The sequence below is a fragment of the Fictibacillus sp. KU28468 genome, assembly GCF_026153615.1.
Classification (GTDB): Bacteria; Bacillota; Bacilli; order Bacillales; family Fictibacillaceae; genus Fictibacillus_C; species Fictibacillus_C marinisediminis.
The window spans coordinates 4286013-4342401 of the sequence record NZ_CP110666.1 but is presented as its reverse complement, the minus strand read 5'-3'; the positions used below and the strand labels follow the sequence as shown (position 1 = coordinate 4342401).

The 56389-nt window shown below is 45.1% G+C and carries 64 protein-coding genes, 6 tRNA genes, 4 rRNA genes and 2 other annotated features (2 of these 76 only partly in view); all 74 genes read left to right on the top strand.

Features of this window, described 5'->3' with window-relative positions; all coding sequences use genetic code 11:
* Positions 1-40, top strand: a tRNA-Leu gene (locus tag OKX00_RS23095); it begins 49 nt to the left of the window's first position.
* A gap of 13 nt (positions 41-53) precedes the next feature.
* Positions 54-130, top strand: a tRNA-Arg gene (locus tag OKX00_RS23090).
* Positions 131-133: 3 nt separating this feature from the next.
* Positions 134-210, top strand: a tRNA-Pro gene (locus tag OKX00_RS23085).
* Positions 211-220: 10 nt separating this feature from the next.
* Positions 221-296: transfer RNA gene (locus OKX00_RS23080), tRNA-Ala, on the top strand.
* A gap of 159 nt (positions 297-455) precedes the next feature.
* Positions 456-2005 (top strand): 16S ribosomal RNA (locus OKX00_RS23075).
* A 94-nt stretch (positions 2006-2099) separates the two neighbouring features.
* Positions 2100-2176: transfer RNA gene (locus OKX00_RS23070), tRNA-Ile, on the top strand.
* A gap of 23 nt (positions 2177-2199) precedes the next feature.
* Positions 2200-2275: transfer RNA gene (locus OKX00_RS23065), tRNA-Ala, on the top strand.
* 261 nt (positions 2276-2536) lie between these two features.
* A 23S ribosomal RNA gene (locus OKX00_RS23060) occupies positions 2537-5474 on the top strand.
* Between the two features lie 80 nt (positions 5475-5554).
* Positions 5555-5670: ribosomal RNA gene (gene rrf, locus OKX00_RS23055) — 5S ribosomal RNA — on the top strand.
* A 360-nt stretch (positions 5671-6030) separates the two neighbouring features.
* A 5S ribosomal RNA gene (gene rrf / locus OKX00_RS23050) occupies positions 6031-6147 on the top strand.
* Together the 16S, 23S and 5S rRNA genes with 6 tRNA genes alongside form the textbook arrangement of a ribosomal RNA operon.
* A 534-nt stretch (positions 6148-6681) precedes the next feature.
* The gene (locus OKX00_RS23045) at positions 6682-7152 is read left to right on the top strand and encodes a CtsR family transcriptional regulator (RefSeq protein ID WP_265408963.1); all 471 of its coding nucleotides are present in this window, start codon (positions 6682-6684) and stop codon (positions 7150-7152) included.
* Positions 7153-7188: 36 nt separating this feature from the next.
* On the top strand, positions 7189-7725 hold the full coding sequence (locus OKX00_RS23040) for a protein-arginine kinase activator protein McsA (RefSeq protein ID WP_265408962.1): 537 nt from the start codon (positions 7189-7191) through the stop codon (positions 7723-7725).
* A gap of 3 nt (positions 7726-7728) precedes the next feature.
* On the top strand, positions 7729-8796 hold the full coding sequence (locus OKX00_RS23035) for a protein-arginine kinase McsB (RefSeq protein ID WP_265408961.1): 1068 nt from the start codon (positions 7729-7731) through the stop codon (positions 8794-8796).
* A 25-nt stretch (positions 8797-8821) separates the two neighbouring features.
* Positions 8822-11254 (top strand): ATP-dependent protease ATP-binding subunit ClpC, encoded by a 2433-nt coding sequence (clpC, locus tag OKX00_RS23030; RefSeq protein WP_053356226.1) that lies wholly within the window; start codon positions 8822-8824, stop codon positions 11252-11254.
* Between the two features lie 220 nt (positions 11255-11474).
* Complete coding sequence (radA, locus tag OKX00_RS23025) at positions 11475-12851, top strand: DNA repair protein RadA (RefSeq protein ID WP_265408960.1); 1377 nt, start codon at positions 11475-11477, stop codon at positions 12849-12851.
* A 3-nt stretch (positions 12852-12854) separates the two neighbouring features.
* A complete protein-coding gene (gene disA / locus OKX00_RS23020) occupies positions 12855-13928 on the top strand; it encodes a DNA integrity scanning diadenylate cyclase DisA (protein ID WP_265408959.1) in 1074 nt (357 codons plus the stop codon).
* Positions 13929-14011: 83 nt separating this feature from the next.
* Entirely contained in the window at positions 14012-15103 is a 1092-nt protein-coding gene (locus OKX00_RS23015) for a PIN/TRAM domain-containing protein (protein WP_053356223.1), read from the top strand.
* Between the two features lie 64 nt (positions 15104-15167).
* The gene (gene ispD / locus OKX00_RS23010) at positions 15168-15881 is read left to right on the top strand and encodes a 2-C-methyl-D-erythritol 4-phosphate cytidylyltransferase (protein ID WP_062240194.1); all 714 of its coding nucleotides are present in this window, start codon (positions 15168-15170) and stop codon (positions 15879-15881) included.
* On the top strand, positions 15856-16332 hold the full coding sequence (gene ispF, locus OKX00_RS23005; protein WP_062240197.1) for a 2-C-methyl-D-erythritol 2,4-cyclodiphosphate synthase: 477 nt from the start codon (positions 15856-15858) through the stop codon (positions 16330-16332). Before ispD ends, ispF begins: the two co-directional genes overlap by 26 nt.
* Before the next feature lie 50 nt (positions 16333-16382).
* On the top strand, positions 16383-17849 hold the full coding sequence (gene gltX / locus OKX00_RS23000; RefSeq protein WP_265408958.1) for a glutamate--tRNA ligase: 1467 nt from the start codon (positions 16383-16385) through the stop codon (positions 17847-17849).
* A 67-nt stretch (positions 17850-17916) separates the two neighbouring features.
* Positions 17917-18153 (top strand) — a binding site (T-box leader).
* A gap of 112 nt (positions 18154-18265) precedes the next feature.
* On the top strand, positions 18266-18481 hold the full coding sequence (locus tag OKX00_RS22995; protein ID WP_265408957.1) for a hypothetical protein: 216 nt from the start codon (positions 18266-18268) through the stop codon (positions 18479-18481).
* Positions 18482-18497: 16 nt separating this feature from the next.
* Positions 18498-19148, top strand: coding sequence for a serine O-acetyltransferase EpsC (gene epsC / locus OKX00_RS22990; RefSeq protein ID WP_265408956.1), 651 nt, complete (start codon positions 18498-18500; stop codon positions 19146-19148).
* A complete protein-coding gene (gene cysS / locus OKX00_RS22985) occupies positions 19145-20545 on the top strand; it encodes a cysteine--tRNA ligase (protein ID WP_265408955.1) in 1401 nt (466 codons plus the stop codon). Before epsC ends, cysS begins: the two co-directional genes overlap by 4 nt.
* A complete protein-coding gene (locus OKX00_RS22980) occupies positions 20546-20971 on the top strand; it encodes a Mini-ribonuclease 3 (RefSeq protein ID WP_053356217.1) in 426 nt (141 codons plus the stop codon).
* Positions 20968-21714 (top strand): 23S rRNA (guanosine(2251)-2'-O)-methyltransferase RlmB, encoded by a 747-nt coding sequence (gene rlmB, locus OKX00_RS22975; protein WP_053356216.1) that lies wholly within the window; start codon positions 20968-20970, stop codon positions 21712-21714. The genes OKX00_RS22980 and rlmB overlap by 4 nt, the downstream gene beginning before the upstream one ends.
* Positions 21714-22223, top strand: coding sequence for an NYN domain-containing protein (locus tag OKX00_RS22970; protein WP_265408954.1), 510 nt, complete (start codon positions 21714-21716; stop codon positions 22221-22223). The genes rlmB and OKX00_RS22970 overlap by 1 nt, the downstream gene beginning before the upstream one ends.
* A gap of 82 nt (positions 22224-22305) precedes the next feature.
* Positions 22306-22956: an RNA polymerase sporulation sigma factor SigH gene (gene sigH / locus OKX00_RS22965; RefSeq protein WP_053356214.1), complete on the top strand. Its 651-nt coding sequence runs from the start codon at positions 22306-22308 to the stop codon at positions 22954-22956.
* 182 nt (positions 22957-23138) lie between these two features.
* Positions 23139-23288, top strand: coding sequence for a 50S ribosomal protein L33 (gene rpmG, locus OKX00_RS22960; RefSeq protein ID WP_062240211.1), 150 nt, complete (start codon positions 23139-23141; stop codon positions 23286-23288).
* A gap of 205 nt (positions 23289-23493) precedes the next feature.
* Positions 23494-23703 (top strand): preprotein translocase subunit SecE, encoded by a 210-nt coding sequence (secE, locus tag OKX00_RS22955; protein ID WP_416054277.1) that lies wholly within the window; start codon positions 23494-23496, stop codon positions 23701-23703.
* Positions 23704-23786: 83 nt separating this feature from the next.
* Positions 23787-24320: a transcription termination/antitermination protein NusG gene (nusG, locus tag OKX00_RS22950; RefSeq protein ID WP_053356211.1), complete on the top strand. Its 534-nt coding sequence runs from the start codon at positions 23787-23789 to the stop codon at positions 24318-24320.
* A 172-nt stretch (positions 24321-24492) separates the two neighbouring features.
* Complete coding sequence (gene rplK / locus OKX00_RS22945; RefSeq protein ID WP_053356210.1) at positions 24493-24918, top strand: 50S ribosomal protein L11; 426 nt, start codon at positions 24493-24495, stop codon at positions 24916-24918.
* Between the two features lie 201 nt (positions 24919-25119).
* Positions 25120-25821, top strand: coding sequence for a 50S ribosomal protein L1 (gene rplA / locus OKX00_RS22940; RefSeq protein WP_265408953.1), 702 nt, complete (start codon positions 25120-25122; stop codon positions 25819-25821).
* Positions 25822-25864: 43 nt separating this feature from the next.
* Positions 25865-26012 (top strand) — a sequence feature (ribosomal protein L10 leader region).
* Positions 26013-26052: 40 nt separating this feature from the next.
* Positions 26053-26553, top strand: a complete 501-nt coding sequence (gene rplJ / locus OKX00_RS22935) for a 50S ribosomal protein L10 (RefSeq protein ID WP_062240216.1) — start codon at positions 26053-26055, stop codon at positions 26551-26553.
* Positions 26554-26605: 52 nt separating this feature from the next.
* The gene (rplL, locus tag OKX00_RS22930; RefSeq protein WP_053356207.1) at positions 26606-26968 is read left to right on the top strand and encodes a 50S ribosomal protein L7/L12; all 363 of its coding nucleotides are present in this window, start codon (positions 26606-26608) and stop codon (positions 26966-26968) included.
* A gap of 331 nt (positions 26969-27299) precedes the next feature.
* Positions 27300-27902, top strand: a complete 603-nt coding sequence (locus OKX00_RS22925; RefSeq protein WP_091010597.1) for a class I SAM-dependent methyltransferase — start codon at positions 27300-27302, stop codon at positions 27900-27902.
* 266 nt (positions 27903-28168) lie between these two features.
* Positions 28169-31711, top strand: coding sequence for a DNA-directed RNA polymerase subunit beta (rpoB, locus tag OKX00_RS22920; protein WP_265408952.1), 3543 nt, complete (start codon positions 28169-28171; stop codon positions 31709-31711).
* 30 nt (positions 31712-31741) lie between these two features.
* The gene (rpoC, locus tag OKX00_RS22915; protein WP_265408951.1) at positions 31742-35365 is read left to right on the top strand and encodes a DNA-directed RNA polymerase subunit beta'; all 3624 of its coding nucleotides are present in this window, start codon (positions 31742-31744) and stop codon (positions 35363-35365) included.
* An 83-nt stretch (positions 35366-35448) separates the two neighbouring features.
* A complete protein-coding gene (locus OKX00_RS22910) occupies positions 35449-35697 on the top strand; it encodes a 50S ribosomal protein L7ae-like protein (protein ID WP_053356203.1) in 249 nt (82 codons plus the stop codon).
* A gap of 116 nt (positions 35698-35813) precedes the next feature.
* Positions 35814-36236: a 30S ribosomal protein S12 gene (gene rpsL, locus OKX00_RS22905; protein WP_053356202.1), complete on the top strand. Its 423-nt coding sequence runs from the start codon at positions 35814-35816 to the stop codon at positions 36234-36236.
* A 45-nt stretch (positions 36237-36281) separates the two neighbouring features.
* On the top strand, positions 36282-36752 hold the full coding sequence (gene rpsG, locus OKX00_RS22900) for a 30S ribosomal protein S7 (RefSeq protein ID WP_053356201.1): 471 nt from the start codon (positions 36282-36284) through the stop codon (positions 36750-36752).
* A gap of 80 nt (positions 36753-36832) precedes the next feature.
* Entirely contained in the window at positions 36833-38911 is a 2079-nt protein-coding gene (fusA, locus tag OKX00_RS22895; RefSeq protein WP_265408950.1) for an elongation factor G, read from the top strand.
* Between the two features lie 114 nt (positions 38912-39025).
* Positions 39026-40216: an elongation factor Tu gene (gene tuf / locus OKX00_RS22890; protein ID WP_256227839.1), complete on the top strand. Its 1191-nt coding sequence runs from the start codon at positions 39026-39028 to the stop codon at positions 40214-40216.
* A 371-nt stretch (positions 40217-40587) separates the two neighbouring features.
* Positions 40588-40896, top strand: coding sequence for a 30S ribosomal protein S10 (gene rpsJ, locus OKX00_RS22885; RefSeq protein WP_053356198.1), 309 nt, complete (start codon positions 40588-40590; stop codon positions 40894-40896).
* A 48-nt stretch (positions 40897-40944) separates the two neighbouring features.
* Positions 40945-41583, top strand: a complete 639-nt coding sequence (rplC, locus tag OKX00_RS22880; RefSeq protein ID WP_256227838.1) for a 50S ribosomal protein L3 — start codon at positions 40945-40947, stop codon at positions 41581-41583.
* Positions 41584-41600: 17 nt separating this feature from the next.
* On the top strand, positions 41601-42224 hold the full coding sequence (gene rplD, locus OKX00_RS22875; RefSeq protein ID WP_053356196.1) for a 50S ribosomal protein L4: 624 nt from the start codon (positions 41601-41603) through the stop codon (positions 42222-42224).
* Positions 42224-42511: a 50S ribosomal protein L23 gene (gene rplW, locus OKX00_RS22870; protein ID WP_053356195.1), complete on the top strand. Its 288-nt coding sequence runs from the start codon at positions 42224-42226 to the stop codon at positions 42509-42511. Before rplD ends, rplW begins: the two co-directional genes overlap by 1 nt.
* 28 nt (positions 42512-42539) lie before the next feature.
* Positions 42540-43370, top strand: a complete 831-nt coding sequence (gene rplB / locus OKX00_RS22865; protein WP_062240237.1) for a 50S ribosomal protein L2 — start codon at positions 42540-42542, stop codon at positions 43368-43370.
* A gap of 57 nt (positions 43371-43427) precedes the next feature.
* Positions 43428-43706, top strand: a complete 279-nt coding sequence (gene rpsS / locus OKX00_RS22860; protein ID WP_053356193.1) for a 30S ribosomal protein S19 — start codon at positions 43428-43430, stop codon at positions 43704-43706.
* 19 nt (positions 43707-43725) lie between these two features.
* A complete protein-coding gene (gene rplV, locus OKX00_RS22855; protein ID WP_007203546.1) occupies positions 43726-44067 on the top strand; it encodes a 50S ribosomal protein L22 in 342 nt (113 codons plus the stop codon).
* Positions 44068-44070: 3 nt separating this feature from the next.
* Positions 44071-44730 carry a 30S ribosomal protein S3 gene (rpsC, locus tag OKX00_RS22850; protein ID WP_062240240.1) on the top strand — a complete coding sequence of 220 codons (660 nt, stop codon included), beginning with the start codon at positions 44071-44073 and terminating at the stop codon, positions 44728-44730.
* 2 nt (positions 44731-44732) lie between these two features.
* Positions 44733-45167 (top strand): 50S ribosomal protein L16, encoded by a 435-nt coding sequence (rplP, locus tag OKX00_RS22845; protein ID WP_062240243.1) that lies wholly within the window; start codon positions 44733-44735, stop codon positions 45165-45167.
* A complete protein-coding gene (rpmC, locus tag OKX00_RS22840) occupies positions 45157-45360 on the top strand; it encodes a 50S ribosomal protein L29 (protein ID WP_053356190.1) in 204 nt (67 codons plus the stop codon). The genes rplP and rpmC overlap by 11 nt, the downstream gene beginning before the upstream one ends.
* Positions 45361-45381: 21 nt before the next feature.
* Entirely contained in the window at positions 45382-45645 is a 264-nt protein-coding gene (gene rpsQ / locus OKX00_RS22835) for a 30S ribosomal protein S17 (RefSeq protein ID WP_053356189.1), read from the top strand.
* 44 nt (positions 45646-45689) lie between these two features.
* Complete coding sequence (rplN, locus tag OKX00_RS22830) at positions 45690-46058, top strand: 50S ribosomal protein L14 (protein ID WP_053356188.1); 369 nt, start codon at positions 45690-45692, stop codon at positions 46056-46058.
* A gap of 62 nt (positions 46059-46120) precedes the next feature.
* Entirely contained in the window at positions 46121-46429 is a 309-nt protein-coding gene (gene rplX / locus OKX00_RS22825; RefSeq protein ID WP_062240289.1) for a 50S ribosomal protein L24, read from the top strand.
* Positions 46430-46453: 24 nt separating this feature from the next.
* Entirely contained in the window at positions 46454-46993 is a 540-nt protein-coding gene (gene rplE, locus OKX00_RS22820) for a 50S ribosomal protein L5 (RefSeq protein ID WP_053356187.1), read from the top strand.
* A 25-nt stretch (positions 46994-47018) separates the two neighbouring features.
* On the top strand, positions 47019-47204 hold the full coding sequence (gene rpsN, locus OKX00_RS22815) for a 30S ribosomal protein S14 (RefSeq protein ID WP_007203538.1): 186 nt from the start codon (positions 47019-47021) through the stop codon (positions 47202-47204).
* Positions 47205-47236: 32 nt separating this feature from the next.
* Positions 47237-47635 carry a 30S ribosomal protein S8 gene (gene rpsH, locus OKX00_RS22810; RefSeq protein ID WP_053356186.1) on the top strand — a complete coding sequence of 133 codons (399 nt, stop codon included), beginning with the start codon at positions 47237-47239 and terminating at the stop codon, positions 47633-47635.
* Between the two features lie 28 nt (positions 47636-47663).
* Positions 47664-48203 carry a 50S ribosomal protein L6 gene (gene rplF, locus OKX00_RS22805; RefSeq protein WP_053356185.1) on the top strand — a complete coding sequence of 180 codons (540 nt, stop codon included), beginning with the start codon at positions 47664-47666 and terminating at the stop codon, positions 48201-48203.
* 35 nt (positions 48204-48238) lie between these two features.
* The gene (gene rplR / locus OKX00_RS22800; RefSeq protein WP_091010607.1) at positions 48239-48601 is read left to right on the top strand and encodes a 50S ribosomal protein L18; all 363 of its coding nucleotides are present in this window, start codon (positions 48239-48241) and stop codon (positions 48599-48601) included.
* Positions 48602-48615: 14 nt separating this feature from the next.
* Positions 48616-49116, top strand: a complete 501-nt coding sequence (gene rpsE, locus OKX00_RS22795) for a 30S ribosomal protein S5 (protein WP_082316075.1) — start codon at positions 48616-48618, stop codon at positions 49114-49116.
* A gap of 14 nt (positions 49117-49130) precedes the next feature.
* The gene (rpmD, locus tag OKX00_RS22790) at positions 49131-49319 is read left to right on the top strand and encodes a 50S ribosomal protein L30 (protein ID WP_053356182.1); all 189 of its coding nucleotides are present in this window, start codon (positions 49131-49133) and stop codon (positions 49317-49319) included.
* Positions 49320-49350: 31 nt separating this feature from the next.
* Complete coding sequence (rplO, locus tag OKX00_RS22785) at positions 49351-49791, top strand: 50S ribosomal protein L15 (protein WP_053356181.1); 441 nt, start codon at positions 49351-49353, stop codon at positions 49789-49791.
* A complete protein-coding gene (gene secY / locus OKX00_RS22780) occupies positions 49791-51092 on the top strand; it encodes a preprotein translocase subunit SecY (RefSeq protein ID WP_265408949.1) in 1302 nt (433 codons plus the stop codon). Before rplO ends, secY begins: the two co-directional genes overlap by 1 nt.
* A gap of 72 nt (positions 51093-51164) precedes the next feature.
* On the top strand, positions 51165-51818 hold the full coding sequence (locus tag OKX00_RS22775) for an adenylate kinase (RefSeq protein WP_053356179.1): 654 nt from the start codon (positions 51165-51167) through the stop codon (positions 51816-51818).
* Positions 51815-52561 (top strand): type I methionyl aminopeptidase, encoded by a 747-nt coding sequence (gene map / locus OKX00_RS22770; protein ID WP_248251086.1) that lies wholly within the window; start codon positions 51815-51817, stop codon positions 52559-52561. Before OKX00_RS22775 ends, map begins: the two co-directional genes overlap by 4 nt.
* Positions 52562-52575: 14 nt before the next feature.
* Positions 52576-52899, top strand: a complete 324-nt coding sequence (locus OKX00_RS22765) for a KOW domain-containing RNA-binding protein (RefSeq protein WP_053356177.1) — start codon at positions 52576-52578, stop codon at positions 52897-52899.
* On the top strand, positions 52892-53110 hold the full coding sequence (gene infA, locus OKX00_RS22760; RefSeq protein WP_007203527.1) for a translation initiation factor IF-1: 219 nt from the start codon (positions 52892-52894) through the stop codon (positions 53108-53110). Before OKX00_RS22765 ends, infA begins: the two co-directional genes overlap by 8 nt.
* A gap of 35 nt (positions 53111-53145) precedes the next feature.
* A complete protein-coding gene (gene rpmJ / locus OKX00_RS22755) occupies positions 53146-53259 on the top strand; it encodes a 50S ribosomal protein L36 (RefSeq protein WP_007203526.1) in 114 nt (37 codons plus the stop codon).
* Between the two features lie 19 nt (positions 53260-53278).
* Positions 53279-53644 (top strand): 30S ribosomal protein S13, encoded by a 366-nt coding sequence (rpsM, locus tag OKX00_RS22750; RefSeq protein ID WP_062240252.1) that lies wholly within the window; start codon positions 53279-53281, stop codon positions 53642-53644.
* Positions 53645-53665: 21 nt separating this feature from the next.
* Positions 53666-54061, top strand: a complete 396-nt coding sequence (gene rpsK / locus OKX00_RS22745) for a 30S ribosomal protein S11 (protein WP_053356175.1) — start codon at positions 53666-53668, stop codon at positions 54059-54061.
* A gap of 172 nt (positions 54062-54233) precedes the next feature.
* Positions 54234-55178, top strand: a complete 945-nt coding sequence (locus OKX00_RS22740) for a DNA-directed RNA polymerase subunit alpha (RefSeq protein WP_053356174.1) — start codon at positions 54234-54236, stop codon at positions 55176-55178.
* Positions 55179-55265: 87 nt separating this feature from the next.
* Positions 55266-55628 carry a 50S ribosomal protein L17 gene (gene rplQ / locus OKX00_RS22735; protein ID WP_053356173.1) on the top strand — a complete coding sequence of 121 codons (363 nt, stop codon included), beginning with the start codon at positions 55266-55268 and terminating at the stop codon, positions 55626-55628.
* A 386-nt stretch (positions 55629-56014) separates the two neighbouring features.
* Positions 56015-56389 carry the start of an energy-coupling factor ABC transporter ATP-binding protein gene (locus OKX00_RS22730; RefSeq protein ID WP_265408948.1) on the top strand. It continues 465 nt past the right edge of the window, so 375 of the gene's 840 nt are visible here — the first part of the coding sequence; its start codon is at positions 56015-56017; its stop codon lies beyond the right edge, outside the window.

Genomic DNA, 56389 nt, shown 5'->3' with positions numbered 1-56389 from the left:
GGTGACTACCGTGCCGGTTCGAGTCCGGCCCTCGGCACCAATTAAAATTATATGCGCCCTTAGCTCAGCTGGATAGAGTGTTTGACTACGAATCAAAAGGTCGGGAGTTCGAATCTCTCAGGGCGCGCCATATCGGGAAGTGGCTCAGCTTGGTAGAGCACCTGGTTTGGGACCAGGGGGTCGCAGGTTCAAATCCTGTCTTCCCGACCATCTTTGTTAAGGGGCCTTAGCTCAGCTGGGAGAGCGCCTGCCTTGCACGCAGGAGGTCAGCGGTTCGATCCCGCTAGGCTCCACCATTTCGAAAATGTGTTGACATTTTCTTTTTTAATGGGTATGATATTAAAGTTGCTGTTCGAAGCAGCACATTAGTTCTTTGAAAACCAAACAAAAGCCAGGTAAGTCAGGGATTTTACAATCCCATCAATTTTTAAACTTTAAGAGCTATATCAAACACTTTATTGGAGAGTTTGATCCTGGCTCAGGATGAACGCTGGCGGCGTGCCTAATACATGCAAGTCGAGCGGACCAAAGAGAGCTTGCTCTCTGAGGTTAGCGGCGGACGGGTGAGTAACACGTGGGTAACCTGCCTGTAAGACGGGGATAACTTCGGGAAACCGAAGCTAATACCGGATGATAAAGAGGAACGCCTGTTTCTTTTTTGAAAGTCGGCCTTGTGCTGACGCTTACAGATGGGCCCGCGGCGCATTAGCTAGTTGGTGAGGTAACGGCTCACCAAGGCGACGATGCGTAGCCGACCTGAGAGGGTGATCGGCCACACTGGGACTGAGACACGGCCCAGACTCCTACGGGAGGCAGCAGTAGGGAATCTTCGGCAATGGACGAAAGTCTGACCGAGCAACGCCGCGTGAGCGATGAAGGCCTTCGGGTCGTAAAGCTCTGTTGTCAGAGAAGAACAAGTACCGGAGTAACTGCCGGTACCTTGACGGTACCTGACCAGAAAGCCACGGCTAACTACGTGCCAGCAGCCGCGGTAATACGTAGGTGGCAAGCGTTATCCGGAATTATTGGGCGTAAAGCGCGCGCAGGCGGTTCTTTAAGTCTGATGTGAAAGCCCACGGCTCAACCGTGGAGGGTCATTGGAAACTGGGGAACTTGAGTGCAGGAGAGAAAAGTGGAATTCCACGTGTAGCGGTGAAATGCGTAGAGATGTGGAGGAACACCAGTGGCGAAGGCGGCTTTTTGGCCTGTAACTGACGCTGAGGCGCGAAAGCGTGGGGAGCAAACAGGATTAGATACCCTGGTAGTCCACGCCGTAAACGATGAGTGCTAGGTGTTGGGGGGTTCCACCCTCAGTGCTGACGTTAACACATTAAGCACTCCGCCTGGGGAGTACGACCGCAAGGTTGAAACTCAAAGGAATTGACGGGGGCCCGCACAAGCAGTGGAGCATGTGGTTTAATTCGAAGCAACGCGAAGAACCTTACCAGGTCTTGACATCCTCTGACCATCCTAGAGATAGGACTTTCCCCTTCGGGGGACAGAGTGACAGGTGGTGCATGGTTGTCGTCAGCTCGTGTCGTGAGATGTTGGGTTAAGTCCCGCAACGAGCGCAACCCTTGACCTTAGTTGCCAGCATTCAGTTGGGCACTCTAAGGTGACTGCCGGTGACAAACCGGAGGAAGGTGGGGATGACGTCAAATCATCATGCCCCTTATGACCTGGGCTACACACGTGCTACAATGGGTGGTACAAAGGGTTGCAAAGCCGCGAGGCCGAGCCAATCCCAAAAAGCCACTCTCAGTTCGGATTGTAGGCTGCAACTCGCCTACATGAAGCCGGAATTGCTAGTAATCGCGGATCAGCATGCCGCGGTGAATACGTTCCCGGGCCTTGTACACACCGCCCGTCACACCACGAGAGTTTGTAACACCCGAAGTCGGTGGGGTAACCTTTTAGGAGCCAGCCGCCGAAGGTGGGACAGATGATTGGGGTGAAGTCGTAACAAGGTAGCCGTATCGGAAGGTGCGGCTGGATCACCTCCTTTCTATGGAGACATGAGTGCACTTTGCTGCCTCATGAACTTACCTGAGCTTTTGTTTGGTTTTGAGAGAACTTCTCTCATCTATAATATGGTGCATGGGCCTATAGCTCAGCTGGTTAGAGCGCACGCCTGATAAGCGTGAGGTCGATGGTTCGAGTCCATTTAGGCCCACCATAACATTTTCATACAGACAAGATGGGGCCTTAGCTCAGCTGGGAGAGCGCCTGCCTTGCACGCAGGAGGTCAGCGGTTCGATCCCGCTAGGCTCCACCACTAGAAAATATAGTTGATATTTTCTTTTTTAGTCGGTATAATATGAAAGTTGTCTCTTGAAGGCAACGCCGATATGCACCTGCGATTACTCGGTGCATGTAACACAGAGGGTTACACAGCGTTGTAGCCATGTTCCTTGAAAACTAGATAACGAAACATCCAAACAAAGCCAACTAATTCATTAGTTGTGCGCTGATTATGCAAGACCCATGATCTAACGATCATGTGAAACGATTCAGCTGAAAAGCTGATTCGGTTAAAGGTTAAGCTAGAAAGGGCGCACGGTGGATGCCTTGGCACTAGGAGCCGAAGAAGGACGGGACGAACACCGATATGCCTCGGGGAGCTGTAAGTAAGCATTGATCCGGGGATTTCCGAATGGGGGAACCCACCATCCGTAATGGGATGGTATCCATATCTGAATACATAGGATATGAGAAGGCAGACCCGGGGAACTGAAACATCTAAGTACCCGGAGGAAGAGAAAGCAAATGCGATTTCCTGAGTAGCGGCGAGCGAAACGGAATCAGCCCAAACCAGAGGGCTTGCCCTCTGGGGTTGTAGGACACTCAACATGGAGTTACAAAGGAACGGGGTAGATGAAGCGGTCTGGAAAGGCCAGCCAAAGAAGGTAACAGCCCTGTAGTTGAAACTTCGTTCCCTCCTGAGTGGATCCTGAGTACGGCGGGACACGTGAAACCCCGTCGGAATCCGGGAGGACCATCTCCCAAGGCTAAATACTCCCTAGTGACCGATAGTGAACCAGTACCGTGAGGGAAAGGTGAAAAGCACCCCGGAAGGGGAGTGAAAGAGATCCTGAAACCGTGTGCCTACAAGTAGTTGGAGCCCATTAACGGGTGACAGCGTGCCTTTTGTAGAATGAACCGGCGAGTTACGATAACGTGCAAGGTTAAGCTGATAAGGCGGAGCCGCAGCGAAAGCGAGTCTGAACAGGGCGCCATAGTACGTTGTCGTAGACCCGAAACCGTGTGATCTACCCATGTCCAGGGTGAAGTTCAGGTAACACTGAATGGAGGCCCGAACCCACGCACGTTGAAAAGTGCGGGGATGAGGTGTGGGTAGGGGTGAAATGCCAATCGAACACGGAGATAGCTGGTTCTCCCCGAAATAGCTTTAGGGCTAGCCTCGCGGCTAGAGTCCTGGAGGTAGAGCACTGATTGGACTAGGGGCCCCCACAGGGTTACCGAATTCAGTCAAACTCCGAATGCCAGAGACTTATCCGCGGGAGTCAGACTGCGAGTGATAAGATCCGTAGTCAAGAGGGAAACAGCCCAGACCATCAGCTAAGGTCCCAAAGTATACGTTAAGTGGGAAAGGATGTGGAGTTGCCCAGACAACCAGGATGTTGGCTTAGAAGCAGCCACCATTTAAAGAGTGCGTAATAGCTCACTGGTCGAGTGACTCTGCGCCGAAAATGTACCGGGGCTAAACGTATCACCGAAGCTATGGATTGTACCTTAGGGTACAGTGGTAGGGGAGCGTTCGAAGTGCGGTGAAGTCAGACCGGAAGGACTGGTGGAGCGCTTTGAAGTGAGAATGCCGGTATGAGTAGCGAAAGACAAGTGAGAATCTTGTCCATCGAAAGCCTAAGGTTTCCTGAGGAAGGCTCGTCCGCTCAGGGTTAGTCGGGACCTAAGCCGAGGCCGAAAGGCGTAGGCGATGGCCAACAGGTTGAAATTCCTGTACCACCTCCTTTCCGTTTGAACGACGGGGGGACGCAGGAAGGTAGGGAGAGCGCGCGATTGGAAATGCGCGTCTAAGCAGTTAGGCTGATTGTGAGGCAAATCCCGCAATCGTGAAGGCTGAGCTGTGACGGCGAGGGAAATTACAGTACCGAAGTCCCTGATCCTACACTGCCAAGAAAAGCCTCTAGTGAGGAAAGAGGTGCCCGTACCGCAAACCGACACAGGTAGGCGAGGAGAGAATCCTAAGATGATCGGGAGAACTCTCGTTAAGGAACTCGGCAAAATGACCCCGTAACTTCGGGAGAAGGGGTGCTCTGATAGGGTTAACGCCCGAGAGAGCCGCAGTGAATAGATCCAAGCGACTGTTTAGCAAAAACACAGGTCTCTGCGAAGCCGCAAGGCGAAGTATAGGGGCTGACACCTGCCCGGTGCTGGAAGGTTAAGAGGAGGGGTTATCCCTTACGGGAGAAGCTCTGAATTGAAGCCCCAGTAAACGGCGGCCGTAACTATAACGGTCCTAAGGTAGCGAAATTCCTTGTCGGGTAAGTTCCGACCCGCACGAAAGGTGTAACGACTTGGATACTGTCTCAACGAGAGACCCGGTGAAATTATAGTACCTGTGAAGATGCAGGTTACCCGCGACAGGACGGAAAGACCCCATGGAGCTTTACTGCAGCTTGATATTGGATTTTGGTACAGTTTGTACAGGATAGGTAGGAGCCTGGGAAGTCGGAGCGCCAGCTTCGATGGAGGCGTCGGTGGGATACTACCCTGACTGTATTGAAATTCTAACCTGGAACCGTGATCCGGTTCGGAGACAGTGTCAGGTGGGCAGTTTGACTGGGGCGGTCGCCTCCTAAATTGTAACGGAGGCGCCCAAAGGTTCCCTCAGAATGGTTGGAAATCATTCGCAGAGTGTAAAGGCACAAGGGAGCTTGACTGCGAGACCTACAAGTCGAGCAGGGACGAAAGTCGGGCTTAGTGATCCGGTGGTTCCGCATGGAAGGGCCATCGCTCAACGGATAAAAGCTACCCTGGGGATAACAGGCTTATCTCCCCCAAGAGTCCACATCGACGGGGAGGTTTGGCACCTCGATGTCGGCTCATCGCATCCTGGGGCTGAAGTAGGTCCCAAGGGTTGGGCTGTTCGCCCATTAAAGCGGTACGCGAGCTGGGTTCAGAACGTCGTGAGACAGTTCGGTCCCTATCCGTCGCGGGCGCAGGAAATTTGAGAGGAGCTGTCCTTAGTACGAGAGGACCGGGATGGACACACCGCTGGTGTACCAGTTGTTCCGCCAGGGGCATAGCTGGGTAGCTACGTGTGGACGGGATAAGTGCTGAAAGCATCTAAGCATGAAGCCCCCCTCAAGATGAGATTTCCCATCACGTCAAGTGAGTAAGACCCCTTAGAGATGATGAGGTTGATAGGTCTGGTGTGGAAGCGTGGTGACACGTGGAGCTGACAGATACTAATCGGTCGAGGGCTTATCCTTAAAATAATCAGAAGTTTGGATGAAAAGTTATCTAGTTTTGAGGGAATATACCTCAAAATAGGTTGAAAAACCTACATATGTCTGGTGGCGATAGCGAAGAGGTCACACCCGTTCCCATACCGAACACGGAAGTTAAGCTCTTCAGCGCCGATGGTAGTTGGGGGCTTCCCCCTGTAAGAGTAGGACGTTGCCGGGCACGAACGAAGCACTGTTGGAAAGATTCCAGCGGTGCTTTTTTGTATGTTCTATTATGAAAATGACGTGATAGGCAAGTAAACCTTGTCGAACCGCAAGTAACGGGTGTAAAATCGCAAGTAAACGCTGTCGAACCGCAAGTAAACTCACCAAAACCGCAAGTAACGCTCCCGACAACAAAGCAGAACTTTCGAAACCGTATCCATTAGCCACAAAAAGATGATTTTCAAAGAGAATACGAAAGAATAAAGCCTATACAAACTAATTACTTGTTCTATTTTTCATTAAACCATCGAGGGATCAACCAAATAAGGTGGTCTGCATCTCGCTGCTTAGGGCGTGCTCGGAGCAAAGGAAATTCGAAGGTTAGCCATAGCGAAGAGGTCACACCCGTTCCCACACCGAACACGGAAGTTAAGCTCTTCAGCACCGATGGGAGTTGGGGGCTTGCCCCTGTATAAGTAGGACGTTGCCGGGCATGAACGAAGCACTGTTGGATTGATTTCAGCAGTGCTTTTTTGTATGTTCTTTTTTATGACAATGATGGGTTTGGCATGTAAAGGCTGAAAAGTCGCACGTAAAGTCTCCATTCCCGCATGTAAACCCTTCAAAGTCGCACGTAAAAAGGCCAAAGCCGCATGTAAACCGTACAAACCCGCAAGTAACACTCCCAAATCACCCAAGGGCAGACCGTCTAGATCACTCTTATTTCGCCAGCAGCCCTCCAATCGCTCCCATTAGTCCCTTTTTCAACAAAACCCAAAAACAGTACAAAACTTTTGAAATCTAAAACTTCCTTGAGCCCAGGCTCTGTAAAGTGTTGTCTGTTTTCGACACTGAAAAGTCTTAAATTGTTACGATTAATCCCAAAAATATCGGGTAATACTGTGATAGAAACAGCTAGTCCCCCAATCATGCGAAAAGTATACATTAGTTGCATAAACCCTGAAAAAGCGTCTATAATATAATTGTATAGTCAAAGATAGTCAAAGTCAGAGGGGAGGGGAGCAGGTTGAAAAATATCTCAGACATCATTGAAGCATATTTAAAGCAGGTCATCGCGGGATCAAATGAGACGTTCATTGAAATCAAGCGTACGGATATTGCTGAAAAGTTCCAGTGTGTCCCTTCCCAAATTAATTATGTCATCAACACCCGTTTTACGGTGGAAAAAGGCTTTGTTGTAGAGAGTAAACGGGGCGGCGGGGGATACATTCGAATCATTAAAGTCAAAACAGAGAATTATATCGACCTTATTGATCAGCTACTGCTTCTTATCAATGATCGTATTTCACAAGGAAATGCGGAGAATGTTATTTTGCGGTTGCTTGATGAGCAGATCGTATCCGAACGCGAGGCGAGGATTATGCTAAGCGTGACAGATCGCTCTGTTTTACACGTGTTAGACCTTCCTGAACGTGATCAATTAAGAGCTGAATTATTAAAAGCAATGATCCGGACATTAAAATTTAGAACCAGATAACGATGTATCACATTTATTAATAGGGAGGGGAAAAAAATGTTCTGCCAGGAATGCAATGAGCGGCCTGCCACTTTACATTTTACGAAGATTGTAAACGGCAAGAAAACAGAATTCCATATTTGTGAGCATTGTGCAAAAGAAAAAGGAGAATTCCTTCCGGGGTCGAATACTTTCTCTATTCATCAGCTTCTCTCTGGATTGCTTTATGGAGATCCTTCCACTTCGGGAACGGCTTCTCCAGGACTTTCTCAACAGTCGGTCCAGGCTTGCCCTCAGTGCGGCATGACCTACAATCAGTTTGCCAAATCCGGCAGATTTGGCTGCAGCCATTGCTACGAAGTTTTTGATTCGAAGCTGGACCCTATTTTAAAGAGGGTGCATGGCGGGAATACAAGACATGCCGGGAAAATTCCGAAACGGATTGGCAGCGGGCTTCAAGAAAAACGCGAATTGGAAAAATTAAAGCAAGCGATGCAGCAGTATATTTTAAATGAGGAATTTGAGAAAGCGGCAGAGACCCGTGATCAAATTCGGCTTTTGGAAAAGCAAAAGAACCGGGAAAAGGGGGAATAGAGCATGTCACTTGAACATTTTATAAGTGAAGCTATCAGTCCCTGGATGAAAAAAGAAGGACCTGATTCAGATATTGTGTTAAGCAGTAGAATCCGGCTGGCCCGAAACCTCGAAAAATATAATTTTCCAGATCTGGCTTCCAAGGAGGAATCAGAGGCTGTTATTCAGACATTAGCGGGGGCTTGTAAGGAAAATAGCTGCGGGAATTTCGGAGAGTTTGAAATTCTTCATCTCGACCAGCTAAAACCTCTCGCAAAAAGGGTATTGGTAGAGAAGCACTTAATCAGCCCTCATCTTGCAGAACAATCAAAGTTTGGTGCAGTGATGCTTAATCATGATGAGTCTGTGAGCATCATGGTCAATGAAGAAGACCATCTCCGGATCCAGTGCCTTTTTTCGGGTTTCCAGCTGAATGAGGCTTTAACCCTCGCAGCTGAATTGGATGACTGGATCGAACAAAAGGTGGATTATGCGTTTGATGAGGAACGAGGCTACCTGACCAGCTGCCCGACGAATGTTGGAACAGGATTGCGTGCTTCTGTTATGATGCATCTGCCAGCTCTGGTCTTAACGAAACAAATCAGCCGTATTATACCGGCAATCAACCAGCTGGGTCTCGTAGTCCGTGGGATATATGGGGAAGGAACGGAAGCTCAGGGCAATGTTTTTCAAATCTCCAACCAGATAACCCTTGGAAAATCAGAAGAAGATATTGTGGAGGATTTGCGGGGTGTCGTCCTTCAGCTTATTCAGCAAGAGAGAACAGCAAGAAAAACTCTGCAGGACGGTTTGAAAATCCAGCTTGAAGACCGGATCTTCAGGTCGTATGGAGTTCTGGCGAACAGCCGGATCATCCAATCGAAGGAAGCTGCACAGTGCCTATCCGACGTCAGGCTGGGAATAGACCTTGGAATTGTTGATGGAATTTCCCGATCCATATTAAATGAATTAATGATACTTACACAACCGGGCTTTTTGCAGCAATATGCCAATGAAATGTTGAATCCTGATGAGCGTGATATCCGTAGGGCAACGCTAATAAGGGAAAGAATCAAACTTGAAGAAGCTTAAAATTTGAATGGGAGTGTGAATGATTATGATGTTTGGTCGATTTACAGAACGAGCTCAAAAGGTACTTGCGCTGGCACAGGAAGAAGCAATCCGTTTAGGCCATAATAATGTTGGCACCGAGCACATTCTGCTTGGCTTGATCCGTGAGGGTGAAGGAATTGCCGCTAAGGCGCTTCACGTTCTTGGTCTTGGACCTGAAAAGATCCAAAAAGAAGTAGAAACCTTAATTGGACGCGGCCAGGAATCCGTGCAAACCATCCATTACACTCCAAGAGCAAAAAAGGTTATTGAACTATCCATGGATGAAGCCCGTAAACTGGGACATTCTTACGTGGGCACGGAGCACATCCTGCTAGGACTGATCCGTGAGGGTGAAGGAGTGGCAGCCCGTGTACTGAATAATCTCGGAGTGAGCTTGAATAAGGCTCGCCAGCAGGTGCTTCAGCTTCTTGGAAGCAATGAGGCATCATCCAATCACCGGGGTTCTTCTACGAACGCGAACACACCGACACTTGACAGCCTTGCAAGAGATCTGACGGCGATTGCGAAGGATGGAAGCCTTGATCCAGTCATCGGCCGTTCTAAAGAGATTCAAAGGGTCATTGAGGTACTGAGCCGCAGAACGAAGAACAACCCAGTCCTCATCGGTGAGCCGGGTGTTGGTAAAACGGCGATTGCAGAAGGTCTTGCTCAGCAGATCATCAATAATGAAGTTCCGGAAACACTTCGTGATAAAAGGGTCATGACACTCGATATGGGAACGGTTGTTGCCGGTACCAAGTATCGCGGTGAATTTGAAGACCGTCTCAAGAAAGTCATGGATGAGATCCGCCAGGCGGGGAACATCATTCTATTTATCGATGAGCTTCACACATTGATTGGAGCAGGCGGAGCAGAAGGCGCCATCGATGCATCGAATATTCTTAAACCGGCCCTTGCCCGCGGTGAGCTTCAATGTATCGGAGCGACCACACTGGATGAGTACCGAAAATATATTGAAAAGGATGCAGCGCTTGAACGCCGCTTCCAGCCAATCACAGTAAATGAGCCGACAAAAGATGAAAGTACACAGATTTTGCAAGGTCTCCGCGACCGTTATGAAGCGCATCACCGTGTCACCATTACAGATGATGCCATCGAAGCAGCCGTAACGCTGTCTGATCGTTACATTTCCGATCGCTTCCTACCGGATAAAGCGATTGACCTGATCGACGAGGCAGCTTCCAAAGTGAGACTGCGTTCCTATACTGCACCGCCAAACCTAAAAGAGCTTGAACTGAAGCTTGAAGAAGTTCGCAAGGAGAAAGATGCTGCTGTTCAAAGCCAGGAGTTTGAAAAAGCAGCTTCCTTAAGAGATACTGAGCAGCGTCTTCGCGAGGAACTTGAGAAAACGAAGAACGTATGGAAAGAAAAGCAAGGTCAGGAGAATACAGAGGTAACACCAGAGGATATCGCGCAGGTCGTCTCCAGCTGGACCGGCGTTCCAGTCTCCAAACTGGCTGAAGAAGAAACGGAACGCCTGTTGAAGCTGGAAGAGATTCTTCATAACCGTGTCATAGGGCAAAATGAAGCGGTTCAGTCCATCTCAAAAGCCATTCGCAGAGCCCGTGCCGGCTTGAAAGATCCGAAGCGTCCGATCGGTTCGTTCATTTTCTTGGGACCTACTGGAGTAGGTAAAACCGAGCTGGCACGTGCGGTAGCCGAATCCCTGTTCGGTGATGAGGATGCGATCATCCGCATTGATATGTCTGAGTACATGGAGAAACATACGACTTCACGACTCGTTGGTTCACCTCCAGGCTATGTAGGACACGAGGAAGGCGGACAGCTGACAGAGAAAGTACGACGCAAGCCATACTCTGTTATCCTGCTTGACGAGATCGAAAAAGCGCATCCTGAAGTGTTCAACATTCTGCTTCAAGTGCTTGAAGACGGACGCCTGACAGATTCTAAAGGGCGTACAGTAGACTTCCGCAACACCGTCGTCATCATGACATCCAACGTTGGAGCCAGCACGCTCAAGCGCAACAGCTCTCTAGGGTTTACGGTTCACACGGAAGATCAGCAGTATAATGACATGAAAACGAAAGTGATGGCTGAGCTGAAAAAAGCCTTCCGTCCAGAGTTTTTAAACCGTATTGATGAGATTATTGTTTTCCATGCCCTTGAAAAGACACATCTCAAACAGATCGTTACACTTATGGCCGATTCACTTATCAAACGTTTGAAAGATCAGGGCATCGAGATCGAAATCACTGAAGCGGCACTCGATAAGATCACCGATGAAGGCTATGATCCGGAGTATGGAGCGCGTCCATTGCGCAGAGCCCTTCAGCGTAAGATCGAGGATCGCCTGTCAGAAGAACTGCTAAGAGGAAACATCAGCAAAGGAAACACCGTCAAAATTGATGTGGATAATAATGACTTTGTTGTTGAGACCGTCGGTGCTACATCGTAAATGATGGGATTTGTCCAATTGTATAGAAATAAATACAAAAACCCGGGAGGCAGTCACGTCTTCCGGGTTTTTGTCGAATCATTTTCTGTATTTTATCTAAATTCCAAATGCCCCCATTGGAAAGAGAGCCTGCTTTTTTGATAAGATAAAGACAGCAAGATTAAAAAAAGAGAGAATGGTCCAGCTGCTCCATAGCAGTCTGGAAATAGAGGAGAAATGGATGGCCAAAAACAAGTCTGTTTTTATGTGCCAGGAATGTGGGTATGAATCACCGAAATGGATGGGAAAATGCCCGGGATGCAACAAATGGAACACGATGGTGGAAGAAGTCATCAAGCGTGATACCCAGACAAGAGGCCTGACAACTTCTTCGGCTTCAGGCACCCAGCAAAAGCCCCAATCCATAGTTGATATAAAAAGTGAACAGGAGCCGCGCATCAACACTCATACGATTGAGCTGAACCGGGTGCTCGGCGGAGGGATTGTTCCTGGTTCATTGGTGCTCGTTGGAGGAGATCCTGGAATCGGGAAGTCCACCCTTCTGCTGCAAACCTCGGCAAAACTGGCCCTGCACGGGCAAAAAGTGCTTTATATTTCAGGTGAAGAATCAGTAAAACAGACGAAACTCCGGTCTGACCGGCTGAATATATCGGCGGGAGATCTTTTTGTCCTGGCTGAAACTGACCTTGATCTTATTGAAAAAGCCGTAACAGAAATCAATCCGTCGGTCGTCATCATCGACTCCATACAGACGGTCTACCGTCCGGAGGTCACAAGTGCCCCGGGAAGTGTCTCTCAGGTCCGGGAGTGCACGTCCCATTTTATGAGGATTGCCAAGACGAAAGGGATTGCTATTTTTATCGTCGGACACGTAACGAAGGAAGGTGCGATTGCCGGACCGAGAATGCTTGAGCATATGGTGGATGCGGTGCTTTACTTTGAAGGTGAGCGGCATCACACGTACAGAATCTTGCGTGCAGTCAAAAACCGCTTTGGATCAACCAATGAGATCGGCGTGTTTGAGATGAAGGAGCTTGGGCTGTCAGAAGTCCTCAATCCTTCTGAAATTTTTCTTGAGGAGCGTTCAAAAGGAGTAGCCGGATCGACTGTTGTTGCTTCTTTGGAAGGAACAAGGCCAATGCTTGTAGAAATACAGGCATTAGTATCCCCTACAAGTTTTGGAAATCCGAGAAGGATGGCAACAGGCATCGATCATAACCGAGTCTCATTGCTTATGGCGGTCCTTGAAAAAAGGGTGGGCCTCCTGCTTCAGAATCAGGACGCCTATTTAAACGTCGCCGGCGGTGTGCGTCTGGATGAACCAGCTGTTGATCTGGCCGTTGCCGTAAGCATAGCATCGAGCTTTCGGGATGCTCCTACCCGGCCGACAGATGTTATGATCGGGGAAGTCGGCCTGACAGGAGAAGTGCGGCGGGTTTCAAGAATCGACCAGCGGATTCATGAAGCTGCGAAACTTGGTTTCGAGCGGGCGATTATTCCGGATAAAAACCTCGGGGGATGGACAATCCCTAAAGGAATTGAAGTGATTGGTGTGTCTACTGTTGAAGAGGCATTGCACTATACTTTGGGAGGATAAGGTATGGATCATATACTAAGAGAAGCGATCATCAGCAACATGCTCCAGCTCGTTGCGCCAGGAACACCCCTCAGAGAGGGTATAGACAATGTACTCCGCGCCAATACTGGCGGCCTCATTGTTGTCGGCTATAATGATAAAGTTACACAGCTTGTTGACGGAGGATTCTCCATCAACTGTAAATATTCCCCGGCCTCTCTTTATGAGCTCGCTAAGATGGATGGAGCCATCATCCTGAGTGAAGATGCCTCTCGCATCCTATATGCCAATACGCAATTGGTGCCTGACACGTCTATTCCGTCTACCGAAACCGGAATCCGGCACAGGACTGCTGAGCGTGTAGCCCGGCAGACCGGAAATCTTGTTATATCGATATCTCAGAGACGTAATGTCATCACACTCTATCAAGGTGTGATCCGCTATTCATTGAAAGACATCGGTGTCATTTTAACAAAAGCAAACCAGGCCATCCAGACCCTCGAAAAATACAAGGTTGTGTTCGACCAGAGCGTAACAAACCTTGGTGCTCTTGAATTTGAGGAGCTTGTGACATTTCAGGAGGTCTCCCAGGTCATCCACCGTATTGAAATGGTTCTAAGAATAAAGAGCGAAATCATAAAATATGTTAATGAATTGGGTGTAGAGGGAAGATTAATACGGATGCAGATGGAAGAACTTGTATCTAACATAGAAGATGAGGCAGTTCTTTTAATCAAAGATTATGTAAAAGACAGAAAACATGACCCGGCACACATTCTCCGTCAGCTCAAAAAGCTTTCCAGCGAAGAGCTGTTTGATGAAAATGTCATTGTGAAACTGCTGGGACACTCCCCTTCTTCCAATGTGCAGGATGAAACCGTTCATCCGCGTGGCTACCGCATCCTTTCAAAGATTCCAAGGCTGCCGACGCTCATTGTGGAAAATTTAATCGGAACATTCGACAGTCTTCCGAGTATTTTGCGAGCTTCTATCAAAGAGCTGGATGAAGTAGAGGGCATCGGAGAAATCCGTGCCAAGAAAATTAAAGAAGGCCTGAAACGGATCCAGGAGCAGCTTTTTGTAGACAGGCATATATAAATGGGTGACTTTTATGGAAATTATCAAAAGAGCACGTTTCAAAACAGACAATCTGTAAATAATGGTTAAGGGAGGTGAAATGCATGCTTAAAAGATTTGTACAGCTGTTTTTTGTTGTTGTTGGTGGCATGCTTGGTTTTATCTATGTCCCTGACATTATCCGTATTCTCAATTTGGGTGATCTGCCGTCAGAATTGACTTCATCTTATGCGGGCGCCGTCTTAGGGGCACTTATATTCTTTTTATCTACGTTTTGGGTGACTGATTATATTGTTGGGCTGATCCGGTGGGTGGAAGAAACCGTCGTAAAAGCTCCGGTCACTGATGTTCTTTTTGGAACGATGGGACTTATATTCGGACTTATAGTTGCTTTTTTTGTACAACTTCCTCTTAATAACATCAATATTGTGGTGTTCAGTTCGGTTCTGCCCATATTTCTAACGTTGTTATTAGGCTACCTCGGTTTCCAGGTTGGTTTTAAAAAGCGGGATGAGCTGATTAATCTGTTCTCCATTAACCGCTCAGGAAAAGAACGGAAAAAGGATACGGAAGAAGAAAAGCTTAAAGGAAAATATAAGATTCTAGATACGAGCGTCATCATTGACGGAAGAATCGCGGATATCTGCCAGACCGGTTTCCTTGAAGGCCCGCTCATTATTCCTCGCTTTGTGCTGGAAGAACTTCAGCATATTGCCGACTCGTCCGATGTATTGAAACGGAACAGAGGAAGGCGCGGACTTGATATTCTCAACCGCATCCAAAAGGAACTATCCATCAAAGTGGAGATCTACGAAGGCGACTTTGAAGAAGTGAGCGAAGTGGACAGCAAATTGGTGAAACTCGCCCAGCTTCTGTCCGGTATCGTTGTAACGAATGATTTTAATTTAAACAAAGTATGCGAGCTTCAAAATGTGTTAGTATTGAACATAAATGACCTTGCCAACGCGGTGAAACCGGTCGTATTGCCTGGTGAAGAATTGATCGTGCAGGTGATAAAAGACGGCAAGGAGCATAACCAGGGTGTTGGCTATCTTGATGACGGAACGATGATCGTGGTGGAAGAAGGCCGAAACTATATCGGTAAGACCATCGATGTCCTCGTGACGAGCGTACTGCAGACTTCTGCGGGACGGATGATTTTTGCCAAGCCGAAACTTCTGGAGAAAGCTTTATAATTAACGAGCTTACAAGAGAGCCATGGATTTCTCTGTACGCGGTATAGTGTGGTGGAGAAGGTTGTTGGAATATAGCGTAGTCATTCCTGCTGCAGGCCAGGGAAAAAGGATGAATGCAGGAAAGAACAAACAATGGATCGAACTGAACGGGAGACCGCTCATTGCTCATACACTTTCTGTATTTGAGCAAGATCCGTGGTGCCGGGAAATCATCCTGGCTGTGAATCGGTTAGAACAGGCTCAATTTCAAGAATTGGCTGAAAATGGGCGTTTTCAAAAGATTGCCCGGATTGTTGAAGGCGGGGCAGAACGGCAGCACAGTGTTTTTGAAGGATTAAAAGCAGTGCAGCACACGGACCTGGCACTGATTCATGATGGTGCACGCCCTTTTGTGGAAAGAGAAAACATTCATGAACTTGTGCTGAAAGCGAATGAAACAGGAGCGGCCATTTTGGCTGTTCCTTTAAAAGATACGGTAAAAAAAGCAACAGGCGGAACCGTGAGTGAAACGGTAGACCGTGCGAGCTTGTGGGCTGTCCAGACCCCACAAGCTTTTCGTCTTCCCGTCGTACTGGACGCTCACCGGGTGGCAGCTGAAGCTGATTTTCTCGGCACGGACGATGCCAGCCTCGTAGAAAAAATGAACTACCCTGTATCCATCGTCGAGGGAGATTATTTAAACATTAAATTAACAACGGTGCATGACATACTATTCGCCAATGCCATTTTGGCACAAAGGGAGAGGGAAAAACATGATTCGAGTGGGACAAGGCTATGATGTACACCAGCTCGTCGAAGGGCGCCCTCTGATTATCGGAGGTATCACTATTCCTTATGAAAAGGGGCTGCTCGGCCATTCAGACGCTGATGTTCTGCTTCATGCCGTAACCGACGCGTTGCTCGGAGCAGCGGGTGAAGGCGATATCGGCAAGCATTTTCCGGACACAGATGAGGCTTTTAAAGATGCGGATTCTAAAAAACTGCTTCAGGAGTCGTGGGAATTTGTAAAGAACAAAGGCTATATTCTAGGAAACGTCGATTGCACAATCATTGCGCAAAAGCCAAAGATGGCTCCATACATTGAAGAGATGCGAAGTGTAATCGCCGGGATTTTCGGAGCAGAAACGGACCAGATTAATGTGAAAGCGACAACGACTGAGAAGCTGGGTTTTACAGGCCGCAGTGAAGGGATCGCCGCAAACGCAGTCATCCTTATTACAAAAATATAGACAAAGTGTTACAATGGGAAAAGCAAAAAAAATATCGAGGTGGAATTGAAATGTCAAACGAAGTAAGGGTAAGGTATGCACCAAGCCCAACAGGACATTTACATATAGGGAACGCAAGAACAGCATTGTTTAACTATTTGTTTGCCCGCCACAATAACGGCAAGCTTATCATCCGTATTGAGGATACTGACCAAAAACGAAACATCCAGGGCGGAGTGGAAAGCCAGCTGACGTACTTAAAATGGCTGGGCATCGATTGGGATGAAAGCATAGATGTAGGCGGGGAGTATGGACCGTATACTCAGATGGAGCGCCTGGATATTTACAAAAAACACTATGAGGACTTGTTAGACCGCGGTCTGGCTTATCCTTGCTACTGTACTGAGGAAGAGCTAGAAGCATCACGTGAGGAACAGGTCGCTAAAAATGAAACTCCGCACTATTCAGGCAAATGCCGCCATTTGACGGAGGATGAACGTAAAGCGCTGGAAGCGGAAGGAAGAAAGCCAAGTATTCGTTTTGCTGTGCCGGCAGACCATACGTATGCGTTTGATGATATGGTAAAAGGTCATGTTTCGTTTGATTCCAACGGGATCGGCGACTATGTCATCGTGAAAAAAGACGGCATTCCGACTTATAACTTTGCAGTTGCCATAGATGATCACTTGATGAAGATCACTCACGTATTGCGTGGAGATGATCATATCTCCAATACACCGAAACAGCTTATGGTATATGAAGCGTTTGGCTGGGAGCCGCCGGTGTTTGGCCATATGACGCTCATTTTTAATGAAAACCGCAAGAAACTGAGCAAACGCGATGAGTCCATCATCCAGTTTATTGAACAGTACGAACAGCTGGGATACATTCCTGAAGCTTTGTTCAACTTCATTACCTTGCTTGGCTGGTCTCCGGTTGGAGAAGAAGAGATCTTCACGAAGGAAGAGTTCATTGAAATCTTTGATCCTTCCAGACTGTCAAAAGCACCCGCTATTTTTGACAAGCAGAAGCTGCTTTGGGTAAACAACCAATACATGAAAAAGCAAGACCTTGAAACAGTGATGGAACTTACCCTTCCGCATCTTATTGAAGCAGGAAGGCTCAAAGAGAACATGACTGAGGAAGACCGCGAGTGGGCATCCAAGCTCATCGCCCTCTATCAGGAAAAATTAAGCTATGGCGCTGAGATCGTGGAACAGACAGATGTCTTCTTTAAGGATCAGATTGAATATGAAGAAGAAGCGCTTGAAGTTTTGAAAGGCGAAACGGTTCCTGAAGTCATCGCTGCCTTTAAAGGCCATGTCGAAGCGATCACGGATTTCTCTGCGGAGGAAGTGAAAGCGGCGATTAAAGCGACACAAAAGGAAACGAAGCAAAAAGGGAAAAATCTGTTCATGCCGATTCGCGTGGCGACTACAGGCCAGACGCATGGTCCAGATCTACCTCAAGCTATCTCATTGTTTGGCAAGGAAGAGATCCTGAAACGCCTGGATAAAACAGCATCCCGCCTATCATAATTTTTTGTCAGGCAAAATTAGTTAACATTTTGCTCCTAATGTAATATATTAAAAGAAATTAATTACAGCGACAGCAAGGATGAGGAGAGTAAGTTTGCCATTTTCCTATCAGAGAGAACCGCCATGGGCTGAGAGCGGTTTATGAAAAGGAAACTGAAATGCACCTCGGAGCCTTTTATCGAACCGATACAGTAGATAAAAGCGGCCCTCCACGTTACGGAGTACAAGGAGAACAGAAAAATACGGCATTATATTCCGTTTTTGCTGTTAAACAGAGTGGAACCGCGCAAAAAGCGTCTCTGTGCATACGCACAGTGACGCTTTTTTTGCTGGAGCGGGCAGAGCACGGGCCATGGATAAGTTTACTGGCGGAAATAAAGGGTTTACTGTCCGAAAGTGCACATTTACTGTCTAAAATGAAAATTTACTGGCGAAAAGCACACGTTTACCGGCCGAATGGGGATTACGGTAAACTAGCGGTTCAGCAGCTGCAGGAGCTTCAGCTTTTCTCGATCCAGCTTCAGCAGGCAGGGCCACGGCCGCTTCACACTCCCGCCACAACACAAAAAGCGTGTTGCTGTGTAAGTGTTCCACCGTCTTTCGGCCCTAAAGGCCTGCTTCAGCTTTTCTAACTAAGGGGGGATTACAATGTGGAAACGCATGAGGGAGGATATACAGGCTGTCTTTGAGAATGATCCGGCAGCGCGCAGCAAGCTGGAGGTGGTTCTAACCTACTCTGGCCTGCATGCAATATGGGCACATCGGCTGGCACATAAGTTGTTCAAACGAAACTTTTTGTTTTGGGCCCGCGTCGTTTCGCAGATCAGCCGCTTTTTTACAGGAATTGAGATTCATCCGGGTGCACAGATCGGGCACCGGTTTTTTATAGACCATGGTATGGGTGTGGTCATAGGGGAGACCTGTATTATCGGTAATGATGTTACCTTGTATCAGGGGGTAACACTTGGTGGTACTGGTAAAGAAAAAGGGAAACGCCACCCGACCATTGAGGACCATGCTTTAATTGCGACAGGTGCAAAAGTATTGGGATCCATCACAATTGGGAAACATTCTAAGGTAGGAGCAGGATCTGTTGTTTTGCGGGATGTACCTCCGAATTCGACAGTTGTTGGGATTCCTGGTCGGATTGTTATCCAGGATGGAATGAAAATTGGCAAAGAACTGGATCATTGTAACCTGCCTGATCCGGTGGCCGCTCAGTTCAGAGAGGTTCAGGAAGAGCTGGAACGATTGCAGGAAGAGATTGAACGTTTACGAAAGGGAAGTGAAGTACGATGAGTTTAGTTATTTATAATACGTTGACGCGTCAAAAAGAGGTATTCAAACCTCTCGAAGAAGGGAAAGTAAAGATGTATGTATGCGGACCAACCGTCTACAATTATATTCATATTGGCAACGCGCGTCCGGCCATCGTCTTTGATACCGTAAGACGCTATCTCGAATATCGCGGCTATGATGTAAACTTTATTTCCAACTTTACGGATGTGGATGACAAACTCATTAAGGCGGCAAAAGAGCTTGGTACTGATGTGCCGGCAATCGCAGAGCGTTTTATCCAATCCTATCATGAAGATGTTTGCGCGTTGGGTGTACAAAAAGCGGATCACCACCCGCGAGTGACCGAAACGATGCCTGAAATCATTGATTTTATCAGCAAGCTGATTGAAAAAGGTTATGCCTATGAAGCAAAAGGCGATGTTTATTTTAAAACCCGCTCGTTTGAAGGATACGGCAAGCTTTCTCATCAGTCGATCGATGACCTTCGTTCGGGTGCACGTATCGAAGTGGGTGAAATTAAGAAGGATCCGTTGGATTTCGCATTGTGGAAAGCGGCGAAAGAAGGGGAGATCTTCTGGGAAAGCCCTTGGGGCAATGGACGTCCGGGATGGCATATCGAGTGCTCGGCCATGGCTAAAAAATACCTTGGTGATTCCATTGATATTCATGGCGGCGGCCAGGATCTCACCTTTCCGCATCACGAAAATGAGATTGCTCAGTCTGAAGCCCTGAACGAAGCGCCGATGGCCAAGTATTGGATGCATAACGGCTATATTAATATCAATAACGAAAAAATGTCCAAATCGCTTGGGAATTTTGTTCTCGTCCATGACATGATCAAAGAATATGATCCTCAAGTCATCCGCTTTTTCATGATGGCGGTTCACTACCGAAATCCGATCAATTTCAATGATGAACTGCTTCAAAGCGCACATGCCAGTTTGAGTCGAATCCGTACAGCATACGAGAACTTGAAACACAGACAGGAAGTCAGTGCTGACCTGGCGGAAGATACAGCAGTTTGGGAAGCGAAAGCTTCGAAGTTTAAAAAGGACTTCATTTCTGAGATGGATGATGATTTTAATACAGCCAACGGAATTGCTGTCTTGTTTGACGCGGCCAGGGAAGCTAACGTTTACCTGCAGTCTGAAAACACATCCAAAAGTGTGCTGTCTGATTTTATCACCCTCTTTGAAGAGCTTACCGGGGTACTTGGTTTGACCCTGTCAGCAGAAAAAGAACTGCTTGATGAAGAAATTGAAGCACTGATCGAAGAACGCAACAAATCAAGAAAAGACCGTAATTTTGCGAGAGCAGATGAAATTCGCGACCAGCTGAAGGATATGAACATCATCCTGGAGGATACTCCGCAGGGTGTCCGCTGGAAGAGGCAATAAATGAGCAGACAGATTTCGAGTTCGGATATAAAACAACTGAACGGGATGACGCTGGCTTACATGGGAGATGCTGTACTTGAAACATTTGTACGGCATCACCTCATCCATACCGGCCAGGTGAAACCCAACCGGCTTCATACCCTGGCAACCAAATATGTTTCAGCCAAGGCGCAGGCTTCTGTTGTTCTTCGCTTGCTTGACGAGAAATTTTTTGACGAAGAGGAAGTTAGTGTCATTATGCGGGGCAGAAACGCAAAGCAAGGTTCCGTGCCCAAAAACACAGATGTACAAACGTACAGGTATGGGACAGGCTTTGAAGCGATTATTGGCTATCATCATCTGCTTGGGAATGAAGAGCGGTTACAGACCATTTTTGAAAAAGTAGTTTCTTTCGTCGAACAGGCGGGAGAGGGAGGAAAAAAATGAGCGAAGAATTTATTATTGGCAGAAACCCTGTACTTGAGGTATTGCGTGCGGGAAGAGACATAAACAAAATATTTGTAGGTGAAGGCTCACAGAAAGGGCCGGTCAGCCAGGTCATTCATATGGCGAAGGAGAACAATGTCCTCGTGCAGTTTGTTCCGAAGCGCAAACTCGATCTGCTGAGTGACGGAGGCAATCACCAAGGAGTGATCGCTGCAGTTGCCGCATACGAATATTCAGAGATCGATGATTTATTTAAAAAAGCAGAGGAAAAAGGTGAAGAGCCTTTCTTCATCATCCTTGATGAGATTGAAGATCCCCACAACCTCGGATCCATTATGCGTACTGCAGACGCAGCAGGCGCCCACGGAATTATCATCCCTAAGCGGAGGGCGGTCGGATTGACGGCCGCTGTAGCAAAAGCCTCAACTGGAGCGATCGAATATATTCCGGTCGTGCGTGTGACCAACATCGTACAAACAATGAAAGAGCTTAAGGAGCGCGGCATTTGGTTTGTAGGAGCTGATATGAAAGGAAAGGAAGATTACAGGGAAGCCGGACTTGATATGCCAATCGGACTTGTCATCGGAAGTGAAGGCAAGGGCATGGGCAGGCTGGTTAAAGATACGTGTGACTTTCTTGTACGGCTGCCGATGGAAGGGAAAGTTACTTCTCTCAATGCTTCAGTCGCAGCCGGCCTTTTATTGTATGAGGTTTACCGCAAACGCCATCCGCTGTCATCATAATGGATAATATTTTACTCGTTGATGGCTATAATGTCATAGGCGCCTGGCCTGAACTCCGGTCATTAAAGGATACGGACTTTGCAAAAGCACGCGATGTCCTGATTGAAAAAATGGCAGAGTATCAGGCCTTTACAGGCTTCCGGGTCATCATTGTATTCGATGCCCATATGGTAGCTGGAATGGAGAAGAAAGCAAAAAATTACAAGGTTGAAGTGATTTTCACAAAGGAAAACGAAACGGCCGATGAAAGAATCGAGAGGCTGGCTTCAGAGTACAAAAATGTGAATACACGCATCTTTGTAGCAACCTCCGATTATACGGAGCAATGGGTTGTTTTTGCCAAAGGCGCTTTAAGAAAGTCATCCCGAGAGCTAAAGGTCGAAATGGACGATATAGAGAAAAGAATTGAGCGGAAAGTCAAGAAAGCGAGAGAACGAAACTTTTCCAGCATCTCCCTGTCCGAGGAAGTAGCTGAAATATTCGAAAAATGGCGAAGAGGTCAAAAATAAACAATCTTGACGCTTTTTCATGACATGCTGTATAATATTGTTATATTTTGCCTTGCATTCAGGCTCTGACGGGGGGATTGTCGTGAGCATTTACCTCAAAGAAATGACGGTTCTGGATTATGAACAGATTGAAGATGAAAGTCTGGTTGAACATGTCCATGAAGGAGACAGTGCTGCACTGGAATTTTTAATTAACAAGTATAAAAATTTCGTGCGCGCAAAAGCTAGATCCTACTTTTTAATCGGAGCTGACCGGGAGGATATTATCCAGGAAGGCATGATTGGCCTTTATAAGGCAATCAGGGATTATAAAGAGGACAAGCTTTCATCCTTTAAGGCTTTTGCCGAACTGTGCATCACGCGGCAAATGATAACGGCTATTAAGACAGCCACAAGGCAGAAACATATTCCGCTCAATTCCTATGTATCATTGGACAAGCCGATCTATGATGAAGAATCGGACAGGACGCTGATGGATGTAATTTGCGGGACGAAGGTTACCGATCCGGAAGAGTTGATCATTAACCAGGAAGAGTTTGATGATATTGAACTGAAAATGGGAGAGATATTGAGTGACCTCGAGCGGAAAGTGCTGATGCTCTACCTGGACGGAAGATCGTATCAGGAAATTTCGATCGATCTGGACAGGCATGTGAAATCGATCGACAATGCATTGCAGCGGGTGAAGAGGAAGCTCGAACGATATCTTGAGTTAAGAGAAATAACGTTATAAGCAGGGATCCCCCTGCTTTTCTTTTTTTATTTCAATAAAGTTTTCCGGAACGCGAAAGGGCACGATCTTCTCTCATGAGCCGTTCCGACCTTTATTGACAAGCCTTTTGGGCTGTGATAATGTGGTAAAAGTAGTATAGATATTGTGGATGAGTGGGTCTTAACAGCACGGAAGGTGTTATTATGCGAAAAAAAGTTATTTTAGCCTGCGGTCAATGCAACAGCCGAAATTACACCACCATGAAAAACCAGGCGGAAAATCCTGAACGTATCGAGGTTAAAAAGTTTTGCAGTCATTGCAATGCGCACACTACCCACAAAGAAACGAAATAAAAGGCCGGCTAGCCGGCTGTTTTCAAAGTAAGAAAGGTAAGACTGTGAGGAATTCGGCAGGGCTATGTCTAGCTGCAGCGCCCAAGGACGAAAACCAACTTCTTTTTTCGTCACCGGTCCTCGAAGGACGACATTTGAAACACTATCTCGTCCCAGATCGCTTGCGCTTTTCTTACTCATATATCAATCAGGTAATGGGGGTAACATGATGGCTGACATTGCTGAAAAAACAAGGAAATCACCTGCAAAGTTTTTATCCGATGTTAAGAAGGAAATGAAAAAGGTAAGCTGGCCGAAACGTGATGAGCTGATCCGCTATACAACTATAACGGTCGTAACAGTGGTTTTGATGGCAATCTTTTTATGGGCAGTTGATCTTGGTATTTCGAAGCTTATTGAACTCATTTTAGACTAGTTTGATTATATAGAAACATAACTGGATACAATGCTAGAGTATATCCGCTTAGGAGGGAAAGGACACGGGTTGTCCCGATAAATATGGAAAAAAACTGGTATGTCGTTCATACTTATTCAGGGTATGAAAACAAAGTGAAAACGAACCTGGAAAAGCGCGTGGAATCAATGGGAATGTCGGACAAGATCTTCCGTGTACTGGTTCCTGTTGAAGAAGAAACAGAAATCAAGAACGGCAAAACAAAAACCGCTATGAAAAAGGTGTTTCCTGGATATGTTTTGACTGAAATGGTCATGACGGATGATTCATGGTATGTGGTTCGAAATACGCCGGGTGTTACAGGATTCGTCGGATCTGCAGGAGCGGGATCAAAACCGACTCCGCTCTTGCCTGAAGAGGTTGAACACATTCTTAAAGGCATGGGCATGGAAGAGCCTCGCATCGAAGTGGATTATGAGCTGAAGGAAGCGGTCAAAGTTAAAGAAGGACCGTTTGCTGACTTTGTCGGTACCATCGAAGAAATCGATCCGACAAAACGAAAACTCAAAGTTCACGTGAATATGTTTGGCCGCGAAACCCCGGTTGAATTAGATTTCAACCAGGTCGTCAAGCTTTAATTTTTGAAGTAATTTCAAAAACACTTGAAATCCAACTTAAAAAGTGATAGACTTTTTAATGTTTGATATTTCTAAACAACTGCTTTCTCCTAAGCAAGGGGGAAGCGTATTTTTGAGTGGGAGGGTATATCATACCCATATACCACATCACGGACTTAAGGAGGTGTGTCGCGTGGCTAAAAAGGTTATTAAAATGGTAAAGCTTCAGATCCCTGCTGGTAAAGCAAATCCGGCACCACCGGTTGGACCTGCACTAGGACAAGCTGGTGTTAACATCATGGGATTCTGTAAAGAGTTTAACGCTCGTACTGCTGATCAAGCTGGTTTAATCATTCCGGTTGAAATCACGGTTTTTGAAGACCGTTCATTTACATTCATCACTAAAACTCCTCCGGCTGCTGTTCTACTTAAAGTAGCTGCTGGAATCGAGTCTGGTTCAGGTGAGCCGAACAAGAAAAAAGTTGCAACTGTAAAACGTGATAAAGTTCGCGAAATTGCAGAATCAAAAATGCCTGACCTAAACGCTGCAAATGTTGAATCTGCAATGCGTATGGTTGAAGGTACAGCACGCAGCATGGGAATTGTTATCGAAGACTAATTCTAATGCTTCCAAAGGGTTGCGAGTAAAGGAGACATCCTACCGGTAACGGTTCGCAACCTTTATTAATGGAACCAAAGCCGGACGGAACGCGCGATAATCATCGGCGTTCCCAAAAAGGCATGGCGGCCTCAAAATCTCGAGAGACCGCTTAAGTGGGAGGAATATCCGCTAAACCACATAAGGGAGGAAATTTTTACAATGGCTAAAAAAGGAAAGAAATACCAAGAAGCGGCTAAATTAGTAGACCGCCAAAAATCTTATGAAGCTTCTGAAGCAATCGAGCTTGTTAAAAAGACTGCGACAGCTAAGTTTGATGAGTCTGTAGAAGTAGCAGTACGTCTTGGAGTAGATCCTAAGAAAGCGGACCAACAAGTTCGTGGCGCTGTAGTACTTCCGCACGGAACTGGTAAAACTCAACGTGTGCTAGTATTTGCTAAAGGCGAAAAAGCGAAAGAAGCAGAAGCTGCTGGAGCAGATTTCGTTGGCGATACTGACTACATCAACAAAATCCAACAAGGTTGGTTTGATTTTGATGTAATCGTAGCAACACCAGACATGATGGCTGAAGTTGGTCGTCTTGGACGCGTATTAGGGCCAAAAGGTTTAATGCCTAACCCTAAAACTGGTACAGTTACATTTGAAGTTGAAAAAGCGATTAACGATATTAAAGCTGGTAAAGTAGAATATCGTGTGGATAAAGCTGGAAACATTCACGTGCCGATCGGTAAAGTTTCTTTCGACAACGACAAGTTGGCTGAGAACCTTGGTACAATCATCGAGACGTTGCTTAAAGTGAAACCAGCTGCTGCGAAAGGGACTTATGTTCGTAACGTAGCAATCTCATCTACAATGGGACCTGGAATCAAAGTTAACCCATCTAACTTTTCTCTTAAAAAATAGTTGACACACATTAATTAGACTGTTATAGTTGTTAATGTTGTAAATAAATATCTATGTCATGCCGTAGACAGCGGGGGCTTAATGCTTAATTATCCTGCCGAGGTGTGTAGCACAGAATAAATCAATTATTGATTGCTTGATTTCTGACACTACGCCTTCATGTCTAACATGAAGGCTTTTCTTATGGCTACGGTATGAAGATGACTAGACTATTCTACAGGAGGTGTAAGGATGAGCAGTATTCTTGAAACTAAGAAGCAATTGGTTTCTGATATCGCTGGACAATTGCGTGAGAGCAAATCAACAATTCTTGTTGACTATCGCGGTTTGACTGTAGCGGCAGTAACTGAGCTTCGTAAACAACTTCGTGATGCTGGGATCGAGTTTAAAGTATACAAAAACTCAATGGCTCGACGTGCAGCTGACGAAACTGGCTTATCTGAGCTTAACGAGCATTTGGTTGGCCCTACAGCGATTGCGTTCAGCAATGACGATGTAGTAGCTCCAGCTAAAATTCTTAACAACTTTGCTAAGGAAAATGATGCTCTTGAGATCAAAGCAGGTGTAATTGAAGGCCGTATCGCATCGGTTGAGGAAGTTAAAGCTCTTGCAGATCTTCCATCACGTGAAGGACTTCTTTCTATGTTACTCAGCGTGCTTCAAGCGCCAATTCGCAACTTTGCGTTGGTTACTAAAGCAGTTGCTGAACAAAAGGAAGAACAAGGCGCATAAGCTTTGCGTTTTAACTGATTTATAGATTTAACTAACTAAGGAGGAAATTATAATGTCTAAAGAAATCATTGAAAGCTTAAAAACTATGACAGTTTTAGAACTTAACGACCTAGTTAAGGCAATTGAAGAAGAGTTTGGTGTTACTGCTGCAGCTCCTGTAGCTGTAGCTGGTGGAGCTGCTGGTGCAGACGCTGCTGCTGAGCAAACTGAGTTTGATTTAGTTCTTACAAGCGCTGGCGCTTCTAAGATCAAAGTTATCAAAGTAGTTCGTGAGCTTACAGGCCTTGGTCTTAAAGAAGCTAAAGAACTAGTTGACGGCGCTCCAAGCAATGTTAAAGAAGGCATTGCTAAAGAAGAAGCTGAAGAAATGAAAGCTAAACTTGAAGAAGTTGGAGCTTCTGTAGAAGTTAAGTAATTTTAAATCAAAAAGGGTTCGCCAACAGGCGGACCTTTTTATTTGGAAGATAAGAAAGCATGAAGACGATGGAGCATTCGGCGAAGTATTGTCCAGCTCCAGCGCCCGGGGCTGAAACCGTATTTCTTGTTTTCAGCATAAGTCCTCGGAGGACGAATTGAAAAACCACAATTTGTCTTAGGTCGCTTCACTCTTGCCCCTCAACACAAAAAGCGTGTTGCTGTGCATGAGTTCCAGCGCTTGTCGGACTTAAACAGGGCACTTGCGCTTATCTTGAGTAATCTTGGTCATACTGATAACAGGAATTCCTTTTAAGGAAAGGAAGATGAACATGGGTGGTCATTATTATTCTGAGCGGCCGGACGTAAAGAGCGATCCGAAAAACTGGACGTTTACGCTTAGAAACCATGAGTTCAAATTCACATCTGATTCCGGTGTCTTTTCAAAAAAGGAAGTGGACTTCGGAAGCCGATTGCTGATTGAAGAATTTGTATCTCCGGGAATTGAAGGAGATTATTTGGATGTTGGATGCGGCTATGGACCGATTGGACTCGCGATTGCTAAAGAAAATCCTGGCCGGCGTGTGCTGATGGTGGACATTAACGAGCGCGCCCTGGAATTGTCTGCGGAAAACGCGAAGAAAAACGGAATCTCCAACATCGAAGTGCGAAAAAGCAGCCTGTTTGAAAATGTTGCAGAAATGGGATTTGCGGCCATTCTTACAAACCCGCCCATCCGTGCAGGAAAAAAGGTTGTCCATCAGCTGTTTGAAGATTCGTATGATAAATTGCAGACTGATGGGGAATTATGGATCGTCATTCAAAAGAAACAAGGTGCTCCATCTGCGATTGAAAAACTTCAGTCCGTATTTGCGGAAGTGGAGACTGTTTCAAAAAGTAAAGGGTACTATATTATTCGAGCGATAAAACGTTGACTCTGTATGGAGTCTATGCTAATATTATAAAATGCCAATGAATTCACATTTTCTGCCCTTGTGTTCAAATGCAGAAAAAACCTCGATATTATAACCTTTTAAGGTATATCAAGAGAAGAATTTGGACAAAATTATATAATCTGTTGCTCGATTGAAATTGTGGTTTTTATAAAAACCCTTTTTCTTTTTGTCTTTCTGACATTCAATAATAGAATGTTAGAGTATATAGGAACAAGAAAAAACGCTGGATTTGAGGGGTGAATCAGTTGACAGGTCAACTAGTTCAGTTTGGACGCCACCGCCAACGAAGAAGTTACGCAAGAATTAGCGAAGTGCTTGAATTACCGAACTTAATCGAAATTCAAACTGCTTCCTATCAATGGTTTCTTGATGAGGGACTGCGTGAAATGTTCCAGGACATTTCGCCGATTGAAGATTTCACTGGAAATCTCGTGCTAGAGTTTATTGACTATAGCCTCGGAGAGCCAAAGTATCCTGTGGAAGAATCAAAAGAGCGTGATGTAACTTATGCTGCGCCGCTTCGTGTAAAGGTGCGTCTCATTAATAAAGAGACTGGCGAAGTGAAAGAGCAAGAAGTATTTATGGGAGATTTCCCGTTAATGACAGATACAGGCACGTTTGTGATCAACGGTGCTGAACGTGTAATTGTTTCCCAGCTTGTTCGTTCACCAAGTGTCTATTACAGTGAAAAGATTGATAAAAACGGTAAAAAGGGTTTCACTGCCACTGTTATACCAAACCGAGGTGCCTGGCTTGAGTTCGAAACAGACGCCAAAGATATAGTATATGTGCGCATTGACCGCACTAGGAAAATTCCTATTACCGTATTGCTTCGCGCATTAGGGTTTGGGTCTGATCAAGAAATCATCGACTTGCTTGGGGAAGATGAGTATTTAAGAAATACCCTTGATAAAGACAATACAGAAGGTACGGAAAAAGCACTCCTGGAAATCTATGAGCGCCTTCGCCCCGGCGAACCTCCTACTGTTGATAACGCCAAGAGTTTGTTAGACTCACGCTTCTTTGATCCAAAGCGTTATGATCTTGCAAGTGTAGGGCGTTATAAAATCAATAAAAAGCTTCATATTAAAAACCGCTTATTCAACCAAAAGCTGGCTGAAACCCTGGCTGATCCAGAAACGGGCGAAGTGCTTGCTGAAGCAGGGACACTACTCGACCGCCGTACACTGGACAAGATACTTCCTTATCTTGAAAACGGCATTGGTTTCCGTCATGTGACTCCGGCAGGCGGGGTAGCTGAAGATCAGGATATTCCTCTTCAGTCTATTAACATTTATGCTCCGGATGATGCTGATGGAGAGCGCGTTATTAAAGTAATTGGCAATGCTTATGTTGAGAAATCAGTTAAGAACATTACGGTTTCTGACATCATTGCATCTATTAACTACTTCTTCAACTTGCTTCATAGTGTTGGTAATACAGATGATATTGACCACCTTGGAAACCGCCGCTTGCGCTCTGTGGGCGAGCTTCTCCAAAATCAGTTCCGCATCGGGTTGTCCCGTATGGAACGTGTTGTTCGCGAACGTATGTCGATACAAGATACAAATGCGATTACACCACAGGCACTGATTAATATTCGCCCTGTTATTGCTGCGATCAAAGAGTTCTTCGGAAGCTCTCAGCTTTCTCAGTTTATGGACCAGACCAACCCACTTGCAGAACTTACGCATAAACGCCGTCTTTCAGCCCTAGGGCCCGGCGGACTTACGCGTGAGCGCGCAGGGTTCGAAGTCCGTGACGTTCACTACTCCCACTATGGCCGTATGTGTCCGATTGAAACACCTGAGGGACCGAATATCGGTTTGATCAACTCCTTATCAAGCTATGCAAAAGTAAACGAGTACGGCTTTATTGAAACACCATATCGCCGTGTAGATCCTGAGACTGGTAAAGTAACAGGACGAATCGATTACCTGACAGCTGATGAAGAAGACAACTATGTGGTAGCACAGGCGAATTCCCTTCTTGGTGAAGACGGGGAATTCCTGAACGAAGACGTCATCGCACGTTTCCGCGGTGAAAACACCATTGTCAGACGCGATCGCATCGACTATATGGACGTATCACCGAAACAGGTCGTATCCGCCGCTACAGCTTGTATTCCTTTCCTTGAAAATGATGACTCCAACCGTGCACTGATGGGTGCGAACATGCAGCGTCAAGCGGTTCCTCTAATGGTACCGGAAGCACCAGTCGTCGGAACAGGAATGGAGCATGTGTCTGCAAAAGATTCTGGTGCGGCTGTTATCTGTAAATACGAAGGAATTGTTGAGAAGGTTACTGCGAAACAAGTCCAAGTACGCCGCATTGAAACTATTGACGGGAAAGAAGTAGAAGGTCAGCTTGACCGCTACAACTGCCTTAAATTCATTCGTTCCAACCAAGGAACTTGCTATAACCAGCGTCCGATTGTCAGTAAAGGCGACCGTGTAGTTAAAGGAGAAATTCTTGCAGACGGACCATCCATGGAAAAAGGAGAACTCGCTCTTGGGCGAAACGTTCTTGTCGGCTTCATGACATGGGAAGGCTATAACTATGAAGATGCGGTCATCATGAGCGAACGACTGGTAAAAGATGATGTATACACATCCATCCATATTGAAGAATATGAATCAGAAGCCCGTGATACGAAATTAGGTCCGGAAGAGATTACAAGAGATATCCCGAACGTAGGGGAAGAAGCTCTTCGCAATCTGGATGACCGTGGAATTATTCGTATCGGTGCGGAAGTGAAAGATGGAGACATCCTCGTAGGTAAAGTTACACCTAAAGGGGTTACTGAACTTACAGCTGAAGAACGCCTTCTTCACGCGATCTTTGGTGAAAAAGCGCGTGAAGTCCGTGATACATCACTTCGTGTGCCTCACGGCGGAGATGGAATCATTCTGGATGTTAAAGTATTTAACCGTGAAGACGGCGACGAGCTTCCTCCAGGAGTGAATCAGCTGGTGCGTGCTTATATCGTACAGAAGCGTAAGATTCACGAAGGAGATAAGATGGCGGGCCGCCACGGAAATAAAGGTGTAATCTCCCGCATCATGCCGGAAGAAGATATGCCGTTCCTACCAGATGGAACACCTATTGATATCATGTTGAACCCTCTGGGTGTACCTTCCCGTATGAACATTGGCCAGGTGCTTGAGCTTCACCTTGGTATGGCTGCAAGACAGCTTGGCGTTCACATGGCAACACCGGTATTTGACGGTGCACGTGAAGAAGATGTTTGGGCAACCATTGAAGAAGCGGGAATGGCACGAGATGGTAAAACCGTTCTTTATGACGGAAGAACTGGAGTTCCGTTTGACAACCGTGTTTCAGTTGGTGTCATGTACATGATCAAACTGGCTCACATGGTCGATGACAAACTTCACGCACGTTCTACTGGACCATACTCCCTTGTTACCCAGCAGCCGCTCGGTGGTAAGGCACAGTTCGGTGGACAGCGTTTCGGTGAGATGGAGGTTTGGGCACTCGAAGCATATGGTGCTGCTTATACTCTTCAAGAAATTCTTACCGTCAAATCCGATGATGTTGTGGGCCGTGTGAAAACATACGAAGCCATCGTCAAGGGTGAGAACGTACCGGAACCTGGAGTTCCTGAATCATTCAAAGTATTGATCAAAGAGCTTCAATCACTCGGAATGGACGTTAAGATCATGTCCGGTGACGATAAGGAAATTGAAATGCGCGAGCTTGATGATGAAGAAGATCAAGCAAGTGAAAAGCTTAATTTAAATCTTGAATCTTACACTGTAAGTGAATAAAAACAGGATATCATAAGGGAGGTTTGCTCCTTGATAGACGTAAACAATTTTGAGTATATGAAAATAGGCCTCGCTTCTCCTGATAAGATCCGTTCTTGGTCAAGAGGAGAAGTGAAAAAACCAGAAACGATCAACTATCGTACACTTAAGCCTGAAAAAGACGGTTTGTTCTGTGAACGTATTTTCGGACCTCAAAAGGACTGGGAATGCCATTGCGGAAAATACAAACGTGTCCGCTATAAAGGTGTCGTATGTGATCGCTGTGGCGTAGAAGTAACTCGTGCTAAAGTTCGACGTGACCGTATGGGTCACATCGAACTTGCTGCACCTGTTTCGCACATTTGGTATTTCAAAGGAATACCAAGCCGTATGGGTCTTGTACTCGATATGTCTCCAAGAGCACTGGAAGAAGTTATTTACTTTGCATCTTACGTGGTGACAGATACGGGTGAAACGCCGCTGGAGAAAAAGCAGCTGCTTTCTGAAAAAGAATACCGTTCATACCGTGAAAAATACGGTCAAGGGTTTACTGCACAAATGGGTGCAGAAGCCATCAGACGCCTTCTTGAAGACATCGACCTTGTAAAAGAAGTCGATCAGCTGAAAGAAGAGCTGAAAACTGCACAGGGACAGCGTCGTACCCGTGCAATCAAGCGTCTTGAAGTGCTTGAAGCGTTCCGTCATTCCGGCAACGAACCGTTCTGGATGATCCTGGATGTTCTTCCTGTTATTCCGCCTGAGCTTCGCCCAATGGTGCAGCTTGACGGAGGACGTTTTGCAACATCTGACTTGAATGACTTGTACCGCCGTGTTATTAACCGTAATAACCGTTTGAAGCGTCTTTTGGATTTAGGTGCGCCGAATATCATCGTACAGAATGAAAAACGTATGCTTCAAGAAGCGGTAGATGCTCTAATCGACAACGGACGACGCGGCCGTCCTGTAACAGGTCCTGGTAACCGTCCGCTAAAATCACTATCCCATATGTTAAAAGGGAAACAAGGCCGTTTCCGTCAAAACCTTCTTGGTAAGCGTGTTGACTACTCTGGCCGTTCCGTTATCGTAGTAGGTCCTCACCTTAAGATGTACCAATGCGGTCTTCCTAAGGAAATGGCACTTGAGCTCTTCAAGCCTTTCGTTATGAAAGAGCTTGTTGCCAAAGGTCTTGCTCATAACATTAAGAGCGCGAAACGCAAGGTAGAACGTGTTCAGCCGGAAGTATGGGATGTGCTTGAAGATGTAATCAGAGAGCATCCGGTATTGCTGAACCGTGCCCCGACTCTTCACAGACTAGGGATCCAGGCGTTCGAACCTACACTGGTTGAAGGACGCGCTATCCGTCTTCACCCACTCGTTTGTACAGCTTACAACGCTGACTTTGATGGTGACCAAATGGCGGTTCACGTACCTTTATCAGCTGAAGCACAAGCTGAGGCACGCATTCTTATGCTGGCTGCACAAAACATCTTGAACCCGAAAGATGGTAAACCGGTTGTTACACCATCTCAGGATATGGTACTGGGTAACTATTACCTTACGATGGAGCGTGCAGGTGCGATTGGTGAAGGGTCTGTGTTTAAAGATGCGAACGAAGCAATCGTTGCGTACGAAAATGGCTATGTCCATCTTCATACCCGTATTGCTGTTCCGGTATCCACTTTAAACAAGCCTTCATTTAAAGAACACCAGCAAAATATGATGTTAATGACGACTGTCGGAAAACTTCTCTTTAACGAGATTCTTCCTGAGTCATTCCCATACATCAACGAGCCAACAACAGCCAACCTGCAAATTGAAACGCCTGAGAAGTATTTCCTTCCTCAAGCTGCGAACATCAAAAAAGAAATCGCTAAGCATGATGAAGTAGAGCCGTTTAAAAAAGGAATTCTCGGTAAAATCATTGCAGAAGTGTTCAAACGATTCAAAATTACTGAAACATCCAAGATGCTTGACCGCATGAAAGAGCTTGGATTCAAATATTCAACAAAAGCAGGGATTACCGTTGGTGTTTCTGACATCGTCGTATTGCCTGAGAAACAAGTCATCCTATCCGCAGCTGAAGAAAAAGTTACTACGGTAACGAAACAGTTCCGCCGCGGTCTGATTACAGAAGACGAGCGTTATGAGCGCGTCATCAACATCTGGAGCCAGGCAAAGGATGAGATTCAGCAAAAACTAATGCTTACCCTTGATAAGAGAAACCCAATCTTCATGATGAGTGACTCTGGTGCCCGTGGTAACGCATCTAACTTTACACAGCTTGCCGGTATGCGTGGTCTCATGGCCAACCCGGCTGGTAAAATCATCGAATTGCCGATCAAGTCCAGTTTCCGTGAAGGTCTGACGGTACTCGAATACTTTATCTCTACACATGGTGCGCGTAAAGGTCTTGCCGATACAGCACTTAAAACAGCTGACTCAGGTTACTTGACTCGCCGTCTTGTAGACGTAGCTCAGGACGTTATCGTCCGTGAAGATGACTGTGGAACGGACCGTGGTCTAACAGTTGCGGCGATTAAAGAAGGCAATGAAGTAATCGAGAACCTATACGAGCGTTTAGTCGGGCGTACTGTGTTCAGAACAGTGTACCACCCGGAAACAAACGAGGTTCTTGTCAGCAAAAACGAGCAAATCACGGAGGATTCAGCAGCGGCAGTAGTTGATGCAGGAATTGAAGAAGTAACGCTTCGTTCAGTATTTACTTGTGATACCCGTCATGGTGTTTGTAAAAAATGTTACGGACGCAACCTGGCAACAGGATCTGATGTTGAAGTCGGTGAAGCTGTCGGTATCATCGCTGCCCAATCAATCGGGGAGCCAGGAACACAGCTTACAATGCGTACCTTCCATACAGGCGGGGTAGCAGGAGACGATATCACTCAAGGTTTACCGCGTATCCAGGAGTTGTTTGAAGCACGTAACCCGAAAGGTCAGGCGCTAATCTCTGAGCTTGAAGGTACAGTGATCAATATTAATGAGTCTAAAGAGAAGCGTGAAATCCTTGTTCAAGGTGAGATTGAAACTAGATCTTACACTGTGCCATACGGGGCCCGCATTAAAGTTGCAGAAGGCGATGCTGTGGTTGCAGGGCAAGTTCTTACTGAAGGTTCAATCGACCCGAAAGAATTGATCAAAGTTAAAGGTGCAGAAGGCGTTCAAGAATACTTGCTGCGTGAAGTTCAAAAAGTATACCGTATGCAAGGGGTAGAAATTGGCGACAAACACGTAGAGGTAATGGTTCGCCAGATGCTTCGTAAAGTCCGTATCATTGATGCCGGCCACACTGATGTCCTGCCAGGCGCATTGATGGATATCCACGCCTTTACCGATGTGAACAGAAAGGTTCTTCTTCAAGGCGGCATTCCTGCTACAGGACGCTCTGTATTGCTTGGTATTACCAAAGCATCTCTTGAAACTGAATCGTTCTTATCTGCAGCATCCTTCCAGGAAACAACACGTGTCCTGACAGATGCAGCAATCAAAGGTAAACGTGATGAATTGCTCGGATTGAAAGAGAACGTAATCATCGGTAAGCTGATCCCGGCTGGTACTGGAATGTCCCTTTACAGAAATGTAGGAATGGATTCTCCTGTATCAACAGAAGAAAGTGAAACTGCTGATCACGAAGCAACAGAGCTAGTCTCACAAGATTAATAAGAGAAGTGTTGACATTGGGAGCACAACAGTGATATTATATCTGAGTGCTCCTAAGAATTGTTACTTTGGAGGATATAACGATGTCTTATGAAAAAGTGACACAGGCTTCTGATTTTATCGTAGGAACTAAGCAAACCATTAAGGCTTTGCAAAACGGGGAAGTTAAAGAGCTCGTCGTTGCTGATGATGCCGACCCTCGTGTAACCGGTAAAGTATTACAGATTGCACAGGAAAGACTTGTCCCGATTACGAGAGTCGATTCCATGAAAAAGCTTGGCAAAGCTTGCGGAATTGATGTTGGAGCCGCAACTGTTGCGATAAAAGGATAAAATAAATGTTTTTGCGACGTCACCCGCGTGGCCTCTCGCAAAAACTTTCTTTTGTCCAAAGATGAACCACCTGGTTCAGTGGTCTTAGAAAAACGCAAGGAAAGGAGGAAAAACAAATGCCTACAATTAATCAATTGGTTCGTAAAGGCCGTGAGTCAAAAGGTAAAAAATCTGACTCTCCAGCTCTTAACAAAGGCTACAACAGCTTCAAAAAAGCTCAAACCAACGTTTCCTCTCCGCAAAAACGTGGAGTATGTACTCGTGTTGGTACGATGACACCGAAGAAACCGAACTCGGCTCTTCGTAAATACGCTCGTGTACGTTTAACCAACGGAATTGAAGTGACTGCTTACATCCCTGGGATCGGGCACAACCTTCAAGAGCATAGCGTAGTGTTGATCCGTGGCGGACGTGTAAAAGACTTACCAGGGGTACGTTACCACATCGTTCGTGGTGCGCTTGATACTGCTGGTGTTAACAACCGTATGCAAGGCCGTTCTAAATACGGAACTAAGCGTCCTAAAGCTGCTAAAAAGTAAGCTTTTAAATAATGCGTAAATAAATAGGAGAAAGGAGGGGACACAATGCCTCGTAAAGGACCTGTATCTCGTCGTGATGTGTTGCCTGATCCAATTTACAAGTCTAAACTTGTAACTCGTCTAATCAACAAAATTATGATTGACGGTAAAAGAGGAGTAGCACAAACCATTCTTTATAATGCATTTGACATTATCAAAGAACGTACAAACACAGAACCTATGGAAGTATTCGAACAAGCTCTTAAGAACATCATGCCTGTACTTGAAGTTCGTGCCCGCCGTGTTGGTGGAGCTAACTACCAAGTTCCAGTTGAAGTTCGCCCTGAGCGCCGTACGACTCTAGGACTTCGCTGGTTAACAAACTACGCTCGTCTTCGTGGGGAAAAGACAATGGAAGAACGTCTTGCTAACGAAATCATGGATGCTGCTAACAATGCTGGAGCATCAGTGAAGAAGCGTGAAGATATGCACAAAATGGCGGAAGCAAACAAAGCGTTTGCTCACTACCGCTGGTAAAAACACAAGAGACAGTTTCTTAACTGTCTCTATCACACTATAAAAAATCATTTTCCTATGTATAGGAAGGAGAGAAATTCATGGCAAGAGAATTCTCCTTAAAAAATACGCGTAATATCGGTATCATGGCTCACATCGATGCTGGTAAAACAACGACAACTGAACGTGTACTATACTATACAGGTCGTATCCATAAAATTGGTGAAACTCATGAAGGAGCTTCACAAATGGACTGGATGGAGCAGGAACAAGAGCGCGGAATCACAATTACTTCCGCTGCAACAACTGCTCAGTGGAAAGGTCACCGTATCAACATCATTGATACTCCTGGACACGTAGACTTTACAGTAGAAGTAGAACGTTCATTGCGTGTATTAGACGGAGCTGTAGCTGTACTCGATGCTCAGTCTGGGGTTGAACCGCAAACTGAAACAGTATGGCGTCAAGCAACAACTTACGGGGTTCCCCGTGTAGTATTCGTTAACAAAATGGACAAGATCGGTGCTGACTTCCTTTACTCTGTAAAGACTCTTCATGACCGTCTTGGTGCAAATGCACACCCAATTCAGCTTCCTATCGGTGCTGAAGACCAATTTGAAGCAATCATCGACCTAATCGAGATGAAAGCTGTATTCTACGGAAACGACCTTGGAACTGACATTGAAGTAGGCGAAATTCCTGCTGAACATGTTGAGCTAGCTGAAGAGTACCGTGGAAAACTTATCGAAGCGGTAGCTGAGCTTGATGAAGAATTGATGATGAAGTACTTAGAAGGCGAAGAGATTACAAACGAAGAAATCAAAGCAGGTATCCGTCAAGGAACTTGTAACGTTGAATTCTACCCTGTAATCTGTGGATCTGCATTTAAGAACAAAGGTGTTCAGCTAATGCTGGATGCAGTTCTTGACTACTTGCCAGCTCCAGTCGATGTAGAAGCAATCAAGGGTACACTCCCTGATTCTGAAGAAGAAGTAACTCGCGAATCAAGCGACGAAGCTCCATTCTCTGCATTGGCATTTAAAGTTATGACTGACCCTTATGTCGGTAAACTTACATTCTTCCGCGTATACTCCGGAACATTGAACTCAGGTTCATATGTACAGAACTCTACTAAAGGCAAGCGTGAGCGCGTTGGACGTATCCTTCAAATGCACGCAAACCACCGTGAAGAGATCTCTGCAGTATATGCTGGTGATATCGCAGCAGCTGTAGGTTTGAAAGATACAACCACTGGTGATACTCTCTGTGATGAGAAGTCCCAAGTTATCCTAGAATCTATGGTATTCCCTGAGCCGGTAATCCACTTATCTATCGAGCCTAAATCTAAGGCCGACCAAGATAAAATGGGTATGGCCCTTGCGAAACTTGCTGAAGAAGATCCTACTTTCAGAACTGAAACTGACGAAGAAACTGGACAAACGATCATCGGGGGAATGGGTGAACTTCACCTTGATATCCTTGTTGACCGTATGAAACGTGAATTCAAAGTTGAAGCTAACGTAGGTGCTCCACAGGTTGCTTACCGTGAAACAATCCGCCAAGCGGCTAAAGTTGAAGGTAAGTTCGTACGTCAGTCCGGTGGTCGTGGACAATACGGTCACGTTTGGATCGAATTCGAACCAGGTGAAGAAGGATCTGGATTCGTATTCGAAAACAAAATCGTCGGTGGTGTTGTTCCTCGTGAATACGTCCCAGCGGTACAAGCCGGTATCGAAGAATCAATGAAAAATGGTATGCTTGCAGGATTCCCATTGCTTGATCTTAAAGCAAGAATCGTTGACGGTTCATACCATGACGTTGACTCCAACGAGATGGCGTTTAAAATTGCCGGATCTATGGCTCTTAAAAACGCGAAAGCAAAATGTGACCCTGCTATCCTTGAGCCGATCATGAAAGTTGAAGTGGTTGTTCCTGAAGAGTACATGGGAGACATTATGGGTGACGTAACTTCCCGACGCGGACGTGTTGAGGGTATGGAAGCCCGCGGTAACGCTCAGGTTGTTAAAGCGATGGTTCCACTTGCTGAAATGTTTGGTTACGCTACATCTCTTCGTTCTCGTACACAAGGGCGCGGAACTTACTCCATGCACTTTGATCACTACGAAGAAGTACCAAAATCAATTTCAGAAGAAATCATTAAAAAATCAACTGGCCAATAATTGTTGACAGTTGTAACAAGCTAGCTTTTCATGTAATCTAAAATAGGCAGACAACCTGTCTGTTTTAAATAAAAAAAATTAAACTTTTACACATAATAAGGAGGAATCTTTCTCATGGCTAAAGAGAAATTTGATCGTTCCAAAACGCATGCGAATATTGGTACAATCGGACACGTTGACCACGGTAAAACAACTTTAACAGCTGCAATTACTTCTGTACTTGCAAAGAAATCTGGTAAAGGTCAAGCTATGGCTTACGACCAAATCGACGGTGCTCCAGAAGAGCGCGAACGTGGAATCACAATCTCAACTGCACACGTTGAGTACGAAACTGATTCTCGTCACTATGCACACGTAGACTGCCCAGGACATGCTGACTATGTTAAAAACATGATCACTGGTGCTGCACAAATGGACGGAGGGATCCTAGTAGTATCTGCTGCTGACGGCCCAATGCCACAAACTCGTGAGCACATCCTTCTTTCTCGTCAAGTAGGTGTACCTTACCTAGTAGTATTCTTGAACAAATGTGACATGGTTGATGACGAAGAGCTTCTTGAACTAGTTGAAATGGAAGTTCGTGACCTTCTTACTGAGTACGATTTCCCAGGAGACGATGTTCCTGTAATCAAAGGTTCTGCTCTTAAAGCTCTTGAAGGAGACGCTGAGTGGGAAGCTAAAATCATCGAACTTATGGACGCAGTTGACGAGTACATCCCAACTCCTCCACGTGACACTGAAAAACCATTCATGATGCCTGTTGAGGACGTATTCTCAATCACTGGCCGTGGTACTGTTGCTACTGGACGTGTTGAGCGTGGACAAGTTAAAGTCGGAGACGTTATCGAGATCCTTGGTCTTACTGAAGAGCCAAAATCAACAACTGTAACTGGTGTTGAAATGTTCCGTAAACTTCTTGACTATGCTGAAGCTGGTGACAACATCGGTGCACTTCTTCGTGGGGTTTCCCGTGACGATGTTGAGCGTGGACAAGTTCTTGCTAAGCCAGGAACTGTTAAAGCTCACACTAAATTCAAATCAGAAGTATACGTACTTTCTAAAGAAGAGGGTGGACGTCATACTCCATTCTTCTCTAACTACCGTCCTCAGTTCTACTTCCGTACAACTGACGTAACTGGTATCATCCAACTTCCAGAAGGAACTGAAATGGTTATGCCTGGAGACAACATCGAAATGACTGTTGAACTAATCGCTCCAATCGCGATCGAAGAAGGAACTAAGTTCTCTATTCGTGAAGGTGGACGTACAGTAGGCGCTGGAGTAGTAGCATCTATCCAAGCGTAAGTTCATTTCTCAAAAAAGCATCCCTTTATGGGATGCTTTTTTTATGTTGCTTAAAACAGAAGGCTTAGCTGTGTTTTATTTATATAGAAGAAACCCGTTTTTTATTATTGGTAATCCCCGATAAGAACCTTGCTTTTACAGGGTTGAGGGCCTATAATAGAAAAAGTGTGCGGCTGATGAAAATATTTATAAGAATAGCTTGCAATAGGCAGCTGTTTTTACTATAATAAGTAATGTTGGTCATTCATTTGCGATGATCCGGAAGGTTGCTGACACACCCGGCCCCATTGCCATGGCGGATGTCTGTCAGGTTAAATTTCCGTGGGAGTAATGTCTGTTTATCAAAATGGGCGAATAAAGGAGGGAAAATAATGGCAAAGCAAAAGATTCGTATTCGATTAAAAGCATATGATCACAGAATTCTTGATCAATCTGCTGAGAAAATTGTTGAGACAGCAAAACGTTCTGGTGCAAAAGTATCCGGACCAATTCCGCTTCCAACTGAAAAAGCTATTTACACAATCCTGCGTGCGGTGCACAAATATAAGGATTCTCGTGAGCAGTTCGAAATGCGTACTCATAAGCGTTTGATCGATATCATCGAACCAACGCCGCAAACTGTTGATTCATTAATGCGTTTGGATCTTCCATCTGGCGTTGACATTGAAATCAAACTATAAGAATTAACACATAAAAAAATTTAAAACAATCAATAGGAGGTGTGACTAATGGCCAAAGGAATCTTAGGTAAAAAAGTAGGAATGACTCAAGTATTCGCAGAGAACGGTGATCTTATCCCAGTTACTGTAGTTGAAGTTACTCCAAACGTTGTTCTTCAAAAGAAAACTGCTGAAAACGACGGTTACGAAGCAATCCAATTAGGATTTGATGATAAGAAAGAAAGCCGTGTGAACAAGCCTGCAAAAGGGCATGCTGCTAAAGCTAACACAAACCCTAAGCGCTTCGTTAAAGAATTCCGCAATGTACAAGGCGCGGATTTTGAAGTTGGTCAGGAAGTCAAGGTAGATATTTTCGCAGAAGGTGACGTTGTAGACGTAACCGGAACATCAAAAGGTAAAGGATTCCAAGGTGTAATTAAACGCCACGGACAATCCCGCGGACCTATGAGCCACGGGTCCCGTTACCACCGTCGTCCTGGTTCTATGGGTGCAGTTGACCCTAACCGTGTATTCAAAGGTAAAAACCTACCTGGACGTACAGGCGGAGATACAATTACTGTTCAAAACCTAGAAGTTGTAAAAGTTGATGCTGAGCGCAACTTACTTCTAATCAAAGGTAACGTACCTGGTGCGAAAAAGAGCTACGTTACAATCAATGCAGCTGTAAAAGCTAAAGAAGCTAAATAAGAAGGGAGGATACATCGATGCCTAAAGTAGCTATTTACAAACAAGATGGTTCTCAAGCTGGCGATTTAGAGCTTAATGCTTCCGTTTTCGGTATTGAACCAAACCAAAATGTATTATTTGATGCTGTAATCATGCAGCAAGCGTCACTTCGTCAAGGTAACCACGACGTGAAAAACCGTTCTGAAGTTGCCGGTGGTGGACGCAAACCATGGAGACAAAAAGGAACTGGACGTGCTCGTCAAGGTTCAATCCGTTCTCCGCAATGGGTAGGCGGTGGAGTCGTTTTCGGACCAACGCCAAGAAGCTATTCTTACAAATTGCCTAAGAAAGTTCGCCGTTTAGCTATTAAATCTGCACTTTCTTCAAAGGTAATCGATAATAACCTAGTAGTTCTTGATGCTCTTTCTTTGGATGCTCCAAAGACTAAAGACATGAAGCAAGTACTGACAAATCTATCCGCAGATCGCAAAGCACTTGTTGTGACAGGAGATTTCAACGAATTTGTTGCTTTATCTGCTCGTAACATCCCTGGTGTAACTGTTGTTACAGCAACTGGTGTTAATGTGCTTGATGTGCTTAACCACGACAAGCTTGTTATGACAAGAGACGCTGTGGAAAAAGTAGAGGAGGTGCTTGCATAATGGATGCACGTGATATTATTAAGCGCCCCGTAATTACAGAGCGTTCTACTGAAATTATGGCTGACGGAAAATACACTTTCGAAGTTGACACTCGCGCAACAAAGACTCAAATCAAAATTGCGTTGGAAGACATTTTCGGAATTAAAGTTGCATCAGTAAACACTGCGAACTACAAAGGGAAATTCAAACGTGTAGGTCGTCATACTGGTTATACTTCAAAACGTAAAAAAGCAATCATTACTTTAACTCCAGGAAGCAAAGAATTGGACTTCTTTGAAGGAGTTTAAGATCAACAAGTAAAGGAGGGAAACACAAATGGGTATCAAAAAGTTTAAACCGATCACTAACGGTCGCCGTGGTATGACTCAGCTTGACTTTGCTGAAATTACTACTGACCAACCAGAAAAATCATTGCTTGCACCACTAAGCAAAAAAGCCGGACGCAACAACCAAGGTAAACTTACTGTTCGTCACCAAGGCGGTGGGCACAAGCGTAAATACAGAATCATCGACTTTAAACGCAACAAAGATGGAATACCAGGACGCGTTGCTACAATCGAGTATGATCCAAACCGTACTGCAAACATCGCGCTAATCAACTATGTTGATGGTGAAAAACGTTACATCCTAGCTCCTAAAGGACTTAAAGTAGGCCAAGAAATCATGTCTGGCGTTGGCGCTGACATTAAAGTAGGGAATGCACTTCCACTAGCGAACATTCCTGTAGGTTCTACAATCCACAACATCGAGCTAAAACCTGGCAAAGGCGGACAGCTTGCTCGTTCTGCTGGTGCTGAAGCTCAACTTCTTGGTAAAGAAGAAAAGTATGCTCTTGTTCGTTTAGGCTCTGGAGAAGTTCGTATGATCCTTCTAACTTGCCGTGCAACAATCGGTCAAGTAGGTAACCTTGAGCATGAACTTGTTAACGTAGGTAAAGCAGGTCGCTCTCGCTGGATGGGTATCCGTCCAACAGTTCGTGGTTCTGTAATGAACCCTAACGATCACCCACACGGTGGTGGTGAAGGACGCGCTCCAATCGGACGTAAATCACCAATGTCACCATGGGGCAAACCGACTCTTGGCTACAAGACTCGTAAGAAAAACAAAACAACCGACAAGTACATCGTACGCCGTCGTAAAAAATAACGTGTTTGTTCTACGGTTCAATCGAACCGTAGCGCAGTCGCGAAGGGAGGTTCACGTATGGGTCGCAGTTTGAAAAAAGGACCTTTTGTTGATGACCACTTAATGAAAAAAGTTGAAGGCTTGAACGAAACTAATGACAAAAAAGTTGTTAAAACTTGGTCTCGCCGTTCTACAATTTTCCCGGAATTCATCGGACACACATTAGCAGTATATGATGGACGTAAGCATGTGCCGGTTTATGTTACAGAAGACATGGTCGGACATAAGTTGGGTGAATTTGCACCAACTCGTACTTACAAAGGTCATGCCGCTGATGATAAGAAAACAAGACGTTAATTGAGGGGAGGTACACAAAATGCAAGCAAAAGCTGTTGCTAAACAAGTGCGTATTGCTCCTCGTAAGGCTAGAATTGTTATCGATCTGATTCGAGGTAAGCAAGTAGGCGAAGCACTTGCGATCTTACGCCTAACACCAAAAGCTGCTTCTCCAGTGATTGAAAAGGTGTTAAAGTCTGCTATCGCAAACGCGGAACACAACTATGAAATGGAACCAAACAACCTTGTGGTATCATCTGCATTCGTAGATGAAGGCATTACGTTAAAACGTTTCCGTCCCCGTGCAATGGGACGTGCAAGCCGTATTAACAAGCGTACTAGCCACATCACTATCGTTGTTTCTGAAAAGAAGGAGGGATAAGACGTGGGTCAAAAAGTAAATCCGATAGGACTACGTATTGGCGTCATCCGTGACTGGGAGTCAAAGTGGTACGCTGACAAAGACTATGCTGATCTATTACACGAAGATCTTAAAATTCGTAATTATATCGAAAAGCGTTTAAAAGACGCGGCTGTATCCGGCGTTGAAATCGAACGTGCAGCTAACCGCGTAAACATCACGATCAAAACTGCTAAGCCTGGTATGGTTATCGGTAAGGGTGGTACTGAAGTCGAAGCACTTCGTAAAGCACTTAACGAACTAACTGGCAAGCGAGTACATGTAAACATCTTTGAAATCAAGCAAGCTGATGTTGATGCTAAGCTTGTTGCTGAAAATATTGCTCGTCAATTGGAAAACCGTGTGTCTTTCCGTCGTGCAATGAAGCAATCGATCCAACGTTCTATGCGTGCTGGAGCAAAAGGAATCAAGACAGAAGTATCAGGACGTCTTGGTGGAGCAGATATCGCTCGTTCAGAATCTTACAGTGAAGGAACTGTTCCTCTTCATACCCTTCGTGCAGACATCGACTACGGAACTGCAGAAGCAGACACAACTTACGGTAAAATCGGCGTTAAAATCTGGATCTACCGTGGGGAAGTCCTTCCAACAAGAGGAACGAAAAAAGCGGAAGGAGGCAAATAATTATGTTATTGCCAAAACGTGTTAAATACCGCCGTGAACACCGCGGGAAAATGCGCGGACGTGCAAAAGGCGGAGCTGAAATAGCATTCGGCGAATATGGTTTGCAAGCTGTTGAAGCATCTTGGATCACAAACCGCCAGATCGAAGCAGCTCGTATCGCGATGACTCGTTACATGAAGCGTGGCGGTAAAGTATGGATTAAAATTTTCCCATCTAAACCTTATACAGCTAAACCTCTAGAAGTCCGAATGGGTTCTGGTAAAGGGGCGCCTGAAGGTTGGGTTGCTGTAGTAAAACCAGGAAAGATCATGTTTGAAATCGCTGGTGTATCCGAAGAAGTAGCTCGCGAAGCACTTCGTCTTGCTGCACACAAGCTTCCTGTGAAATGTAAATTTGTAAAACGCGAAGAAGTGGGTGGTGACACTAATGAAGGCTAATGATATCCGTAACTTGACCACTGCTGAAATTGAACAAAACGCTAAGTCTTTGAAAGAAGAGCTTTTCAATCTTCGCTTTCAACTAGCTACAGGTCAATTAGAAAACCCTGCCCGCATTCGTGAAGTTCGTAAAGCAATTGCCCGTGCAAAAACTGTTTTACGTGAAAGAGAGCTAGGGATTACTAACGCTTAACATTGAGAGGAGGTTCGCACAATGAGTGAACGTAACCAGCGTAAAGTTTATGTTGGCCGTGTTGTATCTGACAAGATGGACAAAACAATCACTGTGCTTGTAGAGACTTACAAAAAACACCCTTTATATAACAAGCGTGTTAAGTACTCTAAGAAATTTAAAGCTCATGATGAAAACAACACTGCAAGAGTAAATGATATGGTAAGAATCATGGAAACTCGTCCGCTTTCTAAAGACAAACGTTTCCGTTTAGTAGAAGTGGTTGAAGTAGCAGTAGTTATTTAATATATGTTCGGATCGAAAATGTATCCGAAAGGAGGTCAATTCGCATGATTCAACAAGAGACTCGTTTAAAAGTAGCTGACAACTCAGGTGCTCGTGAGTTACTTTGTATTAAAGTTCTTGGTGGTTCTGGACGTAAATACGCAAACGTTGGTGACATCATCGTCTGTTCTGTAAAATCCGCAACACCAGGCGGCGTTGTTAAAAAAGGTGATGTCGTTAAAGCGGTTGTTGTTCGTACGAAACGCGGAATGCGCCGTAACGATGGATCTTCCATCCGTTTTGACGAAAACGCAGCAGTAATCGTTCGTGATGACAAGGGTCCTCGTGGTACTCGTATTTTTGGACCAGTTGCACGTGAACTTCGTGACAAACAATTCATGAAGATCGTATCACTTGCTCCAGAAGTACTTTAATTATCAATAGAATGCAAGGCTCAAAAAGTAGGCTTGTAAGGAGGTGCAACACGCTCATGCCAATGCATGTAAAAAAAGGCGATAAAGTACAAGTGATTTCTGGTAAGGATAAAGGCAAACAAGGAGTAATTCTTGAAGCTTATCCGAAACAAAATCGTGTCCTTGTAGAAGGCGTTAATATCGTTAAGAAACACGCGAAACCGTCTCAGGCTAATCCACAAGGTGGAATCGTAAGCCAAGAAGCTCCGGTTCACGTTTCTAACGTAATGCCTCTTGATCCAAAGACTGGTGCTCCTACCCGTGTAGGTCACAAAGAAGTCGATGGTAAAAAAGTTCGTGTAGCTAAATCAGGTGAATTTTTAGATAAATAATAGCAGTGAAAGGAGGGCATCTTGATGAACCGTCTACAAGAGCGTTATAAAAGTGAGATTGTTCCTTCTCTAGTAGAGAAGTTTAACTACACTTCTGTAATGGAAGTTCCAAAGATCGAAAAAATCGTAATCAACATGGGTGTTGGTGACGCAGTTTCCAACTCTAAAGTATTGGACACAGCAGTTGAAGAGCTAACAGCTATCGCTGGTCAAAAGCCAGTAATCACTCGTGCTAAGAAATCTATCGCAGGCTTCAAGCTTCGTGAAGGGATGCCGATCGGTACAAAAGTAACTCTTCGCGGAGACCGCATGTTTGATTTCTTAGACAAACTAATCTCTGTTACACTTCCACGTGTACGTGACTTCCGTGGTATTTCAAAGAAAGCTTTTGATGGCCGTGGTAACTACACTCTTGGTGTAAAAGAACAATTGATCTTCCCGGAGATCGATTATGATAAAGTTAACAAAGTTCGCGGTATGGACATCGTTATCGTAACGACTGCCAACACGGACGAAGAGGCACGTGAGCTATTGACTCAAGTAGGAATGCCTTTCCAAAAATAATCTTTTAGCCAAAGGAGGTAAACCCGTGGCAAAGAAATCTATGATTGCTAAGCAACAACGCCAGCAAAAGTTCAAAGTGCAGGAATACACTCGCTGTGAACGATGCGGGCGTCCTCATTCAGTAATCCGCAAGTTTAAACTATGCCGTATTTGCTTTAGAGAACTTGCTTATAAAGGTCAAATTCCTGGTGTTAAAAAAGCCAGCTGGTAATACCCTGAACAAAGGGAAGGAGGTAAATATCAATGGTCATGACAGATCCAATTGCAGATATGCTTACTCGTATTCGCAACGCTAACACTGTTCGTCACGATAAATTAGAGGTTCCTGGCTCAACGATTAAGAAAGAAATCGCAGAAATCCTCAAGCGTGAAGGCTTTGTACGTGATGTGGAATACATTGAAGATAATAAACAAGGGATGATTCGCATCTTCCTTAAATACGGTTCTAACAATGAACGTGTAATTACTGGTCTTAAACGTATCAGTAAGCCTGGACTACGTGTTTATGCAAAATCAACTGAACTTCCACGAGTACTTGGAGGATTAGGGATTGCACTAGTATCGACTTCTAAAGGCGTTCTAACTGACAAAGAAGCTCGCCAGCAACAAGTCGGCGGCGAAGTATTAGCATACGTTTGGTAAAAATTAAGCAGCGAATGGAGGTGTCATTATGTCTCGCATAGGTAATAAACCTGTTGAAATCCCAAGCGGCGTAACAGTTGATTTGAAGGAGAACAACCTTGTCACTGTTAAAGGTCCTAAGGGTGAACTAACTCGTAAATTCCACAACGATATTAAAATCAATGTGGCTGAAAGCACAATCACTTTTGAGCGCCCGAGCGATCACAAAGAACATCGTGCTTTACACGGAACAACTAGAAGCGTACTTAACAACATGGTTGTTGGTGTTACAACTGGATATGAAAGAGCACTAGATATCATTGGTGTAGGTTACCGTGCTTCTAAGTCTGGTAACAAACTTATCCTTAACGTTGGATACTCTCATCCAGTAGAAATCGTTCCTGAAAAAGGAATTGACATTGATGTTCCTTCTAACACGAAAGTAATTGTTAAAGGTATCGATAAAGAACGCGTTGGCGAAATCGCAGCAAACATCCGTTCAGTACGTGCTCCTGAGCCTTACAAAGGTAAAGGTATCCGTTATGAAGGTGAGTTTGTACGACGCAAAGAAGGTAAGACTGGTAAATAAGGCCGTTAAGAAGTTAGCGGAAAGGAGTGCATAGGATGATCACTAAAGCGGATAAAAATGTCGCTCGTAAAAAAAGACATGCTCGTGTTCGCCGCTCTGTAATCGGAACAGCACAACGTCCTCGTTTGAACGTATTCCGTTCTACCAAGCATATTTATGCTCAACTGATCGATGATCAAAACGGAGTTACAATCGCATCTGCCTCTTCATTAGATAAAGGCGTTGATGTTAAAAACGGCGGTAACGTTGAAGCTGCTAAGGCAATTGGCGAAGCCATTGCTAAACGCGGTGCAGAAAAAGGCGTTAAATCAGTAGTATTCGACCGTGGCGGATATCTATATCATGGACGTGTAAAAGCATTAGCTGATGCAGCCCGTGAGGCTGGGTTAGAATTTTAATAGAAGGAGGGAAACTGATGCGTATCGACCCTAATAAACTTGAACTTGAAGAACGTGTCGTAACGGTCAACCGTGTAGCGAAGGTTGTAAAAGGTGGACGTCGTTTCCGCTTTGCTGCAGTCGTTGTCGTTGGTGACAAAAATGGTCATGTCGGATTTGGTACTGGTAAAGCACAAGAAGTACCAGATGCTATCCGTAAAGCAATTGAAGACGCAAAGAAAAATCTTATTACAGTACCAGTTGTTCGTACAACGATCCCTCACCAAATTACAGGACAATTTGGCGCAGGAAAAGTATTGCTTAAGCCTGCTTCTGAGGGTACTGGAGTTATCGCGGGCGGACCTGTCCGTGCGGTACTAGAACTTGCTGGTGTTGGCGATATTCTTTCTAAATCTCTTGGATCTAACAACCCGATCAACATGGTGCGTGCTACGATCGAAGGATTAAGAAATCTTAAACGCGCTGAGGACGTTGCGAAACTTCGCGGCAAATCAGTAGAAGAGCTTTTAGGTTAAGGAGGGAATAGTAGATGGCTAAGAAATTAGAAATCACCCTCACACGCAGTGTTATCGGTCGTCCTGAGAATCAGCGTGTAACTGTTAAGACTCTAGGTCTTAGAAAAATGCATCAAACGGTTGTTCACGAAGATAACGCAGCAATCCGTGGAATGGTTAACAAGGTATCTCACCTTTTAACTGTTACTGAAATCGACGCGTAAAACGATAAATAAATCATGAGGAGGTGCTCAGATGAAACTTCATGAGTTGAAACCAGCTGAAGGATCCCGTTCAACACGCAACCGTGTAGGACGCGGTATCGGATCAGGAAATGGTAAAACCAGTGGACGTGGTCACAAAGGACAAAAGGCTCGTTCTGGTGGAGGAGTTCGTCCGGGATTTGAGGGTGGACAAAATCCATTAGCACGTCGTTTGCCTAAACGTGGATTCACAAACCCAACTCGTAAAGAGTACTCAATTGTTAATCTTGAAAAACTTGCTCGTTTTGAAGAAGGAACAGAGGTAACTCCAGAACTTCTTATCGAAACTGGCGTAGTAAGCAAAGAAAATAGCGGCATTAAAGTTCTAGGAAATGGCAAGTTAGGAGTTAAGCTTACAGTTAAGGCCCACAAATTCTCTGCTTCTGCTAAAGAAGCTATTGAAGCGGCCGGCGGAAAAACTGAGGTGATCTAATGTTCCGGACAATCTCCAACATTATGCGTGTGGGTGATCTGAGAAACAAGATTCTTTTTACACTCTTGATGCTGATCGTTTTCAGGATCGGGACATTTATTCCTGTTCCAGGTGTGAATCGCGAAGTTCTCCAGTTTGGCACTGAAAATAACGCAAGTATTTTTGGATTCTTGAACACGTTCGGTGGTGGGGCATTAAAAAACTTCTCCATCTTTGCAATGGGTATCATGCCATACATTACAGCATCAATCATTGTTCAGCTGCTTCAGATGGATGTGGTTCCTAAATTTACGGAGTGGAGTAAACAAGGGGAAGTGGGCCGACGTAAGCTGGCTCAGTTCACCAGGTACGGAACGATTGTCCTCGGCTTTATCCAAGCTGTAGGGATGTCAATAGGTTTTAACAACCTGTTCCCTGGGCTGATCTCAGATCCGGGAATCATGACGTATTTGTTTATTGCGTTAGTATTGACTGCAGGAACTGCCTTCTTGATGTGGTTAGGTGAGCAGATTACCCTTAAGGGAATTGGAAATGGGATTTCCGTTCTCATTTTCGCGGGGATTGTCGCAGCTATTCCTACAGCAGTTAACCAGATATATGCAGCGCAATTCAAAGGCGCAAGCGATCAGCTGTTTATGCATATTGTAACTGTACTTCTCTTACTGATCGCTATTATCTTAGTTGTTGTCGGCGTTATCTTTATTCAACAAGGTTTGCGTAAAATCCCGATTCAGTATGCAAAACGAGTCGTCGGAAATAAGCCTGTTGGCGGTCAATCCACGCACTTGCCGATCAAAGTCAATGCAGCAGGAGTTATCCCGGTTATCTTTGCGATTTCCTTGATTATCACTCCGCGTACGGTTGCCGGCTTTTTCGAGCAAAACAGTGTGACCAAATGGATTGTCAATACGTTTGACTACACCCAGCCAGTCGGAATGATTATATATGCGCTTTTAATTATTGGATTTTCGTACTTCTATACTTTCATTCAAGTCAACCCAGAACAAATGGCAGACAACTTGAAGAAGCAGGGCGGTTATATTCCCGGCATTCGTCCAGGAGCTAACACTCAGGCGTATATTACGAAAATTTTATATCGATTAACTTTTGTAGGATCTCTATTCCTTGCGTTGATCGCTATTCTCCCGGTAATCTTTACAGCAATTCCAGGGCTTAACCTTCCGCCTTCTATCCGAATCGGCGGAACGAGCATACTGATTGTTGTAGGTGTGGCATTAGACACGATGAAGCAGATTGAGAGCCAGTTGATCAAACGGCATTACAAAGGCTTCATTAAGTAGAGGAAAGGGAAGAGCCTTTTCTTCCCAAACCCTCAGTCTATTGACTAGATTAGTGACGTATGGAGGGATTAGATGTATCTTGTATTAATGGGATTGCCTGGTGCCGGTAAAGGGACACAGGCAGAACAAATTGTTGAACAGTACGGAATTCCTCATATTTCTACTGGAGATATGTTTCGCGCAGCGATAAAAGAAGGTACTCCTCTCGGTCTGAAGGCAAAGTCATATATGGATTCCGGCAACTTGGTTCCGGATGATGTAACGATCGGAATTGTCCGTGAACGTCTTGCCAAAGATGACTGTGAAAAAGGATTCCTGCTTGATGGTTTCCCTCGTACTGTTGCTCAAGCTGAAGCGCTTGAGGAAATTCTTCGCGATTTGGAACGCCAGATTGATTATGTACTCAATATTTCTGTTGATACAGATAAATTGATGCAGCGGTTGACTGGCCGCCGGGTTTGCCCGGAATGCGGAGCCACTTATCATGTGATTTTCAATCCGCCTAAAGTGGATGGAAAATGTGACAAGGACGGCACTGAATTAATTCAACGCAAAGATGATAACGAAGAGACTGTTCGTACCCGCTTGGAAGTAAACATGGAGCAATCCAAACCTTTGCTTGATTTCTATAAAGAAAAAGGTTACCTCAAGAACATTGATGGCGATCAGGAAATCAATAAAGTGTATAACGATATCAACAAACTTATTGGAGGGTTGGCAAAATGATTATCTGCAAAACGCCGCGGGAGATAGAAATCATGCGGGAAGCAGGGAGAATCGTTGCCCTAACTCACCAAGAGTTAAAGAAACACATTATACCTGGTGTGACAACGAAAGAACTGGATAACATTGCTGAAAAGTTTATTCGCAGCCAGGGTGCAATCCCTTCATTCAAGGATTATAATGGATTTACGGGAAGCATCTGTACTTCCGTTAATGAAGAGCTTGTACATGGAATCCCAGGAAAGCGTGTATTGAACCATGGCGACATTATCTCTTTAGATATTGGGGCGAAATACAAAGGCTATCATGGAGATTCAGCCTGGACGTACGGGGTTGGAGAGATTTCTGAGGAATCTCAAAAGCTTCTCGATGTAACCGAGCAATCTCTATTCAAAGGATTAGAGAAAGCGAAGGCAGGTGCCAGACTAACAGACATTTCTCATGACATTCAAGTATATGCAGAAGCTGAAGGGTTCTCTGTTGTACGAGAGTACGTGGGTCATGGAGTCGGCCAGGAATTGCATGAAGATCCGCAAATTCCTCATTACGGACCGCCCGGCAAAGGGCCGATCCTAAAAAAGGGAATGGTATTGGCTGTTGAGCCGATGATCAATGCTGGATCTCGTTACGTTCGAACATTATCCGATAACTGGACGGTTGTCACAACGGATGGCAAATGGTGTGCTCACTTCGAACATACCATCGCTATTACGGAGGAAGGTTACGAAATCTTAACAAAGATCTAGGTGAAGGTGATATAATGGTTAGCGATTCTGAATCGGTACCGCAAATAGGTCAGATGGTTCGAATCATAAAGGGAAGAGACGCTGAGAAATTAGGTGTCATTGTAAATATCCTGGATGATCGTTTTGTACTTATAGCCGATGGCGATAAACGCAAATATGATCGCGCCAAACGTAAAAACCTGATTCACTTAGAACTTCTTGATTTTATTTCTCCGGAAGTTGCAAGAAGCATTCTTGAAACAGGCCGTGTAACTAATGGCAAACTACGGTACGCAGTAGCGAAGTTTTCCGACGAGAAAGTCATTGCTCTGAAGAAGGGAGACCATATCGATGGCTAAAGATGATGTAATTGAGGTAGAAGGTACGGTAATCGAACCACTGCCAAACGCCATGTTCCGAGTGGAGCTTGAGAATGGACATAAAATTCTAGCGCACGTTTCTGGTAAGATCCGTATGCACTACATTCGTATATTACCAGGGGATAAAGTAACCGTAGAATTGTCTCCATATGACTTATCACGTGGTCGTATAACGTATCGCTTTAAATAAAAAATCGTACTCCGTGACATAAGGAGGTTTAAAAGATGAAGGTTAGACCATCAGTCAAACCCATTTGTGAAAAATGTAAAGTTATTCGTCGTAGAGGTACTGTTATGGTGATCTGCGAAAACCCGAAACACAAGCAAAAACAAGGTTAATCCAAGGAGGTGCTAAATTATGGCACGTATTGCAGGAGTGGACGTTCCACGCGATAAGCGTATTGTCATTTCACTAACATATATCTTTGGAATCGGGAAAGCTAAAGCACAACAAGTTCTTGCTGAAGCTGGCGTATCTGAAGAAACTCGTGTTCGTGATCTTACAGAAGATGAATTAAACAAAATTCGTGAAGCGATCGACAAAATTAAAGTTGAAGGTGACCTTCGCCGTGAAGTGTCTCTTAACATTAAACGTCTTATTGAAATCGGCAGCTACCGTGGGGTCCGCCACCGTCGCGGTCTTCCAGTTCGCGGTCAGAATACGAAGAACAACTCTCGTACTCGTAAAGGACCTCGTCGTACAGTAGCGAATAAGAAAAAGTAAGAGTAAAGGAGGTAAACTCTAATGGCTAAGCAACGTAAAACTAACACACGTAAACGTCGTGTCAAAAAGAATATTGAGACTGGTATTGCGCATATTCGTTCGACTTTCAACAACACGATCATTACGATTACTGATACACACGGGAATGCAATCTCTTGGGCTACATCTGGCCACTTAGGATTCAAAGGTTCTCGTAAATCAACTCCGTTCGCAGCGCAAATGGCAGCTGAAACTGCTGGTAAAACTGCAATGGAAAATGGCATGAAAACACTAGAGGTTTCTGTTAAAGGCCCTGGTGCTGGCCGTGAAGCTGCAATCCGTGCCCTTCAAGCGGTAGGTTTAGAAGTAACAGCTATTCGCGATGTTACACCTGTTCCTCATAACGGATGCCGTCCTCCAAAACGCCGCCGCGTGTAACAATAGTTACACTCTTCGGTATAAAGTATGCATAGCCTGTCTATAATGGGTATGTATACTATTAGTTTTGGTGAAGAACACTAATTAGTTGTTTAAGTCGGGAATGCCATTGGGGAATTTCGGCTGGGTTCTGCCCGGTCGAGGTTCGACGTTTGAAGGAGGGTTTAGTTGAATGATCGAAATCGAAAAGCCAAGAATTGAAACGGTTGAAATCAGCGACGATGCCACATATGGAAAGTTTGTTGTTGAACCACTTGAACGTGGATATGGTACTACACTGGGCAACTCCTTACGTCGTATCCTATTATCCTCACTGCCTGGTGCAGCTGTTACATCAATTCAGATTAATGGAGTATTGCATGAGTTCTCAACAGTTGAAGGTGTTGTCGAAGACGTTACTACGATCATCCTTAACTTGAAAAAGCTTGCGATGAAGATTTATTCTGATGAAGATAAAACATTGGAAATAGATGTACAGGGTGAGGGAGTCGTTACAGCTGGTGACATTACACATGACAGTGATGTGGAAATTTTGAATCCGGACCTTCATATTGCTACTCTTGCAGAAGGCGCTCATTTCCAAATGAAGCTGAATGCAAAGAGAGGCCGCGGTTACGTTCAGGCAGAAGGCAATAAGAGTGAAGATCTTCCAATCGGAGTTATTCCGGTGGATTCAATTTACACACCAATTTCTCGTGTGAACTACCAGGTAGAAAATACCCGCGTTGGACAAGTGACAAACTATGACAAGCTTACATTTGACATTTGGACAGATGGAAGCATCCGTCCTGAAGAGGCAGTTTCTCTTGGAGCAAAGATCATTACCGAACATTTGAATATATTTGTCGGACTAACCGATCAAGCGCAAAAAGCTGAAATTATGGTTGAAAAAGAAGAAGACCAAAAGGAAAAAGTTCTTGAAATGACGATTGAAGAACTTGATCTTTCTGTGCGTTCTTACAACTGCCTTAAGCGCGCTGGTATTAATACAGTTCAGGAACTTGCTAATAAATCAGAAGAAGACATGATGAAAGTTCGCAACCTCGGTAAGAAGTCTCTTGAAGAAGTTCAAGAAAAGCTTGACGAGCTCGGGCTTTCATTACGTGCTGACGATTAATCTGACAGACTAGAATTTGCTTTTTCACAGGTGACTGTTTTTATAAACAGCCCCTGTCTGCAAAAAGCACAGAAGGAGGGAATAGACATGGCATACCAAAAGTTGGGTCGTGTTTCAGCTGTTCGCCGCGCAATGCTGCGTGACTTAGCAACTGACTTAATTATCAACGATCGTATCGAAACAACAGAAGCACGTGCTAAAGAAGTACGTAAATTTGTTGAAAAGATGATCACGCTTGGTAAGCGTGGAGACCTTCACGCACGCCGTCAAGCTGCAAGTTTCGTACGAAACGAAGTAGCTAACGAAGAATCAGGACAAAAGGCAATTCAAAAACTATTTAGTGACCTTGGACCTCGTTATGCTGAGCGTAATGGTGGTTACACTCGTATCGCTAAAATCGGTCCTCGCCGTGGTGACGGTGCACCTATGGTCATCATCGAATTAGTTTAATAGTGAATAAAGGGCGGGACAGGGTCGTAAAGATCGTTTCTTGCCCTTTTTTTATTTGTCCTCAAAAGAGGTCAAATAAAAAAAGAAAGCATCCTGAATCAGTGCCAGGCACCTCACTTCACTTTCAGGTGCCTGGCACGGAAAAACATCCTGCAAAGGAAGATAAAAGCTGGTCCTGAAAGGGTCAGTAGATGTTTTTAAGGTAAGCATTGCTGACTTAAAAGATGTTATTTCCGTGATGCAAATCACAAATGTAGTAGCGCTTCGATTAGTTACTTAAATATCTGGTGTCAGGCACCTGAATGTAAAAATCGGTGCCAGACACCATTTCAGGAAGTAAAGTGTTTTTTCAAAGAAGTAATAGCTGAGCTGAGGGGGAGAAAAGCGTGAAGGAACTGATATCGGTCAATAACGTTTCCTTCCAGTACCCGAGCGAGGAGAAAACCACACTGGCGGATTTAAGCCTCTCGGTGTACCAAGGAGAATGGCTGGCGATTGTCGGCCATAACGGGTCCGGAAAATCTACACTGGCTAAATTGCTCAACGGGCTGCTTCTGCCTTCTTCAGGAGAGATAAAGGTAGAAGACTACACAACGACAAACGAACAAGAACTATGGGAGATCAGAAGGCGGGTCGGCATCGTTTTTCAAAATCCGGACAACCAGTTCGTCGGGACAAGTGTCAGAGACGATGTGGCGTTTGGGTTGGAAAACTTCGGTGTGCCCCGTGAAGAGATGATTTCTCGTATTGAACAAAGCATT

Excerpts from the sequence above, each read along its gene's own strand:
- rplD (WP_053356196.1), top strand. The coding sequence starts at position 41,601 with ATGCCTAAAGTAGCTATTTACAAACAAGATGGTTCTCAAGCTGGCGAT.
- OKX00_RS22980 (WP_053356217.1), top strand. The coding sequence starts at position 20,546 with ATGAGCAGACAGATTTCGAGTTCGGATATAAAACAACTGAACGGGATG.
- rplF (WP_053356185.1), top strand. The coding sequence starts at position 47,664 with ATGTCTCGCATAGGTAATAAACCTGTTGAAATCCCAAGCGGCGTAACA.
- gltX (WP_265408958.1), top strand. The coding sequence starts at position 16,383 with ATGTCAAACGAAGTAAGGGTAAGGTATGCACCAAGCCCAACAGGACAT.
- cysS (WP_265408955.1), top strand. The coding sequence starts at position 19,145 with ATGAGTTTAGTTATTTATAATACGTTGACGCGTCAAAAAGAGGTATTC.
- rpsQ (WP_053356189.1), top strand. The coding sequence starts at position 45,382 with ATGAGTGAACGTAACCAGCGTAAAGTTTATGTTGGCCGTGTTGTATCT.
- rplP (WP_062240243.1), top strand. The coding sequence starts at position 44,733 with ATGTTATTGCCAAAACGTGTTAAATACCGCCGTGAACACCGCGGGAAA.
- rlmB (WP_053356216.1), top strand. The coding sequence starts at position 20,968 with ATGAGCGAAGAATTTATTATTGGCAGAAACCCTGTACTTGAGGTATTG.
- rplV (WP_007203546.1), top strand. The coding sequence starts at position 43,726 with ATGCAAGCAAAAGCTGTTGCTAAACAAGTGCGTATTGCTCCTCGTAAG.
- rpmJ (WP_007203526.1), top strand. The coding sequence starts at position 53,146 with ATGAAGGTTAGACCATCAGTCAAACCCATTTGTGAAAAATGTAAAGTT.
- OKX00_RS23040 (WP_265408962.1), top strand. The coding sequence starts at position 7,189 with ATGTTCTGCCAGGAATGCAATGAGCGGCCTGCCACTTTACATTTTACG.
- map (WP_248251086.1), top strand. The coding sequence starts at position 51,815 with ATGATTATCTGCAAAACGCCGCGGGAGATAGAAATCATGCGGGAAGCA.
- secY (WP_265408949.1), top strand. The coding sequence starts at position 49,791 with ATGTTCCGGACAATCTCCAACATTATGCGTGTGGGTGATCTGAGAAAC.
- rplN (WP_053356188.1), top strand. The coding sequence starts at position 45,690 with ATGATTCAACAAGAGACTCGTTTAAAAGTAGCTGACAACTCAGGTGCT.
- rplA (WP_265408953.1), top strand. The coding sequence starts at position 25,120 with ATGGCTAAAAAAGGAAAGAAATACCAAGAAGCGGCTAAATTAGTAGAC.
- rpmD (WP_053356182.1), top strand. The coding sequence starts at position 49,131 with ATGGCTAAGAAATTAGAAATCACCCTCACACGCAGTGTTATCGGTCGT.
- OKX00_RS22970 (WP_265408954.1), top strand. The coding sequence starts at position 21,714 with ATGGATAATATTTTACTCGTTGATGGCTATAATGTCATAGGCGCCTGG.
- rplE (WP_053356187.1), top strand. The coding sequence starts at position 46,454 with ATGAACCGTCTACAAGAGCGTTATAAAAGTGAGATTGTTCCTTCTCTA.
- rplW (WP_053356195.1), top strand. The coding sequence starts at position 42,224 with ATGGATGCACGTGATATTATTAAGCGCCCCGTAATTACAGAGCGTTCT.
- rplC (WP_256227838.1), top strand. The coding sequence starts at position 40,945 with ATGGCCAAAGGAATCTTAGGTAAAAAAGTAGGAATGACTCAAGTATTC.
- rpsM (WP_062240252.1), top strand. The coding sequence starts at position 53,279 with ATGGCACGTATTGCAGGAGTGGACGTTCCACGCGATAAGCGTATTGTC.
- OKX00_RS22910 (WP_053356203.1), top strand. The coding sequence starts at position 35,449 with ATGTCTTATGAAAAAGTGACACAGGCTTCTGATTTTATCGTAGGAACT.
- rplO (WP_053356181.1), top strand. The coding sequence starts at position 49,351 with ATGAAACTTCATGAGTTGAAACCAGCTGAAGGATCCCGTTCAACACGC.
- rpmG (WP_062240211.1), top strand. The coding sequence starts at position 23,139 with ATGCGAAAAAAAGTTATTTTAGCCTGCGGTCAATGCAACAGCCGAAAT.
- infA (WP_007203527.1), top strand. The coding sequence starts at position 52,892 with ATGGCTAAAGATGATGTAATTGAGGTAGAAGGTACGGTAATCGAACCA.
- OKX00_RS23015 (WP_053356223.1), top strand. The coding sequence starts at position 14,012 with ATGCTTAAAAGATTTGTACAGCTGTTTTTTGTTGTTGTTGGTGGCATG.
- OKX00_RS22765 (WP_053356177.1), top strand. The coding sequence starts at position 52,576 with ATGGTTAGCGATTCTGAATCGGTACCGCAAATAGGTCAGATGGTTCGA.
- ispF (WP_062240197.1), top strand. The coding sequence starts at position 15,856 with ATGATTCGAGTGGGACAAGGCTATGATGTACACCAGCTCGTCGAAGGG.
- rpsS (WP_053356193.1), top strand. The coding sequence starts at position 43,428 with ATGGGTCGCAGTTTGAAAAAAGGACCTTTTGTTGATGACCACTTAATG.
- OKX00_RS22775 (WP_053356179.1), top strand. The coding sequence starts at position 51,165 with ATGTATCTTGTATTAATGGGATTGCCTGGTGCCGGTAAAGGGACACAG.
- rplJ (WP_062240216.1), top strand. The coding sequence starts at position 26,053 with ATGAGCAGTATTCTTGAAACTAAGAAGCAATTGGTTTCTGATATCGCT.
- rplQ (WP_053356173.1), top strand. The coding sequence starts at position 55,266 with ATGGCATACCAAAAGTTGGGTCGTGTTTCAGCTGTTCGCCGCGCAATG.
- rplL (WP_053356207.1), top strand. The coding sequence starts at position 26,606 with ATGTCTAAAGAAATCATTGAAAGCTTAAAAACTATGACAGTTTTAGAA.
- OKX00_RS23035 (WP_265408961.1), top strand. The coding sequence starts at position 7,729 with ATGTCACTTGAACATTTTATAAGTGAAGCTATCAGTCCCTGGATGAAA.
- rpsJ (WP_053356198.1), top strand. The coding sequence starts at position 40,588 with ATGGCAAAGCAAAAGATTCGTATTCGATTAAAAGCATATGATCACAGA.
- epsC (WP_265408956.1), top strand. The coding sequence starts at position 18,498 with ATGTGGAAACGCATGAGGGAGGATATACAGGCTGTCTTTGAGAATGAT.
- rplX (WP_062240289.1), top strand. The coding sequence starts at position 46,121 with ATGCATGTAAAAAAAGGCGATAAAGTACAAGTGATTTCTGGTAAGGAT.
- rpsH (WP_053356186.1), top strand. The coding sequence starts at position 47,237 with ATGGTCATGACAGATCCAATTGCAGATATGCTTACTCGTATTCGCAAC.
- rpmC (WP_053356190.1), top strand. The coding sequence starts at position 45,157 with ATGAAGGCTAATGATATCCGTAACTTGACCACTGCTGAAATTGAACAA.
- secE (WP_416054277.1), top strand. The coding sequence starts at position 23,494 with ATGATGGCTGACATTGCTGAAAAAACAAGGAAATCACCTGCAAAGTTT.
- OKX00_RS22925 (WP_091010597.1), top strand. The coding sequence starts at position 27,300 with ATGGGTGGTCATTATTATTCTGAGCGGCCGGACGTAAAGAGCGATCCG.
- rpsK (WP_053356175.1), top strand. The coding sequence starts at position 53,666 with ATGGCTAAGCAACGTAAAACTAACACACGTAAACGTCGTGTCAAAAAG.
- nusG (WP_053356211.1), top strand. The coding sequence starts at position 23,787 with ATGGAAAAAAACTGGTATGTCGTTCATACTTATTCAGGGTATGAAAAC.
- fusA (WP_265408950.1), top strand. The coding sequence starts at position 36,833 with ATGGCAAGAGAATTCTCCTTAAAAAATACGCGTAATATCGGTATCATG.
- rplR (WP_091010607.1), top strand. The coding sequence starts at position 48,239 with ATGATCACTAAAGCGGATAAAAATGTCGCTCGTAAAAAAAGACATGCT.
- rplB (WP_062240237.1), top strand. The coding sequence starts at position 42,540 with ATGGGTATCAAAAAGTTTAAACCGATCACTAACGGTCGCCGTGGTATG.
- tuf (WP_256227839.1), top strand. The coding sequence starts at position 39,026 with ATGGCTAAAGAGAAATTTGATCGTTCCAAAACGCATGCGAATATTGGT.
- OKX00_RS22740 (WP_053356174.1), top strand. The coding sequence starts at position 54,234 with ATGATCGAAATCGAAAAGCCAAGAATTGAAACGGTTGAAATCAGCGAC.
- radA (WP_265408960.1), top strand. The coding sequence starts at position 11,475 with ATGGCCAAAAACAAGTCTGTTTTTATGTGCCAGGAATGTGGGTATGAA.
- OKX00_RS22995 (WP_265408957.1), top strand. The coding sequence starts at position 18,266 with ATGAAAATTTACTGGCGAAAAGCACACGTTTACCGGCCGAATGGGGAT.
- disA (WP_265408959.1), top strand. The coding sequence starts at position 12,855 with ATGGATCATATACTAAGAGAAGCGATCATCAGCAACATGCTCCAGCTC.
- rpsL (WP_053356202.1), top strand. The coding sequence starts at position 35,814 with ATGCCTACAATTAATCAATTGGTTCGTAAAGGCCGTGAGTCAAAAGGT.
- clpC (WP_053356226.1), top strand. The coding sequence starts at position 8,822 with ATGATGTTTGGTCGATTTACAGAACGAGCTCAAAAGGTACTTGCGCTG.
- rpsG (WP_053356201.1), top strand. The coding sequence starts at position 36,282 with ATGCCTCGTAAAGGACCTGTATCTCGTCGTGATGTGTTGCCTGATCCA.